The organism is Exiguobacterium antarcticum DSM 14480 (assembly GCF_000685865.1).
Lineage (GTDB): Bacteria > Bacillota > Bacilli > Exiguobacteriales > Exiguobacteriaceae > Exiguobacterium_A > Exiguobacterium_A antarcticum.
This window is the reverse complement of sequence record NZ_JMKS01000003.1, coordinates 1,670,343-1,727,064: the sequence shown is the minus strand read 5'-3', so window position 1 is coordinate 1,727,064 and position 56,722 is coordinate 1,670,343. Positions and strand designations below refer to the sequence as shown.

Genomic DNA, 56,722 nt, shown 5'->3' with positions numbered 1-56,722 from the left:
CGCCGTCAACGGTTTGAAATAGCCGTCAAAGCCATAGGCATCTGTTTGACCTGCAAAATAAATGGAGACGAAGTAAGACAGAACATTACCGGTCATCACAAACAGCAGATGAACCCATCGTTGACCGGTGAAAGCGAGAACCGTGAATCCGGCGAGTAACAGCACATAACCAAGTAATGTCCCTGTCTTGAAGTCTTCGAGTAACGCCAGGTAGACGAATGGAATACAATAGCCTGCTAAGACAGCTAACCCGATCCACCACTTCTTCATCCAAACTCCCCCACGTCCCTTTCGAACTGACGGTACAGCCAATCCCGAAGCAATTCCCAGCCATCCGGATAGGCGTTACTGCCCTGAGACGCTCCTTTTCTCTCTAATCCGGTCCAGCTGATTTCCCAATATGTCCCGTCGAGAATCAGCCATTCCGTCGTGTATTGCGCTTGCCAGTCGATGACACCGGCTTTCTCTAAACGTCGTGTCAGCTCCTGCTGTTGCCGTCGGGACAAGAGAACGATCGTTTCTTCTCCTGCCCCCTCTTCCAGTCGTAATTCCTCGGTCGCCGCCGTCCACGTAAATACTTGTTCTTCTCCCATACCGGATTCCCGGTAGCGGAATTGATGGATTGGAGTGTCGCTCATTTTCATCTGCCCTTCCTCGTTCACTCCTGTTATTTCCAGTATAATTCATTTTCCGTTTTCTACCTATCTCAAAAAATGATTAGGTTCTGATGATGCACTTATTTCCAATCGGCAGTTGCTTTTTCATCTTTCTGATTCTATACTGTTAATAACAGTTAAGTGTTAATAACAGTCATAAATCATGATGGATCAGGAGGGATTTACGTTGAAACATACCGGTCGCCATACAGGCGCTTTTTTACTCTTATTCCTTGCGAAAGGTCCCACCTATGGCGGGGATCTGCTCCAACGCTGCGAGCAGGAATTGCCGTTTAATCCGATTGATAGTGCGATTCTCTACCGGACACTCAAAAAGCTTGAAGAAGAAGGTTTTGTCACCTCCATCGTCACGACGTCTCCTCAAAACAAGATGGTGAAAATGTATCAGATAACATCGTCCGGTCGGGCACAGCTCGACCGCTTTCATGAGGACATCGAACAAAAACTGCAAAATCTGCTGTATTTCCAGACGCATTATGCAAAACAGGTGAAATCCGATGGGTAACAGCATCGTGCTGTATGGACTGGTGCTTCTTCTATCCAGTTTTTCCTTCTACAAAGACAAACAAAAGACACAGGCGGCGTTTGCGAAAGCCTGGAAAATCTTTACGAACCTGTTGCCGGATCTTCTGGCCATTCTGTTGTTCGTCGGTTTGTCGTTATCGATTCTGTCGCCTTCCCAAATTTCAGTCTTACTCGGACAGGATGCCGGATTTCTTGGTATCGCACTGTCACTCGTCATCGGGGCGATTGCTCTGATTCCGAGCTTTGTCGTCTTCCCGCTCGGAGCGACCTTGCTTGAGAACGGTGCCGGACTGGCACAAGTCTCGGCTTTAATGGCTTCACTGATGGCCGTCGGAATCATGACGATCCCGTTAGAGAGCCGCCTGTTTGGCAAACGGTTTGCTTACGTGCGCAACCTGTCCGCCCTTTTAATGTGTCTGTTCTTTTCGTTACTTGTCATGGAGGTGCTTGGATGAAACACATCAAAACATACGGCTTCTTCCTCACGATGTCCGTCCTCCTGCTCGGACTTCTGCTCGTTGATCCGGTACGCGGTCAGCATGCCGCCCGGCTCAGTTTTAACAGTCTGCTCGATATGCTGCTTCTGTTGCCACCGATTTTGGTACTGGTCGGTCTACTTGATCAATGGATCAAAAAAGACACCTTGCTAAAATACATGGGACCAGATGCAGGGGCTCAAGGGTATTTGTATGTCTTATTACTGGCTGCCATCGCAGCCGGTCCGCTCTATGTCGCTTTTCCCGTCGCTGTCCTTCTGCTTGAAAAAGGGGCCAGCGTCCGGTATGTCGTCTTTTTCCTCGGAGCGTTTACGACGGTCAAGTTGCCGGTCCTGCTGTATGAAATCTCTTCGTTTGGTCTTGTCTATACCGCGCTTCACATCGGATTCGGTCTGCTGTTCTTTTTCATGACGGCCCAACTTTTTGAACGGTATCAGACCGCTTTGCAGATGAAATCATTTTAAACAGAGGAGGTTTTTTCATGAGAGATCAACAACTGTTTCTCTTTGGCGGCGGTCCGCCGTTCACTCCAATGCTTTTCCAACAATTCGTCTCTTGTCTCGACCAATCGGGACCGGTTGCCTTACTGTATGTACCGCGTCCCGGCTCAAACTGGGACGCTTATGCCCCGACCTATACGGATGTATTAACGGCAAATGGTGCGACAGATTTCTTCCACTTTCCGTTGTCTGCGCGTCCGACACCTGAACAACTCGAACAGTTAGCCGGAAGTTCCGGGATCATCATCTCGGGCGGGGAAACGGAACGGTATCAACAGTTCATCGTCGGCACACCGATCGGCACCATCATTCAAGAACGGTTTCAGCACGGTGTTCCCGTCGCCGGATTTTCAGCCGGTGCCTTATTGATGCCGGACGAGTGTAGGATTCCCGCGATTGACCAACGGAACGGTCAAGCCTTAGTTCTGAAGGGTCTCGGACTGTTAGCGGACGCTGTAATTTCCGTCCATTACGATACGTGGCAGGAAGAAACGAACTTACGGCAAGCGTTCCTTTCAACAAGCAGTACATCCGGCTACGGTTTACCGGAACGAAGCGGCATTTATCTGAAGAATGGTCGGCTGATGCAACAGGAAGGACGAGAAGCTGTCCTTCTCAACCAATAGGAGGAAATCATATGACAACGATCGTAACAGCCGTCAAAGGCATCGTGCAATACGACAACCGAATCTTAATCGTTCAGCGTGCTGCTGCCGACTCCGGGGGCGGAACGTGGGAATGCCCGGGCGGAAAAATCGATTTCGGTGAGTTGCCGGAAGACAGTCTGATCCGGGAAATCTGCGAAGAGACCGGATTGACGGTCACCGTCGACCGCATTGCGTATGCTTCGAGTCTGATGACGCATCCTGACAGGCAAGTCATCCTGCTCGTCTATTTCTGCACGGCAACAAGCGGTGCTGTCGAACTATCCGACGAGCACGACGATTATCTGTGGGCAGATGAATCGACATTCCGCCAACAGATTGCACCGAATATCCTCGCTGATTTTGAACGGCATCAGATTTTCCCGCAACTGGTTTCATCTTAAAGACATGTCTGCCTTATATGAATCCAACACCGGACGACATCTATTCGGACACGTCACTTTTAGTGGCGTGTTTTTTTTGGTGTACACTCCATTTCTTTTACCGCTGTATTTTAAAAAGTCGTTATTTTTGTTGAAATGGCTCCCATCATATATTTAATTTGGTTAATTATTTAAAATCACCTTGTATTCGAACGTAAAGATTCCTAGAATGAACGAGTACGTCACGGAAAAGGAGTCGAACCATGAAACACACACTTACATATTTCACTTTGCCACTGGCCGCTCTTCTGTTAACCGGATGCGCGACGGAAGAACCGGCTTCGCAAGAGCCGAAAGTCGAGCAACAGACTGTCCAGAAGGAAGCACCCGAAAAGGCTGAACCTGTTCAAAAAGAAACGGAGCCGGAAGACTCCGCTCCCTCAAAGAAGGCTGACACAAAATCCGCAGAACCAACAGTCCCCGCTTCGAATAAAGCCTTGTTCTCCGGTTACAAACAGATCAATGTCGACGGCGGTGATCTGTCGGGAAACCGGGAGCCAAACGTCGTCGTTGATATCGGTTTCGGCGACCGCAAGTACTGGGCGTTTACGAACGAACACGCCCAACTCGTCAAAGTCGTCGCCAAAGAAATCACCTTACAACATGATTCAGAGGAGATGACGTCATCCGGCCGTTACTATTCGGACGAAGCAAAAGTCCCAGGTGTCGAAGATGCTCAATTAGACGAGGGACACATCATTGCCGATTCACTCGGTGGTGTCTCGAACGCCTACAACATCACGCCGCAAGACAGCACACTCAACCGCTACGGCGATCAAGCCTATATGGAGAACAGCATCCGCCAAGCCGGTGACGTGACGGATTTTGAGGCGATCATCACCTACCCCGATACCAAGACGCAAATTCCGTCTCATTATCAGTACACGTATACGTTAAAGGGCAATGTCATCGTCGATGATTTCGACAATGTGAATCCGGATGAAGTCAATGCCGCACTCGGGTTGACAGAAAACGAGGATAAGACAGCAGAAGCTGCTGTTGAAACGGCACCTGCTCCGGACACGGGTGATGTCTCAACTGTCGATACCGACGGCAACGGACAAGTCACGATCCAAGAAGCGAAAGATGCCGGTTTCCGCATGCCGATTACGGATGATCATTGGCTGTACTCTCACATGCGGGACAATGACCAGGACGGGATGGTCGGCGAATAATTTTTACGTGCAACATGAAACAGGCGGACTCCTCGGAGCCCGCCTGTTTGTGTTGGGTTATTCTTCGCTGTAGCCGACGACCTTGTTCCGTCCCGTCTGTTTCGCTTGATAAAGGGACTGATCTGCCTTTTGGACGACTTCAAACGATGTCTCGCCTTGATCCGACGAGGCCGCCCCGATTGATAACGTGACATGGAATGCCGGATACGTGCTAAAGACGAAATGTTGATCCGCACACGCCGAGCGAATCGTTTCACCGAGCCGGACGGCTTCTTTGAGCGTAATATCCGGCAATAACAAGACAAACTCTTCCCCACCGTAACGACCGACCATCGCCTGATCCGGACAACAGTGTTCGAGCAGATGACTCAATTGACGTAAGACGACGTCACCCCCGTCATGGCCATATGTATCATTGACCGACTTAAAAAAGTCGATGTCGACGATCAAGACGGAAAAGGCAAAACCATCTTTGTCATAAGACGCAAGGGTCTCGTCGAGTTTACGCCGGTTCGCAAGATTCGTCAGACCGTCCGTCAAGGCAAGCTCCTGTTGCATCTGAACGAACTGGAAATGTTTCCGTAGCTCCTGTAGGAAACGATACGTGACATAGCCTCCAAGGAGAATGAAGATGATATAGACGAGTGAAATTTCGAGAAACCGAGTGAATGTTTCTGTTAATAAATAGAGTGCCGGTAGGCTATAACCGATCCCAATCACAATCAAAATCAAATAGTCTTTGAGCGTATGGGACGCAAAGCGACGGTAAACGCTCGCCGTGACGAGTAAAGCACTACAAATCAGAGCCGTTAAAATCAACCCTTCATAGGCGCCCGGTGGTGTGATGATGAAACGTGCCCCAATGATTGCGACCATCGTGATACCACCACTGACCCACCCTCCGTAATAAAAGGCGGTCACGAGGGCGACGAGTCGTAAATCAACTTTTGCCCCGTCATAGGTGACGCTGTTCAGGACAAGTAATATACTGATCAAACCGGCAATCACCCCAACAATCAGCCGAATCCGAATCGGAGACGTCGGTGAAATCCGTTTGATGTGCCGGAGCGGTAAAAAGGCAAACAAGAGTGATGTAATCAACAATGAAAAATTCAACAGAAACTGATTAAACTGACTCAACATGATATACGGACATCCCTTCGTCTGACAAACTCCCTACTCTGTATAGTTCTTTATCGGATCGTTTACTTCCTGTTTTGACCATGCCAGAGGTTTCCATTTTTTTGATGAGGGAAACATTCCATACAGGCTTTGCCTATTTTGGATAAGGGGGATTATTATAATGGACATGAAAGAAGAAAAACGTAAGAGTAAGATGCCGTTCTTTATCATTCTCGCCATTGTAGTTTTTGTCATCGTCGTTGCCGCTTTGATCATCTATGTCACGTCCGAGCCAAAAGAAGAAGCCCGGCAGGTGTTACAGATGATGACAACAAGTTTCGTCTCGTCGTACTTACCACATGCAAGCTGACACCAGACATCCTCGGATGTCTTTTTTTGTGTAGCAAACCTTTACAAGAACACTACGGTTTCTTCATACAATCTACCCCTTCACTTTCCGATAGGAAGAATGGAGGAGATGAGACTGATGAAGCAACCTACAGAGAAAAAAAGACTGCTCGCCCAGCAATTGAATAACTGGTTGATCCCGATCGTCGCGGCGGGACTCTTAGTGATCAGCGCACTAAGCGTCGAAGAGTTATACCGGACCTCGACGAAGTCCGTCAGTGAACGGCTCGAACGGGAGATGACGATGCTTGATGCCAATATCCGTTCGATCTACTTAGCCTATCCGGAAGACGAACAGGAGCGGACACGCGCCATCAAACGTTTGAAGAATCAGCAACTCGCAGATATGGCACGCGACGACTATGATGCGGCCATCCAGTCGTTAGCGACAAAAAACGTAGCCATCCAGCCGTTAGCGTTGACGACGAAACAGAAAAAAGACGTCACGCAACAATTGAAGAAAACACGCGTGATGACGTTTACGAGTAACGATCGATTCGTTCTCGCCATGTCGATTCCAGAAGTCAATGATGTGTTGTTTTTATCGGTCGATCAAGCACGATTGGTCGCGCCTGCTAAAGCACTCGCCTTGAAACTCGGTGTGCTCGGAATCATCGTCCTGTGTTTCGTCAGCCTGTTGATCCGCGCCCGTATCAAAAAACAACTGGCGCCCTTGTCCGTCCTCTCGTTAAAAATCGAGGAGGCCTATGCGAGACGAACCTATCAACCGATCCAGATCCACTCGACGACCTTTGAATTACAGCAACTGACCCATCAATACAATCAACTGATGCAGCAAGTCGGAACCTTAACGCAAGAAATCGCGATTGCGAGCGAACGACTCGAAGCGACGCAACCCGGTTTTTCCGCACAGCTCGACTCGATTGATGCATCCGTCCTTGCCGTTCATCAGGTGGCGACGTCTTTGACGGACCAGTCGACTCAGATGGAGCAGATTGTCGAAGAATCGAGCCGATCCCTTACGACCTCGATCGATGCACTCGCGACGATGGATCAATCGATTCAGACCAGTCACCAACGGGTCATCACCTTTAATGACGCAGCAACGTCCAGTCATCAAATCCTTGAGTCGTTGCAACAAGATACGACGTTGCTGCAAACTTTGTCGTCGAAGACGTCACACTCGCTTGAAGACGCAACGGTACGCAATCAGCAAATGAACGCATCGATCCGTTACATCCAACAAGTAGCGGAAGCGACACGACGCTTATCGCTCAACGCCTTGATCGAAGCAACCCGCGCCGGCGAAGAAGGCCGCGGTTTCGTCATCGTCGCCAAAGAAGTCGAGTCGCTTGCGCTCGATATCAAACGGAGCATCGATCAGATCAATCAAGCCAATCGCGATTTGACGGCCAGCATCGGGCAGATCGAACAAGATGTCTTGCAGATGACGACACAAATCGAGACGACCCACAAACAGCTTGAACAAAGCACTCGACAGATGGTTTCCGTTCTGCATAATGCCCAACTGATTGAAGCCTCACTCGTTCAGGTCGAGACGGACCGGACACTGGTCCATTCGTTGCAACCGCGAATCCGGGAACATTTCCAGCTGATTCAGACGATTTTGCTGGAATTGACTACCTACAGTCAGGCTCTTGAAACCAATATTCAAGCGAACAGCGAACGACAACGTGAACTAAAGTCACATGGTCACATCATCGGGGAACAAATCGAGTCCCTCAACCGGACGATTGTTGGTCCGTCCCATTAAAGACAAACAGACCCCGTGCCTCAGCACAGGGTCTGTTTGTTGTTTAACTAATATACTGGGCTTCCTTCTTATCGATGATGTTGCGAATCCGATTTTCCGTCACCTGATAGGTCAACGCCAACCGGCGAATCGAAAGCCCGGTTTGATAGCGACGCCGAATGTCCCGGATCTGCCGCGGCGACAATTCGATGTGTTGCGTCAATAACAGGTCGAACTCGTCGAGGAGCGATGCATACGCTTGAGTCGTCGACGGTTTGACGGTCAGATTATCGATCTGATCGTTTACACGATCACCGTCCGCCCGGATAATCCGGTCGTGCGTGGCCTCGGAATCGAGAAACGCTTTGGCGACAAGCTCGGCGACATAAAACCGTTCCCCGCGTCCTTGTTTGTACAACGTCACTTTCCGGTAACCTTCTTGATTGATCCGTGGGCGCAACACAACACCTTGCCGCCGTTGTTTGACACCACGACTCGTCTCGATGGTCCGGTCGAGCGACCGGACGTTCCCTGATGTTGAGACTTGATACATGCCTGCATAGCCCTGTACTGCCTTCCAATGTTCCATATAATCAATGACCTCCATTCGGTCCTAAAACGACAACACTTCCTACTGTCATTATACCATTTTGCGAACAAACGTTCTAATGTGAACACTCCGTTTTTCTGTGCTAGTATTAACAAAAAAAGGAAGAGGTGTCAGGATGAAGTTTGTTATGTTACTCGGTCCGCAAGCGGTCGGCAAAATGACGATTGGTCAGGAACTCGAACAAAAAACGGGCATGAAATTATTCCATAACCATCAGACGATCGACTTGTTGCATCCGTATTTTGATTTCACGAAACCGGCGCATCATAAGCTGAAGGACTTGATCCGGCGGGAAATGTTCAAGGAAATGGCGGTCAGTGATCTCGAAGGCGTCATTTTTACGTTTTTATGCTTGTTTGGCGTCGAAGACGGCGGCATCGAATTCATCGAAGAGACCGTTCAACTGTTTGAAGAGGCCGGTGCCGAAGTCTTCATCGTTGAACTGGAAGCTGAAATGTCCACCCGTCTGGCCCGGAACCAGACTGAGAACCGTTTACTCCATAAGTTCACGAAACGGGACATCGCCGCGTCGGAAGCCAACTTGCTTGAAACCGCCGAACAGTACCGGACGCATTCGCTTCCAGGGGAACTGCCGTATCCCAACTATCTCCGCCTTGATACCGAGGGGCGTTCGGCCGGCGAAAGTGCCGAGACGATTTGCCGACACTTTAACTGGTCGACGAATCTGGTCGAACGATGAATCAATCCAAGCAGACGTATTTTCCGGTCTTCTTGACGCTCGGTTTGCTGCTGTTTAATATGTTGACGTCCTATTTACTGAGCGGACGGTTTTTCCCGAATCTCAGCCTGTGGGTGCCGATCGGTCTCAACATCTTGGTCGGAATCGGGTATATCGTTTCGCTGGTGCTTGGGCTTCGATCGGAGAACAGCTACGTCAAATGGTTTAGCATCTTGGCGAACATTGCCTTTTTACTATCGTTATCCGTCATCACCTTTTTGCTGTTACTCGCAAACGGCATCTCAGAACCGTAATCCGGACACGAAAAACCGTCTCTTCAGAAGCACGTTTTCTGAAGAGACGGTTTTATTTTTGTTTATTCAAAAGAATCGTCGACTCCACTCGACTTCTACAGGAAAAGGAAGCGTGCTTCCGTCAGGAACAGGCGAAACCCGGTCGTCAGGGGGACGACCGCGGCTTGCGTTCCGCCTGAGAAAAGCGAGCGGAGGAAAGACGATTCTTGGCTCACTTTGTTTAATGATTTTCCCCACTTCAATGCATCAAGTCACGTCGAAAGACCGGTCCGTCCGCATGAAAGCCATTCCCGAGCCAAACCGCTGCTTCTCCGTCCCGTCCCATCACGAACGGTAATAACAACGTTCGGGCCAGATACGCGACGATGACCGTCAATGCTTCTTCGATGTACCCCGCTCGGTCAGTCGGATCAAGTGCGTCATAGCTGAGTTGCTGACCGCTGAACTGAATCGTTGCAATCTGTTGTCTATCCCGTGTCTGCAGTGTCCAGACACAACCGTCCGTCGTATCTGCTGCTTCAATGTGTAAACGGGACGTCGTAAAGTCCGGATGCCGACCGTTCATTCTGTTTCCTCCTCTACGTCAAAAGCTGCAGTCGCATACGCTTCACCGTTAATCAGGATTGTTAGCTGGTGTGTACCCGGATAATGGACCCGCGTCGTCAAATTCCGGAACGACTGCCGTTTCGCAAACGTTTCCCGTCCCGTCACCTGCCGTTCACTGATCCGAAAGACCTTTTGACTCGTCCCCCGTTTTTTGACATAGTCGATTGCATATTCGATGCGCAGAACTTGTGGTTCTGTTGTCGTCACTTCAAAGGAAAAGGTCAATTCTCCGCCAATCGCAAGCGTCGGTGTCACCGTCAGTTCGTCGATCGTCACCGTCCCCCGCGTAACGAGACCAAACGCCTTTAAGACGTCCGGATGTCCTTGTTTCAGGAGCATCCGTGACGCATGCCGTAAAATCCAGTCCGTATGCGGATGGGTCCCGAGCTGTTCCAACCGTTCGATGACGAGTTCCGGATGGGTCTTTGCGATATCGTTGAGATGATTAGCGACACTCTTGCGGACGTACAGCGCCTCGTCCTGCAGCAAGTCATCTAAAATCGGCAGAACCGGACGCGGATCGGCAATCAACGCTGGAATCCGTTGTCCCCACGGTAGGCGCGGCCGGGTTCCTTCTGATGCCAAGCGCCGGACGTGCTCGTCACTCGACTGACTCCACCGGACCGCGATTTCTAAAAACCGCTCTTGATCTTCGAGCAGGAACCGTCGGACGGCAAACTCCGACGTCGAGTGACGGGTCAACCGTTCCAGTGCTACCATTGCCCGGTCCCAGGCATCATTCGGCGCATAAACTTCAATATAATCCGGAAAAACGATGCCCGGCAGTCCCGGAAACTCCGGGGCGATTGTTTCGAGGTGTGTCGCCGCTTGCTCAAAGTCAGCCGGCAAATATCGCTCGAGCTCGGTTGCAATTCGGCGGACCCGCTGCTTAAACGCCAGCTCCTCCCAGTCACCTTGTTGCACGACGTCTTTAAAGTCCGGTGCCTGCACCGCTTTCCCCAACCGGTTCAACCAGTCTGGTGTAAACACATCTTTAATCAAACTCATACATGATTCAATCCCCTCTTCGTCCGCTCCAATTTTAATAAGGCGGCTTTTCGCGCCAAGCCGCCGGCGTAACCTCCGAGATCACCCGTCAAGCGGATGACCCGATGACACGGAATGATCAGTGCGAGTTGATTGGCGCCATTTGCCCGGGCGACGGCACGGACCGCTGCCGGATTACCGACGCGCACTGCGAGTTCCTGATAGGAAATCGTCTCACCTGCAGGAATCTGTTGCAACTGTTCCCAGACCTGTCTCTGAAACGGCGTCCCGTAGAGGACGAGCGGAAGATCAAAGCGGTCACATCTTCCGGCAAAGTACGCTTCCAGTTGAACTGTCACTTGCTCAAAAACCGGTGTTTCGCCGGGAATGATGACGGCGCGGGCTGCGAGCCGCAACCGTTCCACTTCCCGTTCCAGCCCCCGGCGGTCCACGAATTCCAGTAAGTGGAGTCCTTGTTCATCGGCAATCGCCAGCATCGGTCCGAGCGGCGTATCGAGCCACTTCGCCTGAAGGTATGTTCCGTCCCATCGTTTGGGTGTCTCGCCCATGATGCGGGCAAAGGCATCGCGGAAACCGCTGCTCGATTCATAACCGCTCGCCAGTTGCGCCTCGATGACCGGTTGCCCGTTGCGGATTTCTTTCATCGCCAGTCCCATCCGCCGGGACCGGGCGTATTCGACGAATGTCATCCCGAACCGTTTTTTGAACTGACGCCGGGCGGTCGAGGCATCGAGTCCCAATTCACGGAAGTCGGCGTCTTTGAACCGTTTCTCGGGACTTGCTTCGACAGCGGCAACCAAGCGGCTGATGACGTCACTGTCACCAGGATAGGCCAGTGGTTTACAGCGTAAACACGGACGGTACGACGCAAGCAACGCCTCTTTCGCCGTCTCAAAAAATTCGCAGTTCTCCGGCTTCGGTTTCCGCGCCGGACACGTCGGCCGGCAAAAAATTCCTGTCGTCTTGACGCCGACAAAAAAGCTCCCCTCGTAGGAGGCATCACGGCGGACGAGTGCCGCATAATAATCCGTTTCCGGTAAAGTATTCATATCAGGCCCTCCCCTTCTTTTCTTCAGTATACCGAGTTTATCGTCCGGCATGTCGCCGAAAATCAGGCATGGATGTTTTCTTAAGGTACAAGGTTTCTTCCAACGGTGGATCCGGCATCGGTCTGTCGATCATCGAGCAAATCGTCACACTCCATACAGGAACATTGGAGTTGACGTCCGCAAAAACTCGGTTCATCGTCTCGATTCGGTTACCCGTTGCCTGAAACAATCCTTTAACGGGATTGTTTTTTTAGTTTGTTGTTACTGGTTCGACACTCCTTCTGAATTGGAATTCGATACACTAGAGAATGTCATTCTTTAGGCACAGCTTTGAAGGAGTTTTTTACTTATGAAATCATCGAACCGTTCGACCACATATATGCCCGGACTCGATGGACTGCGCGCCTTTGCTGTCATCGCTGTCATTTTGTACCATCTTTCGGTCCCGATGCTGCCTGGAGGATTCCTCGGCGTCGACCTGTTTTTTGTCCTGTCCGGTTATTTGATTACCGGCCTGTTGCTCAGTGAGTGGCAACAGACCAGACGGATTGATTTAAAACGGTTTTGGGTGCACCGCTTCCGCCGGTTGTTCCCCCCGCTTTTCGTCCTGCTTGTCCTCGTCCTCAGTTATGTGACGCTGTTTGAGCGGGACTTATTACATACGCTTCGCCAGGACATCGCCGCTTCGCTCGTCTACCTGACGAACTGGTGGTATATCGTCCATGACGTCTCCTATTTCGAATCATTCGGAAAACCGTCTCCCGTCCAAAACCTCTGGTCGCTGGCGATCGAAGAACAATTTTATCTCGTCTTTCCGGTCGTGCTCAGCTTCGGGCTTGCCTCCAAACGGATCTTGCTGTGGGGGATCGGACTGACTGCCGTCCTGTCGGCAGTCTTGATGGTGTTCCTGTTTACACCAAATGCGGATCCGAGCCGTGTCTATTACGGGACAGATACCCGGTTGTTTACGTTATTGATCGGCAGTCTTCTCGCCTTCGCCTGGCGACCGGAACGATTTAAGCGGGAGATTCCGTTACGGGGTTTCCGCTTATTGAACGCTACCGGTGCCGTGACTATCCCGTTCCTCCTTTTCTTCATGATCGTCACCAGTGAGTCCGGTCGTTTTCTGTATTATGGCGGGTTTGTGTTTGTCGCTATTCTTGCTGCTTTACTCATTGCCGTCGTCGCTCATCCGGCGTCTTTCTGGAGCCGTTTATTCGCAGCGAAGTGGCTGATTGCGATTGGTAAACGGTCGTACGGTCTGTACTTGTGGCACTTCCCGCTTATCACCTTGATGACGCCCGTCGAACAGATCGGCAGCTTTTCGTTCGGACGGAGTCTCGGAATTCTAACGGTTTTACTCATCATGACCGAACTCTCCTATCATTTCGTCGAGCGACCGATTCGCCGGCTTGGTCTTTTCGGATACATCCGACAATTCCAGATTCACCCCCGGACCTTCCGGCAGTTTTCCCGGACGAAGTGGGTTTCGGTGTCACTTGTGAGCCTGCTCCTGCTCAGCTTTGTCGGGAATTTATCGATTCTCGCCGTGTCGGACGAACCGGCTCACCAAACGATTCCGAAAGTCGCCGCGCCGCACGCGAAACCGGCACTCGTCAAAAAGCCAACGAACCCGGTGCCTGAGAAACGAACACGATTGATGTGCCGCCCGACGCTTGCGATCGGCGACTCGGTTCTGCTCGGGGTCGAGGATTATCTCGGCAGTACGCTCCAACAAGTGACGATCGATGCGAAACTTGGACGCCAGCTCCGGGAAGCTCTTCCGCTCAGCACGAAATATGCGGCGTACAACCAAACCGGACATCAAGTTGTTCTCCATCTTGGAACAAACGGCAGTTTCCGTCCTGATCAATTAGATGAACTGCTCGACCGGTTCGCAAACGCCGATCACGTCTTCCTCGTGACGATACGGGTCCCGCGTCCGTGGGAGCAGGAGGTCAACACGATGCTCAAACAAGCGGCCGAACGCAAACGGGTCTCGCTCATTGATTGGCATGCGGTCGCCGTCAAACATCCGTCGTACTTCGAACAGGACGGTGTCCACTTGAACATCAAAGGTGCCCGGGCTTATTCGAAGCTGCTCGCCAAAGCGACCGGGTGTAACGCTACTACTAAATAACGCAGCACAGCCACCATTCTCCGTTTGTCGAGAAGGTGGCTGTTTTAGAGCGTATAGACGAGTCCGATATATAGCAAACTGACACCAAGCAGACAGAACAGACTGCTGAGCAGGAACGGCAGGCGCTTTTGATAGGTCAACAGCAACAATCCGATACTGCCACCACCTGTTAAGAGGAGGACGATGTTCGACCAAAGAATCGGCGTGACCTCTCCAAGGGTTTGTAAATCCGGTGGCTCCAGATTACTGAGTGCTGCTGTCGCAAGAAACACACAACAGAGGATCAGACTCTCAAAACGTAGACCGCGCCGCGGATCAAAGTCCGGTTCCTTCTGCAACCGCCGTTTGACGAGTGTCCCGTTGATGAACGCATAACCAAGCACGGGAATCAGTAATAAGTGTTTCCATAATAATGCCTGCCCATACGGGACGTTCCACGCATTGCGATACTCGCTTAACGGAACACTTTGACGCATCAGGAAAAATCCGGTCACGATGACACCTAAAAACGTCAGTTGGGCGAACGGACTGAACCACCGTAAAAACGACGACCAGCGATTGGCATCCCGTGCACACCAACCGATGACGAACACGATGCCAACCCAAAACGCCATCAGGCTAAAATGGCTGGTCTGTAATATAAGCCCCAACAAGCCATGCTTCGCCGCGGCGTGACTGGTTCCGGAAATTCCAAGAAACAGCGGGACTGTCACACCAAGCAGTAACCACCGTTTGATGAGCAAGATTCGTTTCATGAACACGATGATGATTGCCATCAGTGCTGAAAAATACACCATCAAAAAATACTGACCGATCCTTACCTCAAATAGACTCGCCCGTATCGCTTCACGGATCGACAGCTCCAGTTCATGATGAAAATAGGAAAAGACACGCCACAGCGGGAAGCCGGCTCCTGTCACGATGCTGATCAGTGCTACACACGCCACACCGTCCAACACACCGAGTGTTGGTTTTTTATCGTCTGTCACAAACAGGAGTACCAACCGTCCCGCCCAAAGTGCCCCGCCTAAATAGATGAGCAGTTCACTGACGAGCCCACTCATGACCGTTTTTGACGGCGGAGCAACAGACCGATCACGATGATTCCTAAGACGAGGACTGCGACCATCCACGGTAAGACGGTCGGGACAAGACCGGTTTGAACGGGTTCCGTCGATTCTGTCGGGACGACACTCGCTTGTTCTGCTTCCATCGTCGCCGTTTGTTGTTCGGTTGGTTCAACTGAGCTTGCCACGGCTTCATCTAACCTTGTTTCAAAACGAATCGTCCCTTCGACCGGGTGACCGTCTTCTGAAATCAATTTCCAGCCAATCCGATATGTGCCAGTTTCTAGTTCCTGTTTCAACACAGCACTCAATTCGTTGCCGATGATCAACGGCTTTTCGAGCTCAACCGTCTGACCTTGAGCCGTCTTCAGCTCCAACGTACTTGTTTTTTCGATCGGCGTATCAAACGTCAGGCGGATCCGTTCCAGGTTTTCTTTTAAGACGGCACCCTCTTCGGGATTTGAATTCTTTAGACTTGTGTGAGCCGAGACCGAAAACGGCTGAAAGACGAATAAGACCAGAATAAACAGCACAAACCATTTTATCTTCATCGTAAACTCCTCCTGATTTCAGAAAAATGTGTAGAAAAAGACCCGCTGTTTCCAGCGGGTTCGGTTGTCCGATTAGTGTTGTGAGCGACGACCGCGAAGTCCGAAGAATCCAAGGATCGAAGCGGCTGCGATTCCGAGTAGTGACCAGAGGATACCCGCTGACGATTGTGCTTCAGCTGCTCCACCAAGACCTGTGTTCGGCATTCCGGCCGGGCTGCCTTTGAATTTATCCGGGAACTGATCGACGATGGCTGTCGCTGTCCCTTCTCCGACTCCGTACATGTGACCGTAAGCTTCACGGATCGCCGGGTACGTTTTATCGTAGTCTTTTTCATTGTAGCTATTGAAGGCCAGTAACAGTTGATCGACGTGGACCTTGAGTCCTTCTTCCAAGTCTTTCGACTTCATGCGACCTTCCGTTGCAGCATCGAGGAAGGCGGCTTGTTCGACGCGGTATTCATCCAGTTCTTGAACGGCCATGTCACGAGCTTCTTCGTCTTTCGCGCCAGTCGCTTTGACATAATCGACGAAGTAACCGATGTGGCTCGACCAAATTTTCTTGAACTCTTGTGCCGCTTCGCTGCCGTAGACAGAGCCGATCGATGCTGTCAGGTCATCTGTGTTCTCACCAAGTGCTCCTGCTGCTGCGTCGAAGTCTTTTGCTCCGTCAATCCCTTTTTGCATCGTCAGAATCGCAAGCGCTGCGTGTTCCGAGAAGTTTCGGTTTAATCCGGCACGAAGATCAGCTGCCGGTGTATCGACTTTCGTATTTTTGAATTTATCCGGGTATTGATCGACGATGGCACCGGACAACCCTTCACCCACCATATACATATGCTCGATGGCGATACGCAGATTGCTGTACGTGGCGTCATAGTCGCCCGCGACATAGCTGTCAAACGATGTCAGCAGTTGTGTGATATGGACTTTCAATCCACCTTCTAAGTCCGCTGCCTTCAGACGACCTTCTGTCGCCTTGTCGAGGAACGCCGCTTGTTCGACGCGGTATTCGTCAAGTTCTTTTAAGGCTTTTTGTTTCGCTTCTTCATCTTTGGCACCCGTCGCTTTGACATAATCGACGAAGTAACCGATGTGGCTCGACCAGATTTCCTTGAACGCTTCGCCTGCCTCATCTCCGTAGACAGATCCGACAGCGGCCGACAGTTCATCCGTATTCTGATTCAAGGCACCCGCTGCTTGTTCGAAGTCTTCTTTTCCGTCAATTCCTTTTTGCATCGTGACGACTGCTAAATACGCGTGTTCAGATAAAAGCTGATCAAGCGTCGCTCGCAAATCCGACGCGGGTGACGAAACATCGAGGGAGACCTTACCCGAACTGTGGGACATCTTACTATGATCTTCATGACCATGGGCACTGACACCTGCTGCTGGAATCAATAATGCGGCACTGAGTGGAACGGCGAGATACGACTTTTTCATCTTCATCTTGTAAACACCCCTTTGTTTTTTTGGACTACACAGAGATAACGTAAGCAGTTCACAAATAGTTTTACTTTTTCACATTTTTTCTCATAAATATTTTTCCAAGGAAAATATTCTTTCAATCCTTCCCAAAAACGCCTCTTGCCGACGAATGTCAGGAAGAGGCGTTTTGAGATCAATGATGATGCTGACCGCTAGATGTGGCTGGTGCTTGTGAGTGATAGGTCGCTTGTGCTTGTTCCAGTTCTGCTTCTGAGACGTCACCGACTTGAATCAGTGATTTGGGTGTATACAGCTGATCACCGACATGGACCATCCCGTTGACGACATACACGCCTGCTTTTTTGAACGGAATACTACTTACATAATGACCGTCTTTGTTTTCTGCTTCGAACGTCTCCGTATCGTCACTTCCAATTGGTGTGACTTGCACGTGGACGATCTCAATGTCCTGCGGATTTTCAATTTCAACAGCGACCGTCGTGCGCGTATCGGCTGCAATTTTCTCTGGCGCATAAAGTCCGACCTTCATCATCGGCGGTGCTGCTTTTGTTTCAAACTGGCAACCGGCAAGTAAAACAACGCTACTTACTACTATACTCGTCATAAACAGTCGTTTCATGCTGCAAGCTCCTCCTTGTCATGACGGCGTCGATTAAAAATTAAGAAGTCGAGCACGATGATAGTGACGACCGATAGAGCGGCCAGCGGCATCGTCAGACTAATCCATAAAATCAAACCGGCAACGATTTTTTGAACACGTCGGTCGACGGCCCGTTTCGGTGCGGTTAATTTTCCAGCTCCGTTACGGCGTTTCCACCATAAGACACTTGAGCTGATGACGATGAAAATCAAACCGAGACAAAGCGCCAGTCCAACGAGTTGATTCAACAAGCCAAACAGTTTTCCTTCGTGAAAACCAATCCCCATCGAAATCATCTTCGCGAGCAATCCATAATCGGAAAACGCCACGCTCGAGAGAATCGTACCCGAATATTGATCAAAATGCATCGTCTTCTCCTGCACCGGATTACTATGTAAGGAGGAGATCGTGTAGACACCCCGTTCGCCTTGCGGGAGTGTGATTTGATAGGGCTTGACGATGCCGCGTTGTGTCGCTGCCCGGTCCACTTCTGACACGGTCATCGGAATCGGTTTCGCCGGACCGGAAGTTGGAACGACATCATTTTGTGTCGCCCACGGAATATCCGCCGCGATGTCTTTCGTGACCACTTGCGACGTCAATGTCTCATCCAGTCCATACGCGTATTGCGGGAAGTTGGAATTCGTTTTCGTCGCGATTGTATTGATCCACTCTCCTGCGACACCGGACCACGCAAGTCCGGAAGCAATGATCAGAACAAGTCCAAGCGTCGACCAGATCGCGACTGAACCATGGAGTCCTTTCCAAAAGTTCCGTGCCCCGTCTTTCTTTTGAAAGGACGGGAACAATACCCGTTTGAAACTTCCCCGTTCACCACGCGGCCAAAAGAGATAGGACCCGGTAATCAATAGAATGATCGCCCAGCTTGCCGCAAGTTCGACGAGCAGGTTCCCGACTTTACCGGCAAATAATTCCCCATGGATTGTCTTGATGAATCCAAGCGGACCCTCACCGAGCCGTTGTCCTGTCACTTCTGCCGTATACGGGTCGACATAAACAAATCCGGCTTCTTCTCCGAACATCGCGCCCATCCGCGTCGTTCGATCGGCTTCTTCGAATTGTCCGATGGATGAGACCGTCGCTTCCGGATACTTCTTGTTGACTGCCTGAACTTGTTTTTCTAAAGAAACCCGTTCTCCGGACTCTTCGGTAAAGACCATCTCACTGTACAATCTGTCTTCAATTTGCGGTTTAAATAAGTAAATCGATCCCGTGACGGCAAGTATGATAAAAATGGGTGCAAAAATAATGCCTGCATAGAAATGCCACCGCCACATCGACTGGTACCAACTCCGTTGTTTTTTCGAAGTTTGATTCCGTTCTGTCATCGTATCCCCCCTTTTTGTCCCCCAAAAATATGTCCGCCTCGTGAACACCAATTAAGTATAAGCGGTTTCAAGATCTGTAAATTCTTCGTACTGTGGCGATTTTTTGCCAATCCGGTGATATGTCTACGTATTAATTAAGTAACTTCACCAGTAAAATCCACATCGTTTTTTCACTCTTATATAGGAAAATACTTATTTCCCCTACAAGTCGCCTCAATGATTTTGGAATTATTTCATATTTTTTAAGCTTTTTTAAATCCAATTAGAATCCGGGGGCGTATGCTGTTCAGAACGATACAGACAACAACTACCAAATACATGTTAGATGCACCCAAATTTGAGAGGATGATATCAAGATGAAACATACTAAAAAATTCGCAGCAACAGCCATGGCAGCAGCACTCGTATTACCAGGAACGGCAGCATTCGCTTCCGGCGGTTCGTCAGATGACAAGATGATGCATGAGGACAACGCGAAAAACGTCACGGTCAACACGAAAGCCGCTGACCTGCGTGCAACACTTGATCAGTTACTTTCTGAGCACTTCGTGCTCGCCGTCATGGACATGAAAAAACAATATGACGGATCAAAAGATGCTAAGTATTATGAAGCAGCACTCAAACAGAACGCCCTCGACATGACACCTGCGATCGCATCGGTCTACGGTGAAGAAGGCGCGAAACAGTTCGAGAAAATCTTCGTCGACCATAACAAATACACGACGGATCTCGTCAAGGCGGTCAAAGCAGACGACCAAGACGGCATCAACGCATCAAAAGCAGAGACGGAAGAGTTCGTCCAAGATCTTTCAAGTTTCTTAGATACAGCAACAGAAGGTAAGTTGCCGAAGGCAGCAGCGGAAGAAGTCCTCCGTACCCATGAAGCAGACGTCTACAAAACATTCCAACAATATGCAGCCGGTGACTACGAAGGATCGTACAACACGTTCCGTGAAGGTTACAGCCGCATGTATGACATCTCAAAAGCCCTATCAGTCGCGATCACAACACAGATGCCTGAGAAGTTCGACAACACGAAAGCCGATACAAAAGCAGCTGACCTCCGGTCAACACTTAACAGTCTCGCAGCGGAGCACGTCGCTCTTGCGAACATCAGCATGACAGCTGGCGTCGATCAAGCGAAAGACTACGATGCTGCAAACTGGGCTGAAGACATGCACACAGCAGACTTCAAAGCAGCTATGAAATCGGTCTACGGTCAAGCGGGTGCCGATCAGTTCGAGCAAGTCTGGACGAAAAACCACATCGAAGCACAAGCGAACCTCGTCACAGCAGCGATCAACGATGACAAAAAATTGATGGGTGACGCACAAGAGATGCTCAAAATGTTCTCAAATGACTTCGGCGCGTTCCTCGGTGCAGCGACGGAAGAAAACCTTCCGACAAAAGCAGCACAAGAAGCGGTTTCTGGTCATGAGACGTACGTCCAAGATACGTTCATGCAGTATGCCGAAGGCGACTACAAGGGATCTGTCGACACGTTCCGTGAGTCATACGCTTACATGTACGGCGTCGGGGCGAACCTTGGTGAAGCAATCGTCAAACAATCACCAGAGAAGTTCATGGACGGTACACCAGAATCAATGCCGAACACAGGTAACGGCGGCATGAGCGACACGAACTCAAGTGCAGCGACTACAGGCGCAATCGCACTCTTCGGTCTTGCTCTTGGAGCAGCTGGAATCGTGCTTGCACGTAAACGTCAAAACGCATAAGAATGGATTATCAAAAATATCCCCCTCAGAAATCATTTCTGAGAGGGATATTTTTATGTATAGAATAACTCGATCGAATACGGTGTTTTTCCAGGGTCCGATAAAGTTATTCCGTGATGTAGTCCTCTTCTTTTTTAAGGCGATTGCGACGTTTTGCGTGCACGACACCTGAAATGATGATCGCCAATAAAGCCGCCATAATAACAAGTACCATACTTGGATTTTCACTTAACCATATCCCTAGTTCCGACCATGTGACGGCTTCTCCGATCCGAACAATCAAAAAGGTCCATAAACCGGTATAGAGACCTGCCGCAGCGAATGTCATCGCTAAATAACGGGGTAACGGATAACCCAGTAATCCTGCGACGTAATGAATCGGATGACGGACACCCGGTAAAAAGAACGATAACCCAATCGCCCATAAACCACGGCGCTCCAAAATCGACTCTGCCTGCTCTAAAAATTTTGATTTCATCAAACGTTTCACGATCGGAATCTCACGGAAAAAACGGGCCAGCAGATAAAACCAGGCAAAGGCAATGAAAAAGACCGGCCATGCTGTCAACCAAATCAAAATCGGATGAATGCCTTCTCGTATTCGTAATGCGACATGCCCCATCATCAACACATCATCCGATAAAGGGGTAAACATAATTCCGCCCGCCAACCGAATCAACGCCATAACATCCATTACCTTCTCACTTCCCTCTTTTTCTCTCTATACTAAAGTATGCCCGATTTTTCTGTAGTTGAGCCCTTTTCTTTTCTTAACTAGTTCTTATCTTTTGGTCATCCGCCCAAAAAGTGCTTTCGATTTTTATGTACCATCAGGCTCAGAAACGGCTGTACTAATTGGAATTATAGTAGGTAGTCTCGTCACCGAACACTTCGATTGGATCGTCTGTTCTTTCGTGACGTCCAACGGCATCTTCTCAAACAACTTTGCTCTAAGCGGAGTCGTTTTTTCGTGAACGGATTCAGGGGAAAAGAAGGAATTTCGTTTGGAGTACGAGAAGGTAGTCTAAGAACATAACTGCTGAAACGATAGAGGAGGAATTTCCATGTTACATCGCCGGAAGACCTATACGATTCGCCCGGAACGACTGCAGGAATTTACCGAGTTCTTTCACACGTATCTCTACCCTTTACAAATCAGCCACGGTGCCCGTCTTGTCGGTCGCTGGGTGAACGAAGCAGAAGATGAAGTCATTGCGATCTGGGAATATCGTGATCGTGAACATTACGAACAAGTCGACCGGGACGTCCGTGGCAGTACACTGCGCCGCGAAGCGATGAAAAAACGCGCTCGTCTCGGAAAAAACCTTTATATTAAATCAACGGAAGACTTTTTGACCGCGACAGGTGTCTATGCCCCGCCGCGTGCCATCGTCAGCGTCACCGCCTATATTACGAATGAAGCCGGGCAAGTCCTGCTCGTCCGCAATCTCCATCGGGGCGACACGTACGAGATGCCGGGCGGCCAGGTCGAAAATCATGAATCGATTCTTGACGCCGTCAAACGCGAAGTCAAAGAAGAGACCGGTGCTGACGTAACGATTGACGGTATCACAGGGATTTATCAAAACATCTCGAGTCACGTTCTCTGTGTTGCATTCCGCGGTACGTATACAGCCGGCGAACTCCGTCCGCAAGAAGGCGAAACGGCAGAAGTCGGTTTCTTCGACTTGAACCGGGAGAACATCGAAACGTATATCAAACGGGAACATTTCCAGTTGCGGACGCTTGATGCGATGGATCCGCATTACTTTCCACATGCCCTTTATAAAGTCCGTCCTTATGAACTGGTCAGTCGTTACGATGGCAATGCACCGTCAGCTTTGTCCGGTCACAATTAATAGATATTAAAATGGACTGATGCAAAAAAGAATCACTCGACTTTTCGCGCCCTTTTCTCAGGCGAGACACAAGCCAGGTTTCCCGCCTCATTCAGGCAGGGAACCGGGTCTTGTTTGTCTCTGACAGCGCAAAATGCGCTTTTTCCTGCAGAAGTTGCGTGAAGCGAGTGATTCTTTTTTTACGAGATAAGGGTGGCAGATCATTATTCTGCCACCCTTATCTTTGTAGAGAATGATTTTTGAGGCCATCCTTTTTTCTATAGGTTGATCATTCTTTAGAGAGTAAACGTGCAGTAATGCCGGCGTCATCCGTGACGTAAACTGCATCCTCTTGCCGGTTGACTTCGTAGGGAGATTGTTCAAGTGTTGCCACCGCTGTTTCAAGCGAAGCAGCATCCGGATAAATCAGTGTCCAGTAGGTCAGACCCACCGCATCAGCCGGTGTTTTCGGTGCATCGACCCCCGCCCAGACATTTGTTCCGATATGGTGGTGGTAGCCGCCGGCAGCGAGGAACAATGCCCGCATTCTTGAAGTATCCGCCGCCACATCAAAGCCGAGCGTCTCGACATAAAACTTCCGCGCCGCTTCCAGCGATTTGACGTGGAAATGGACGTGTCCCATGACGGTATCTGCCGGCATGCCGTACCAGTCTTCTTCACCTGCTTCGACGAGCATACTTTGCCAGTCGACCGGGTCTGTCGTCATCTTGACGTCGCCGTTCGCTTCATACGTCCACGTGTCACGTGGACGATCGGCATAAATTTCAATTCCGTTCCCGTCCGGATCCGATAAATAAAACGCTTCGCTGACGAGATGATCCCCCTGCCCGAGTTCAATATCTTGGGCGATTAAGTTGCGGATGACGAATCCGAGCTCTTTTCGGTTCGGCAATAAAATCGCGAAATGATACAGTCCCGCCACCGAATTTTTGGGCAGTTGTTTTGCCGTGCTGTGTTGCTCCAAAATGACGAGTGGTGTTGTCTTTGCACCGAGTGTTGCCGTTTTCTCGTCTTGTGTTAAAACGTTTAGCCCCAGTGCATCCCGGTAAAACGCAATCGATTGTTCTAGATTGGTAATCCGTAAGCTGACGGGTCCGAGTGTAATGTTTGGATTGATGTTCATCTTGCTTCCTCCTTATAAGTTCGCTTCGTATCTCCATTATCAGTCAGAAGTGAAGAGAACGGAAGTAGGCACAAAGAAGTGGTATAGTATCCTAAACGATACCATGAAGGAGGACTACCGATGGAAGAGACCCCAAGTTGCCGCGTCGAGACGGCACTCGAAATCCTGACCGGGAAATGGAAACCATCGATTTTGCTCGAACTGATCACACATGACACGCTCCGTTTCAGCGAACTGAAACGAAATCTCCCGAACATTACGCAAAAAATGCTGACGGCCCAGCTCCGGGAACTGGAGTTGAACGATATCGTCCACCGGGAGATTTATCAGGTCGTTCCGCCGCGTGTCGAATACTCGCTGACGGATTATGGAAAAACACTCATTCCTGTTTTAAATGCCATTAATGCCTGGGGCGAAAAACATGTCGAGCATTTGGCGCAGAAAGACAGGCTTCAAGATGCTACTAGTTCTAGTACCAGCGATTCATTTTAAGTGAATCGCTCTTTTTTATGGGATAATCTCCCTTATTTCGCGTATACTGACGGAATAAACTATATAAGGGAGCGAAACCCATGCATCAACTTCATGCGATTGAACAGTTAGTGGCACGCTTCAAACAAGATCCGGCTGTCGAAGCCATTTTTTTGAAAGGTTCATTTGGACGTGGTGAAGAAGATGTTTATTCGGATATCGACCTCTACTGCCTCGTGTCGGAAGAACGGATGGATAAGTTTTTAACCCGTCGACTGACGCACCTGTCCGTCTATCGCCCGATCATCTGGAAAGACGACATCTTTATCGTTGCACCGCAATTGATTGTCGTATACGACGATCTTCTGCATGTCGATCTGTTTACGGTAACACGCGAATCGTTAAACCATTCCGATACGATTCGTGTCTTGTATGATCCGAAAAGACAACTCGATGCGTACGTCGAGACCTCTTCTTTGGCACTCGGGACACAAGAAGCTGCAGATGAAGCGATTGATTCTGTCTGGTTTTTGTTCCAGTATCAAAAAGCAGCCGGTCGCGGGAATGCGTTATGGGCAGTCGAGATGTTGCGGAGCGCTCTGATCAAATTTGCCAAAGTCCTGTTGCACCGGTATGTTCCTCACCGGGCGCAACTCGGTTTAAAAACGATTGCTGATTATTTACCCGAAGGTCCACGTCTACGTCTTGAAGCCATTTATGCGGTTCTCGTTCCGGCTACACATGTGGAGGCGGCCCGTCTCTACCGGGAGTTTCTGCAGGCAGAACGGTCACATCTCCAACTGATGCTGGCTGATCAGCCGGAGACATTACAGTTACTCGACCGTTTGCTCGAATCCGAACAGGTCTGTTAGACGTCACACAAAAACCGGTTTCCTTTTAAAGGAACCGGCTTTTTTTATGTCTTACTTTACCTTAATCACAATCTTGCCTTTCGCATGACCTTCTTCGCCGTAATCGTGCGCTTCTTTGATCTGATCCAAATCAAAAATCCGGTCGACGACGGGTTTCAGCTCTCCGCGTTCGACGGCTTGCGCGATATGTTGCAGACGTTCGCCTGTCGGTTGCATGAAGACATAGGCGACACGTGCCTGTGCTTCTTTCGCCTGTTCCTCATCCGGTGGTGTCGAGATCGAGACAAGCATTCCGTTTGCCTTGAGCATCTGATACAGTTTCGCTTGTCCGTCGCCTCCCATCGTATCAAATACAAAATCAAGATCACGGACACGGTCCGCCGGGTCCTCTTGTGTGTAATCGATGACTTCGTCTGCGCCGAGTTCCTTCACCCAGTCGACGTTTTTTGTACTTGTCGAGGTAATGACGTGCAACCCGTGAGCTTTCGCGAGTTGGATCGCAACGGTTCCGACACCACCTGAACCGGCACCGATAAAGATTTTATCTCCGGCTTTCGCATCCATCACTTCAAACATGACTTGCCATGCTGTATGAGCGACGAGTGGTAAGGATGCTGCTTCTTCAAACGTCAGCGCTTCCGGTTTCTTGACGACAAGATGAGCATCCACCGCTACATACTCCGCATAAGTCCCTTGACGGGCAATATCCGGACGACTGAATACTTCATCGCCGACTTTTAAATCCGTCACGTTCGCCCCTACTTCTTCGATAATACCGGAGACATCCCAACCGATAATCAGTGGCATATCATAGCTGAGCATTTCCTTTAAGTATCCTTCACGCAGCTTCCAATCAACGGGATTGACGCTTGCCGCATGAACCTCAATCAAAACATCTTTCGGCCCAATCGTCGGACGCTCTAGCTCACCAACCTTAAATTGCTCTGATCCACCATACTGTTCAATATAAGCTGCTTTCATGTCATTTCCTCCTCTGATTGTTGTACCTCTTAGTTGTTCCCCTTCAAGACTTGTGACAAACGAAAAAAATGTACCGACTCGTCAGAATCGGTACACGTGTGTCAGGCATGAGCGGTTTGTTGAAGTGTTAATGCCGTGGCATTTAACGTATGAATGGCTTGCTGCAGATCACTGATTTGTTCCACTTGCGAGCGTGTCAGTCCTGATAATTGATCACTGCTCGTCAGTAAAAGATCCATGAAGGCATCCAGTTGTTCCGTGGCCTGAGTGATGTTCGTCAAACTGTCTGTAATCGTCACGAATTGTTGCCGCGCTCCGCTGATCGCTTGAACGGAATCGTTTGAATCCGTTGCAATCGTCTGCAATGCAACATGACTTCGTTGCATCCGTGCTTCTTGCTCTCGAAGTAACGTTGTACTGGCGTCGATTGAACTTCCGGTATTCATGACATCATGATCCACCCGTTCGATGATCTGATTGATTTCAGTTGAGGCTGCTGCCGTCTGTGCTGACAAATTTCGAATTTCCTGCGCAACAACAGTAAATCCTTTACCAAATTCTCCTGCACGAGCTGCCTCGATGGATGCATTAAGACTCAGTAAGTTCGTTTGTGTCGCAATCGCATTGATGCTTGACGTGATCGTGACGATTTCTTTGAAACGTCCTGCAAGTTGTCCAAAGGCAGCAACGGATTCGTCCATACTTCGTGTTAAGTGTTGCAGTGATTCACTCGCTTCACTGATCGTCTCTCGACTTTGTTCTGCCGTCACCTTCGAAGACGAACTGAGCGTCAAGGCTCGATCGACGGCTGTCGCGACGGCTGCAATCAACTCCACATTATCTGTGTTCATTTGTTTAATTTGTCGGACAGATCGTGCATTTTTCGATGAATTCGTTGCGAGCATCTGCATCGCCTCGTCGATTTTTTCAAAAGATCCTTTCGCCATATCGACGGTTTCACTCATCTCTTCTGTGAACGTCGTGACATCGGTCGCGGTTGCTGCCGATTGACTGAGTGTCAATTGAGAAGTTGCCGCATAGTGCTCCGCCTTTTCTTGTTGGTGTCTGACTTCGCGCATGACATTTCGTCCGAATACGGCGACAAACGTGGCTGCTGAAAATACCATCAAGTAGATGATCAAAGCAACGATTAAATCAAAAGTGCTCGTAAAAACAAGGGTTCCTGTTACCGTAAAGAAAATTAATTCGAATAACCCGAGCACACCTGCAAGAACGACTACACGCGGCATCAAATAAATGACGGAAATGGTTAAGTACAGATACGCAATCGTAAAAATACTTTGAGACGGTAACGTCACAAGCACAAGCGCAAGAACAAGATAGCTTAAAACGATTTGAACGTATTTCCCACTCGGTCGATCTCCGAAAAAATGATTTCCGGCAAGTAGCGCCACGGTCAACAGCAGACCACCGATTAAAAATTGATAAAATACACTCATCGAGACAAAATCAATCTGCGCAAAAATAAAAATAAGTGGATGGGCAATTGTGATCAATACAGGAATCAGACGAGAGAGTATCTTCGTACTCAATCGTTCAAGGGGCGACACCATATGCAAAACTCCTTCTGTCATATTCGTACAGTCTTTTATCGGTAAAAAAGGATCTGACGTTTAGTCTTCAACCGATTTTTCATGACTTGACGCTTGATTTCTGAAAAGCGTATGGTGAAATAAAACGATTGAAAGGTGGCTCCCTATGCTGTATGTATTAGTCGGGATCGCAGGTATTTTGGGTGCCTCTGCCCGCTATGGTCTTAGTCTGCTGATTGGTCACTTCACAGTCGGTTCGTTTCCATGGGCGACGTTAAGCATTAACCTGATCGGCTGTTTCGTCTTAGGATATGCAACTCATTTTTTATTTAAAACGACGTTGATTCATCAATACGCAATGACGGCACTCGGAACCGGTTTTGTTGGTTCCTTCACGACGTTTTCGACGTTCAGCGTCGAGTCCGTTGAACTGTTACGGGCCGGTTTTTACGGTTACGCCTTTGTGTATATCGTCATCAGTTTGTTCGGTGGATTGTTGATGTCTTATCTCGGCTACGCCCTTGGGACAAGACGGTTACGTCTGTTTCAGAAGGAGGACGCCTCATGAACCTTGTTGCTCTTGCGACCGGTGCCTTTTTTGGCGCTATCAGCCGATTTGCCATCAGCCAGTGGACCAAAACGATTTGGAAAAAAGATTTTCCGCTGGCGACATTCGTCATCAACACCCTCGGTTCTTTTTTACTCGGTCTCGTCATCGGTTCGCATCTTGATTCGACATGGACGTTATTGCTCGGAACGGGTTTTCTCGGCTCCTTTACGACGTTTTCGACGTTTAAACTCGAGACACTGCAACTCGTTCAGAATCAAAACAGAAAAACGTTGGCCCTTTACCTTGGACTCAGCTATCTTCTTGGTATCAGTGCCGCATTTTTAGGAATCATTGTTTCATTCAACATCTAAAAAGAACCAGGACTTGCCCCGACACACGGGAACAAATCCTGGTTCTTGTTCGTTCTTATTTTTTAGTCATTCAGCCAGAACAAGCCAACCGTTTCCGCTCCGGCATGTGTGCCAATTGCTGGACCAAACGTTCCGTCAAGGACGGTCAGTTCCGGAAACTTCGCTGCCACTTGTTTGCGTAAGTCAGCAGCCATCTCTGGTGCCATCGTCGTTGCGACATAAATCCGGTTTTTGTAGAAGGTCTGCTGACGCATAGCTTCTTCCACCTGTTTGATGATTTCGATGTAGGCTTTTTTCAGTGATCGTGCCTTTTTGAACGGGACGATTTTCCCTGATTCATCCGTCGTGATGATCGGTTTGATGCTGAGCAAGTTCGCGAGGAACAAATCTCCGGACGAGACACGTCCACCCCGGCGCATCGTCTCCATGTTCCCGACGATCATATAAAAGTGCGTTTTTTTCGCCAACTCATGTAAAGCCGCCGTAATCTCTTCGACTGACTTCCCTTCTGCTTCAAGCGCCATCCCGTAACGAATGAATTCCTGTTGGTTTTCAAACGCCGTATGCGAATCGATGATGTGGACCGGGAAGCTTGCCGCTTCTGCTGCCGATGCCGAACTTTGAACCGTACTCGACAGTCCATTCGTACAGTGAACCGCAATCGCACAGTCGTATCCTTCTTCTTTTAAGCGTTCATACGTTCCGACGAATTCTCCGAAAATCGGTTGTGAGGTCTTGGCGACTAGCTTTTTATCTGCCTCAAGCGCTCGGAATAACCGTTCGACGGTAATCGTATCCTCACTATAGGCTGTCTCACCGAGCAGGATTTGAATCGGTACGACATTGACGCCGATTGCTTCTGCCTCTTCCTTTTTGAAATAGGCCATACTATCGGTCACCCATGCTATTTTAGTCATTTTCCTATGCCTCCGTTAGATTCTTCTCGCTTTATCCTACCACATTCGCTTAGGTTGTTAGCAAAAAAAACGTTACTGCATTCGACTAAATTGGAAGGTCGTCCGTTTTTCATAGACTTCGCCTGCCCGTAAGACGACAGACGGAAAGTCCGGTTGATTGATGGCATCCGGTAACCCTTGGGTCTCAAGACAAATCCCAAGATACGGTGTCGCACGACGCCCGGCAATCGTAAAGTCACCGGCTAAATGATTGCCGGTATAGACGACAACACCCGGTTGATCAGTCTCGACACGCAATGTTCGACCACTGACCGGTTCTTCTAACACGATTTCTCCGCCTTCTTTTAATAAAAAGGGATGATCGACACCACTGCCCGCTTGTCGTAACGCTTCGTCACTTGCATGTGTCACTTCGTACAACGACCGAGCTGTCCGAAAATCAAAAACCGTCTCATTGACGGACAGAATCTCACCCGTCGGAACGGATTCGTCGTCTAACGGAATATAAAACGGCGCATCCATCCGTAGACGGTGTTGTTCAATCGTCGTTTTTGCATTTCCCGTCAAATTAAAATACGTATGGTTCGTCGGACTAAACGGAGTCGAAGCCGTCGTGTTCGCATGATACGTCAAGATCAACGCATCGTCATCGGTCCAGTCGATGGTCAACCGGACATCCAGTTGTCCCGGGTACCCGTTTTCGCCGTCTGGACTCGTCAACAACAGATGTAATGTCTCGCCGTCGATTTCATAATCAAAAAAACGGTTCGACCAGTTGACGCTCCCCCCATGCAGGTGATGGTCCCCTTCGTTTTGTTCCAACAGGTAGTTCATGCCCTCAAGAGCAAACGCGCCGTTGGCGATCCGACCACCGACCCGACCGATAGTTGCTCCTAAGTGATGCGGATCTTCTAAATATTCTTCAATATCATCAAAGGCCAATACGACATTTTCGATTGTTCCCTGTTGATCCGGAACGCGAATTGCCGTGATTTTACCGCCTAAATTGAGTAACTCTACGCTGTGTCCGCTACGATTCATCAATGTAAACGCGATGATCGGTTGCTCGCCGGAAAAACCGACTTCTTTTGTTGTAATCATGCGTTTTATCCTCCTGTGTCAATCTACTCTTGCTTTCATTTTTACCCAGGATCGGCTAAAAAAAAACAATCATTCGATTCTACCGGGCAGAATCAAATGATTGTCAGGACCAATCGGTGGTGACGGGAAGGAATATCTCTAGCCGTGTCCCGTTACCCGGTCGTGAATGAATCGTACAGCGTGCCGCAGTTCCATAACGCCGATGCAGTGCCCGCCGCAACAAAAATAAGTTGCTTGTTTCCGTCCGTTTGTCCTGCTCCCATCGCTTCAAAAATTCAAGTGGCATCCCGGTCCCATTGTCCGAGACTTCTACCACCCAATGCAATCCCTGTTGAAAGGCCCGGACATCGATCCGATGATGCGGACCACTTTGTGGAAAGGCGTGCCGTAACGCATTATCGACCAGTTGCGTCACAAACAACGGGAACACGAAATGTTCCTCGACGGCCGTCTCGATATCCAAATCAATCGTGACGGCCGCAGGTGTCAATGGATGATGACGCCGAATTCCTTCCAAGGAGAGATACGATTTGAGCGTCAGCAGCTCTTCTCGTAAGGGATAGGCATCGAGGCGTCGGGCCGTCATCAATAGTTGGCGAAGCGCTCCCAGTTGATGTTTGACCGGTGTACCGGGATCAGCCGTCTGATGAATCTCATCGATGATTCCAAGGAGGTAGTTCGTACTGAGGATCGGCTTGATCGTCGCACTCGGAAACTGTGCCAATTGTTCCTCTTGATAGGTGATCAGTTCGCGGGCAAGTAAGTCAACCAACTGTTCCATCGTCCGCTCCATCGTATCGTCAAATAAATCGGCCGGAAACCAGCAGACGATACCGGCTTTTTTCCCTTCGATGTGTAATGGATGAAACGATACGACTTGATGGGTCAACTTGTCTTCTGACCGATAGATTTGTCCATCCTCGACCCAGTCGAGGATGGTCTGATGCTGAAATAAATCCGCTGTATCCTGTCCAGTCCGGACATCGGCTAGAATCCCTTCCGCTCCAAGCAAGACGACACGATTGATTTTCGTTTCCGTCAGAATCGTCGCTCCGATCTGCCGGGCGACATCAACCGTCATTCCGTTTTTACGCAATGGACGGATTGCGTCTAGTAATCGATAGGAACGGGCCGATTCGCGAATAAATAATTCTTGCTCCAGTCGTAACTGTGTCCGTAAGATCGCGATGAAGACACTGACTCCGACCACATTGGCAACAAGCATCGGAAAGATCGCTTGACGCGTCAGCTCCAACACAAGGGCTTGATTCGTCGCAAGTATCAAGGCCACTCCAATATCAAGCAGGACGGCACACAAGACGATTCCAATCGGTTGCAACAAGGAATAACCATCCTTGACCCGCCACTGACGGCTGTACAATCCACTTAACAGTCCTGTGCCGATGGCGATGATCCAACCGGACTCTGCGCCGAACGAACCGAGCCAAAAGCGGTGAAACCCAACAAGCAGTCCCGTCAAACCACCGATGACCGGACCGCCAAGCAGACCACTCGTGACGACGATCGTCAACCGCGTATCGACGATCCACTGATCCGGTGAGACGGCTAAGCCGAGTAACGGGTCAATCGTTTGATCGGCTGAAATGCCGATGCCTGCATAGTTCATCAAAATACCGGATAGGACAAACAAACTCAATAAAATCAGACGATGGGCACGCCGTGAAGATGTTTGGAACAGGTGGCGTGACGTTCGCCACTGGGACAATAAAAAGGCCAATAAGGCTAACATACCTAACCGGCTCAGTAAAAACGGGATTTGCTCAAGCACTGGACTTCTCCCTTCTCGTCTAAAAACATCTTTTGTCTCTTTACTCTTTCCCGCTCACCCTTCCATTTCCCTACTCCTGTTTTGATTCTTTGCACACTCTGATCGTTTTTTAGTTTTCAACTGATGTTTTATACAAAAAAAAACGCCTTTCGCATAAGACGAAAGACGTTTTTGATCATTCTGCTCGTTCGAGCGGATGTAACCACAATTTGATCTGATTGATTTGATAGTTTTCCATTTCCATTACTTCAACAGAAAAAGCTTCCGTATCAATGTGTTCGCCTGGTTGAAGATCGATATTATGCATTTGGATCCAACCACCGATCGTATCGACGTCTTCATCGTTCGTAAACGTCAAACCGAACCGGGCTTCAAGATCTTCGAGCAATACCGTTCCGGCAACCAAATATTCATTGTTCGGCAACTCTTGGATTTCTTCGACTTCATCCGTATCAAACTCGTCACGGATCTCACCGACGATTTCTTCAAGTAAATCTTCCATTGCGACGATTCCGGCTGTTCCACCATATTCGTCAACGACAAGTACGATATGTGACCGTGTTTTTTTCATCTTCCGCAACGTATCTTGAAGTGATGTGACTTCCGAGACGACCGGCAAATCTTTCACGTAATACGTAACCGGACGATCGTTACCGTTGGCGAAATCTGTCAACATCTCTTTGACGTTGATGTAACCAAGAATCCGGTCTTTATCATTTTCTTCCGTGACCGGGTATCGCGTAAACGGATTGTCCATGAAAATCTCCATCAATTCATCTTTCGACAAACGTTCGGAAATCGTTGCCATCCGCATCCGCGGGACCATCAAATCTTTGACGACATGTTCGTCAAACGCAAACACGTTTTGCATGAGCGCCAGTTCCGTTTGATTGATCTCACCACTTTGGAAACTTTGTGCCATGATGATTTTCAACTCATCTTCTGAGTGGGCTTGTTCGTGTCCAGCTGGTTTGACTCCAAATAATCCAAGGAATAATCGAGCGGAACCGTTGAGTAACCAAATGAACGGATACATGATTTTCCCGAAAATATACAAGGGACGGGCAAATAACAACGTCATTTTTTCCGCATACTGAATCGCAAGTGTCTTCGGTGCCAGTTCCCCGATGACGACGTGTAGGAACGTCACGGAAATAAAGGCGATCCCAAACGACAAGAGTGTCGAAACAGATGCTGAAATCCCGAACTCATCAAACACAGGGTGCAGGATTTTTTCGACGGTCGGTTCACCGAGTGCCCCGAGTCCAAGTGCCGTCACGGTAATTCCGAGCTGACAGGCTGACAAGTAGTAGTCCAAGTCTCCGGCAATCTTTTTTGCTAAGATGGCACTTTTATTTCCCTCTTGAATCATTTGATCGAGGCGCGACATCCGTACTTTGACGACGGCAAACTCCGATCCGACGAAAAACGCAGTCAACACAATCAGTAACACCACTAAAAATAAATTGATAAATAATATAGTATCCAAAATCCCCTAAACAGGGGTCACCTCCATTTTTTAGTTACAGCTGTGCAATCAAGGAAGCGATCAACGTCAGACGCCGAGACAATTCCAGGCGAATCTCTTGTTTTTCGTAATCTGTTGATTCCATCAAACGTTGTTCGAGTCCATTGACCGTTTCTTGAAGCTGCTGTACTTCCTGATAAATCGCGTCACCCGTTTTGACTTCACGCTCGGTGAAGAAAGTAAGAATCTCTTGCAGGGACAGCCGTTGTGTTTTTAAATACTCAATCTTTTGGATATGCTGAATGACATCTTCCGTATACAAACGATAGCCGGATGCTGTCCGCTCTGTTGTTAATAAACCGAGCGATGTATAGTAGTCGATCGTCCGTTTTGATAAGCCGGTGGCCTCCGCGACCTGACCGATTTTAAGCAACGCCTTCCCAAGGATCCTCACCTCCCACTCCATTAGATAATATTTTTATCATACCACGGTTAAACCGTACAGAACAACGTTATGCTTATTAGGTACCTTCAAAAAACGCCCCCTCTTTATCAGAGGAGACGTTCCGTTTTTTCCGACTGTTTTCTAAACTCAGTTTGTTACCGCTTCCTTCACGGGTGTTCCGACGATTGACCGTTCGAGCAGTTCGACGACATCATATGTCGCAACTTGCTCGTCGACCTCTTTCGCCTTCGTCCCGTCGCTGAGCATCGTCAGACAGTACGGACAAGCCGATCCGATGACGGATGGCTGGACCGTCAACAACTGCTCGGTCCGGGCGACATTGACGCGTGCCCCGACTTTTTCCTCCTGCCACATCATACCGCCACCCGCTCCACAACACATTCCTTTTTCGCGGTTGCGTTCCGTTTCGACAAGCGTGATGCCTGGAATCTTTTCTAAGATATAACGTGGTGCGTCATAGATGTCGTTGTAACGACCGAGGTAACACGAATCATGATAGACAACGCGTTCCTTGACTTCATGCGTCGGTTTGATCCGTTGGTCGTCAATCAACCGGGCAAGCAGTTCCGTATGGTGATAGACTTCGACATCCGGACTCAGCCCGAAGTCCGGGTATTCATTTTTGAACGTGTTATAGGCATGCGGATCAATCGTGACGATTTTCTTGACGTCATATTTCTCAAACGATTTGATGTTTGCTTCCGCGAGTTCTTGGAACAAGACTTCATTTCCGATCCGGCGTGGTGTATCGCCTGAGTTTTTCTCATCGTTTCCGAGAATCGCAAACGAGATATCGGCTTCATTTAGGATACGGGCAAATGCCATCGCGATTTTTTGACTGCGGCTGTCGTATGAGCCCATCGCTCCAACCCAGAACAGATACTCAAACGCTTCGCCGGCTTTTTTCTTTTCCTTCGCTGTCGGAACGACAAGTTCTTCCCGCGTCTTGCGCCAGTTCTCACGTTCTTTCCGGTTCATCCCCCATGGATTCCCTTGGCGTTCGATGTTTGCCATCGTCCGTTGCATCTCTGGGTCCATCTTCCCTTCCATCATCACGAGGTGACGACGAAGATCGATGATTTTATCGACGTGTTCGTTCATGACCGGACATTGATCTTCACAGTTCCGGCATGTCGTACAGGCCCAAATCTCTTCTTCCGTGATGACGTTCCCGATCAATGAATCCGGTACGACATCCATCTGTCCTGCTGCAGCAAGTGAAGCAATTTGATTCCCCTGCGACCCTTCAAAAGCAAACGCCGGTCCCCACGGTGATTTTTGTGTGATTGCCGCTGTCTTCATATTGAGGTGATCACGTAGCTTAACGATCAGGTCCATCGGTGATAACATCTTCCCTGTTCCACTCGCCGGACACATATTCGTACAACGCCCACATTCAACGCAGGCATACAGATCAACGAGTTGCTTTTGATTAAAGTCTTCAATCCGATTGACGCCAAAGCTGAATTCCGCTTCGTCATCCTCTGCTTCTTCCATGACGGACAGATCGATCGGTGTGATCCGTCCGACCTTTGATGTCCGTCCGAGCCAAACGTTGGCTGTTCCGGCAATCAAGTGGGCGTGTTTGCCTTGCGGAATGTAGACCATGAAGCTGAGTAAGAACAGTAAGTGTGCCCACCAGAAGAAAACGAATAATCCAAACGCCACTTGCTGTGGTACCCAGCTAAATAAAAAGGCAATGGCTGACGCAACCGGTTCACCAAACGTCGAATGATTTTCATAGACTAGGAAAAATCCGTTTCCGAACAGAACGGCGACCATCAGACCACCGATGAAAATCAAGGCGAGACCCGCCATGAAGTTTCGTTTTAATCGAACCAATTTTTCGACATAGCGGCGGTAGAATCCCCAAACGACCGCAACCAAAATGACAAGCATGACGATTTCCTGGAAAAATGTAAAGATCGGATAAAGTGGTCCGAGCGGAATATGCGGAAAACGTTGTCCGACTGCGAGCCCCTTCCAGATAAAATCAATCGCTCCGAATTGAACGAGTAAAAAGCCGTAAAACATCATGACATGAATCGTGCCACTCTTCTTGTCCTTGAGCAGTTTCTTTTGTCCAAAGACGTTTACTAAAACGGCGTTGAGCCGTTCTTTGTTCGTTAGCGACCATTCTGCCTTTTTCCCCCTGCGAATCGCGTCGTACCGACTTTTGACGAGTGTCACAAACAAATAACCTGCATAACCTGCGACGAGCAGGAAGGCAATCCAGTTAATCAGTAAAAATGTCCCCATGAAACAAACCCCTTTTCCCCTAAAGCCATTATTTGATATGAGTATAGCATATAATGAATGGCTATTCATTCATTATTTGAATGTTTTTTTCTGACACGCTGTTAGATTGGGGGCCATACAAAAAACGTGTTGTTCTCTCTCGCTTTCCTCAGGCGAGGCGCAAGCCGCGCCTCCTTTGTCCAAAGGACATGGAGTCGCGTCTTACCTGCCTCTGACAGCACGGGTAACCGTGCTTTTTCCTGTAGGAGTCGAGTGAGTACACACGTTTTTCGAATCAAGATTTTTCTAATTTTGATTCGGTATTAATACGATTTTCCCGAGCTTGCCTGTTTCTTTAAAGTAGGACTGGGCTGCCGCTGCTTCTTCAAGCGGGAACGTCCGATCAATGACCGGTTCCAGTTTGCCGGTCGCAATCGCGTCAAGCATCCGTGCGAATTCAGCACGCGTTCCAAGAACAGAACCGTAAAATGTCAAATGCTTTAAGTACAATGTCCGAAAATCAAGATTCGTCTGTTGTCCGCCGGCAGAACCAGAAATACAGAACTTCCCGCCATTTTTCAGGACCGTGAGTGCGGTTTTAAATAAGGGGTCCCCGACGACATCAAGAACGGCGTCAATCGGTCCGCCGTTAACGGCAACGATGTCGTCCGCCAATTGTGCCGAGCGGTACGACAAGACATGTGTCGCTCCAAGACGTTTGAGTGCCTCTTCCGTCTTCAAGTCTCTGACCAATGCAATGACCGTTGCTCCGAAGACACGGGACGCAATCTGGACGTTCAGTGACCCGACACCTCCACTAGCGCCTGTCACAAGAACCGTTTGGCCTGGTTGCAGCTGCACCTGTTCGTTCATATGCCACGCCGTTAATCCACTGACGGAAAAAACAGCACTTTTCGTATAATCCGCAAGCGGCATCGCATAACAAAGTTCTGCCGGCCAAACGACATACTCGGCATATCCCCCGTCATATTCTGATCCGATGAACGACATGTCCTCACTGATATGTTCCGTTCCCTCTTGTCCACTTGACGTGAACGGGAACAGGACGACGTCTTGACCGTTGCGTGCTTCATCGACCCCGCTGCCGATCTGTACGATCCGTCCACTGATGTCAGAACCCGGGACACGGGGAAACTGAACGCCTTCCGGTTTCCAGCCGGATTGGGCATCCGTTCCGTAGGCCCCTTCCCGCATCCAGATTTCCGTATTGTTGATGCCGCATGCTTTGACTTCGACCAGGACTTCCCCAGCGCGTGGTGTCGGTACTGGACGTTCGACGACTTCGAGTTGCTCGACACCGCCGTATCCGTTGACTTGAACGACTTTCATATGATTTCCTCCATCTCTAAAACAGTTTCTCTTTATCCTTTGCCCGCTTTTTAAAGGTCTTAGACCAGATTATGTTTGATCACCAAACCATATTTTCGTCAGATAATAGGATTTGGATGCCTCATTCAAATGATCCTGCAAAGGTTCTCATACGCCTGCCTCCTGGTGTAGAAAATCACAAAAAAAGCAGTCCCCTTCAAATATCCTTTGAATGGAACTGCTGCAGCAGATACTTATTCTAATCCAAGCGATTGCGGTAATTTAACGGCACGCGCATACGCTGTTTTATAGTCTTTTTTCGCGACAGCCTGTTCGACTTCACGTAAAGCCGGATGATTTTCTTCCGAAAACGCCCCTAAAATCGTCAAGTAACGTTCATAGACCGAATCATCTTCCTTGCGTGCATGAAGTAACGCTGTGTAGAGCATGACCGTATCTTCTCCGTACAAGACCGGTAAATCTTCGTTGATCAATAATAACGAATCAATCGCATCGGAATCGACCTTCGAATTGTATTCCGTCATGACCTGTTCTGCGAGCGCCTCAAGCTGATCGCGCCACTCATTGTATTTCGGCTCATCATTCTCGAGCCACTCGAACCAATCTTCTTCGAGCATCTGTTCCATCTCTTTTACTGTTTGTTCAAATGCCATCTGTTTCACTCCGTTCCCAAGTTAATTCAATCGTATACAGACCGACCGGCTGATGATTCATCATCAAACCGTACTGGAATTGCATACGTTGTTCTGTCATTTCAATCGTGGCTGTGTCCGTCTCCATCACCATCTGACCAAACTGGCTCTCATAACCACTTTTTGTCTTCTGACCTAAAATGAAGACATGGTGCATCGAGACCGGACCTTTCCGGTTCAAGGCGACCTGATCGTGTGACCATTTGATGGTTGTATCAATCGGTTGTTCATCTTCTTGGATGAACTTCAGAGCAAACCCGTCTTTTGTTTCAAACAAGGTCCCGTCTGCTTCTAATTCAACGGACTCCCGCATCGCGTCATCCTGAATCGATGTCACTTGTCGCAGGCGGACCGGATAACGTACTGGTTTCACTTCTATCACCTCATCGTCTAGCGTACACGATTTTCTTCTGTCCTGCATCTTCTTGATTTCTTTTTTCGCCACAGCAAAAGGAATCACCCCCTTCACGACTCCTACAGGAGAAAGCGCAAGCCTGCTTGCGCTGTCAGAGACAAACAAGACCCGCTTTCCTGCCGGATGGCAGGAAAACTAGCTTGTGTCTCGCCTGAGGAAAGTACGTGCAGAAAAGAGTGATTCCTTTTTGAGTTGGTCCGTTAGTTTTATCGTACGCGGTACAGACGTGCTTCAAACGGCTGAAGAACAAGTTCTGTTCCTTCGTGATGTGTCGTCTCGTAGTTACCTAACATGATGTTGTCCGCATGGAGAATGATGTCCGTATCGACTTCCGCCACTTCATCTTTTAAGTTCGTGACGATCAGGAACTGTTCGTTCCCAAGTGTCCGCGTGTACGCGTAGACTTTTGTGTCTTCCGGAAGAATCAAGTCGTATTCCCCGTAGATCAACGTTTCTTCCATCTTCCGAATCTGAATCATCCGTTTATAGAAGTTGAGAATCGAATCTTCGTCAGTTTGCTGTGACGCGACATTAATGTCGGCAAAGTTCGGATTGACACCGAACCATGGGGATTGTTCAGAGAATCCACCATTTTTCTCATTCGTCCACTGCATCGGAGTCCGGGAATTGTCACGCGACGAATTCCAGATGACTTCCATGATTTCTTGATGTGTTTTCCCTGACGCGAGTTGCATGTTGTACATGTTTTTTGTCGCGACGTCATCATAATCCGAGATATCCGGGAACTGCACGTTCGTCATCCCGATTTCCTGCCCTTGGTAGATGAACGGTGTCCCTTGCATGAAGAAATACATCATCGCAAGTGACTTCGCACTTTGTTTCCAGTACTGTCCTTCATCGCCCCAGAGTGAAACGGAACGGACTTTGTCATGGTTTTCGAGATACAAGGCGTTCCAGCCCGTCTCTTCGAGTCCTTTTTGCCATTTCGTCAACACTTGTTTCAGCTTGACGACGTCGACACCTTTTTCAGCATCGGCGCGCCACAAATCCATGTGCTCGAACTGGAAGACCATGTTCATCTTCCCGTTTTCTTCTCCGACCCAGAGATCGGCTTCTTCCGGCGTCACACCGTTCGCTTCACCGACCGTCATGATGTCGTATTTCGAAAACGTCTCGTTTTTCAATTCTTCGAGGTATTCATGAATTCCTTCGACGTTCATGTGCATCTCAAACGAAGGCACATGGGGCATACCGAGTGGATTCGGTAAGTCAGCATAAGATTGATCCTTGTTGATGTGACTGATCGCATCGATCCGGAAACCGTCCACGCCTTTGTCGAGCCACCAATTGATCATCGTGTAGACCGCTTGACGCATGTCCTTGTTCTGCCAGTTCAAATCCGGCTGGCGACGTGAGAAGACGTGTAAGAAATACTGTTCCGTTTTTTTATCGTATTCCCAAGCCGACCCACCAAAGATACTTTCCCAGTTGTTTGGCTCCCCGCCGTTGACGGCATCCTTCCAGATGTACCAGTCCCGTTTGTCATTCTCTTTTGACGAACGTGACTCGAGGAACCACGGGTGTTCATCCGACGTGTGGTTGACGACTAAATCGAGTAATACTTTAATGTCACGTTTATGTGCTTCTTCCATTAACAAATCAAAATCGGCCATCGTTCCGAATTCATCCATGATGTCTTCATAATCACTGATGTCATATCCATTGTCATCATTCGGTGATTTGAACATCGGACAAATCCATAATACATCGACTCCGAGATCTTTTAGATAATCCAACTTGGCAATGATACCCGGGATATCGCCGATTCCATCATTGTTTGCATCATAAAAGCTGCGCGGATAGATTTGGTAAGCAACTGCCTCTTTCCACCAAGCTCGTGTGAGTGTTTTTTGTGCCGTTTCATGGCGTGGTATCATTTGTGTCATTGTGGATAAATCCTCTCGTATTTCAGTCTTTGTTGTCCGTTTTTTATAGTATTTCTTGATGTTTTATATGAATCATCGATTGATTTCGTTTAAGCGCAACCGATTGCGCAATTACCCTATATTCATCTTATCAAACCGAGTTGGAATGTCAACGTTTCCACATACATTCCGTTACTTTACATCCGTTTAACTCATTCGTTTGTCATCAAATTATTCAATAGAAAATACATTACATTTACTGAATTATCCTACACTGTTTATCGGACAATTTCTAGCCTTTTGCACAACCTTTTTCAGAAAAGCGAATCTTTTTTTCAAACTTCGGGTATATCCTTAACAATGCGAATAAAAAAGGGGGATTTTGTAAGATGGACGGACAGTTTTTAATTAATGGACAATGGCTCGATCATCAACGGGAACGAACGGATGTAAAAAATCCAGCGACCGGGGAAATCGTTGGTAGCGTACCAAATGGGACGAGTTCAGATGTCAACGACGCGGTCGAGGCGGCGCATGCTGCCTTTCCCGCTTGGTCCAAACGAACTGTCTATGACCGGGCTGCTCTCCTTGAGAAGTTGTATGCAAAAATGCTTGAGAAAAAGGATGAATTGGCCCGCTTGATGACACTCGAGATGGGGAAACCGCTCGCTGAGTCGGAAGGCGAAGTCGAATATGCGGCAAACTTCGTCAAATGGTTTGCAGAAGAAGGAAAACGGGCTTACGGTCGGATCATTCCAACGCACGATACAAACAAACGGCTCCATGTCATCCAGCAACCAATCGGTGTCGTTGCTGCGATTACCCCCTGGAATTTCCCGGCTGCGATGATTACGCGGAAGTTAGCACCGGCACTCGTCGCCGGCTGTACGTTTGTCCTGAAGCCACCGACAGCGACTCCACTGACGGCACTGCGGCTACTTGAACTCTGTCAGGAAGTTGGGATTCCGGACGGGGTCGTCAATGCCGTGACCGGCAGTGGGAAGGATTTAGGGGAATCACTCGCCACGCATCCACACGTGGATAAGATTACGTTCACCGGTTCGACGGAAGTCGGTCGGACGTTGATGGCACAAGGCGCCGAGACGATCAAAGCGATGTCACTTGAACTCGGTGGACATGCCCCGATTCTCGTCTTTGATGATTGTGACCTCGATCTTGCCGTCGCGGAAACGATCAAATCAAAGTTCCGTAATGGTGGTCAAACATGTGTCTGCGGAAACCGGATTTATGTCTCGGATTCGATTTATGACGCCTTCGTCGAGAAGTTAGGACAGGAAACGGCGAAACTCAAAACCGGAAACGGGCTCGATCGTGAAACGAAAATCGGTCCGATGATCAACAAGGCCGGTTACGAAAAAGTCAAAAAACATGTGGATGACGCAACGTCTGCCGGAGCCCGTATCGTCACCGGTGGAGCGGGACACGCAGACGAGGAACAAGACGTCTATTATTATGAAGCAACCGTCCTCGCTGACGTCACACCACAGATGTTGATCATGAACGAAGAGACGTTTGGTCCGGTCGCACCTGTCCAACGTGTCAGTTCGGACGAAGAAGCCGTCCACTATGCCAACCAAACACCGTTTGGTCTTGCTTCTTATGTCTTCACGAACAACTACGCACGGGCATTCCGGGCGATTGAACATCTCGACTACGGCATCGTCGGTTGGAATGACGGTGTGCCGTCCGCCGCTCAAGCACCATTCGGAGGGATGAAACAGTCAGGGGTCGGTCGCGAAGGTGGATCCGAAGGGCTCGAGGCTTATCTTGAAACGAAGTATGTCTCAATCGGCGGTCTTGACCAATGAACGCCGCCGAACGATTTGTCCAGTGTCTAGAAGCTGAAGGGGTCACGCATATCTTTGGTGTTCCTGGTGAAGAAAACATCACGTTACTCGAAGCAATCAGTAAGTCAGACATCACATTCATCACGACACGTCACGAAACCAATGCGGCCTTCATGGCCTCGATGTTCGGACGGTTAAGCGGACGCCCCGGCGTTTGTTTGTCGACACTCGGTCCTGGCGCAACGAACATGATGACGGGAATCGCCAGTGCAACGATGGATCATTCCCCTGTCGTCGCGATTACCGGCCAAGGGGCGACATGGCGCCAACATAAGGCCTCCCACCAGATGTTTGATTTAGTTGAGATGTATCGCCCCATCACAAAATCGAGTACGTCGATTGCTTCCGGTGAAATCATTTCAGAAGTCGTCCGGCAAGCATTTGCTCAGGCTGCTTCTGAAAAACCGGGCGCGACACATCTGTCCTTCCCGGAAGATATCGCGAAGTCCGATGTCGACGCGAAAACACCTGTCTTACGCGATAGTGCCCCAACCTTCCTCCATCCGACGTCCGTCAAGGATAGCGCCGTCTTGCGTCAGATCGAACAAGCGACCAAACCGGTCGTGATTGCCGGGTTCGGAATCAACCGAAGTGGTGCGACGGACGCTTTCCGTCTCTTTGTCGAACGTTTAGGGGCTCCAGTCGTCGAGACGATGATGGGCAAAGGAACAATCTCATCGTTCCACCAACTGGCAGCCCATACGATCGGTTTACCGAATGCCGACTACAATCAACGGATTCTTGACCAAAGTGATTTAATCATTGCCATCGGCTATGACATCACCGAATTGCCACCTTCAAAGTGGAATCCGAACCGGACACCGGTCCTGCATATCGATACGAATCAACATGAAATCGATCAATTTTATCCGGTCGTCGCTAATCTGATTGGTTCGTTACCGGACACGTTACAGTTGCTGTCCGGAGATGTCCCGAACCGTGCTTGGACCGGATGGCAACAGGATCGCGATCGCTTGCGTCAGGAAATCCAAGCGACGTATTCGATGGCCCTTCCCCTCCACCCGCAAAGCATCGTCCGGGAACTCGAACAGGCGACCGGTGAAGACGGGATTATTTTTTCCGATGTCGGTGCACATAAAGTATGGCTCGGACGGCATTTCCAGACGACACGTCCCAACCAACTGTTCATCTCTAACGGGTTTTCTTCGATGGGGTACGGATTATCAAGTGCGGTTGCCGCTAAATTACTTTATCCGGAACGCCGTATCTTGTGCGCCTCCGGAGACGGTGCCTTCTTGATGAACGGTCAAGATCTCGAGACCGCCGTTCGCTTGAAACTTCCAATCGTCGTCATCATCTGGCGCGACGGGACGTACGGACTAATTGAATGGAAACAGCAGCAAGCATACGGTCGGGCACCCTACATCGAGTTTGATAATCCCGATCTTGTTCAACTGGCTGTCGCCTTTGGCGCCCTTGGTCTTCGTGTCGGCGAACATGGGACGCTTGCCGCTTGTCTCAAGCAAGCTTTTACGAGTGACGGACCCGTTTTGATTGACTGTCCCGTCGATTACAGGGAGAATCTGAAGTTAAGTGACCGTTTACGGACTTATGGAGGATGATAAAATGACACAACTACGAAAATTACAATCGATTTCTGACTTTGATCAATTCGTTTCCGAACACACCACGTTTGTCATCTGTAAACACAGTACGACATGTCCGATCAGTTCGGCTGGTTTTTCCGAGTATACGAAATACGCCGATACGACATCGATTCCGACCGCCTACTTGTTAATCCAAGAAGCACGGACGTTATCGAACCATATCGCGGAACACTACAACGTCCGACATGAATCGCCACAAGTCTTGTTCGTTCAGGATGGTCGGGCCGTTTGGACGACGTCCCATTACGACATTACGACGGACGCTTTAAAAACGCATGTTGGTTAAGCCGTTTCTGTTTTCTAAAAAAATCCCTTCTGCCTGTTGTCATCAAACAGCCAGAAGGGATATTTTTTTGATCGGAGCCAATTCAATCGAGCTCCATCTTGTTCACAACAAATAAAATTACCTTTCTTAGCTATTAATGTTTGTAATTCAAGCTAAATCAGATTAAGATAGACAACAGATATAACGACCGTATAGAATTGTGTACTGTTAGTTCATTAAGGAGGAATACCATGCAACACGAAAAATCTACGTCCGCTCGTCCCCCTTACGGCATTCTTGCCGTACTGATGATCGGTGCTTTTATCGCTTTCTTAAATAACACACTACTTAACATTGCGTTGCCTTCAATCATGAAAGACCTGAACATTGAAACATCGACGGTCCAATGGTTATCGACAGGTTTCATGCTCGTCAACGGGATTTTAATTCCGACGTCAGCTTTCTTGATTCAAAAATTCTCGGTCCGCCGTCTGTTCATCTTAGCGATGACCTTGTTCTCGCTCGGGACGATTCTTGCTGGATTCGCCGATACTTTCCCGGTTCTACTCGCCGGACGGATGATCCAGGCTTCAGGATCTGCGATCATGATGCCGCTTTTGATGAACGTCATGTTAGTCAGCTTTCCGATTGAAAAACGTGGAACTGCGATGGGCTTCTTCGGTCTTATCATGATGGGTGCCCCAGCTATCGGGCCGACACTTTCCGGTTGGATCATCGAACATTACGATTGGCGGATGTTGTTCCACTTCATTACACCGATCGCTTTGATTGTCCTGGTTGGTGGAGTCGTTTTACTCCGGGACGTCAAAGAACGTTCCGATGCGAAACTCGACTTTACTTCCGTCGTCTTGTCTTCGTTCGGATTCGGAGGTCTTTTGTACGGCTTTAGTTCTGCCGGCTCTAAAGGCTGGGATAGCCTGCAGGTCATCCTGGCGCTGGTCATCGGTGTCATCGCACTCGTCACCTTCATTACGCGTCAATTGAAAATGGAACGTCCGATGCTTAACTTCAAGATTTACCGGTATCCGATGTTCGCCTTATCATCCGTCATCTCGATGGTCGTGACGATCGCGATGTTCTCCGGAATGTTGCTGCTCCCGATTTATGTCCAGACGATTCGTGGTATCTCACCACTCGATGCCGGTCTGATGTTACTACCGGGTGCGATTTTGATGGCTGTCATGTCGCCGATCAACGGAAAATTGTTTGATAAAATCGGTGGACGTCCACTGGCAATCACGGGTTTATTCATTACCGTCGTCACGAGTTATTACTTCAGTCAGCTCGAAATGGATACGACCTACACCCATTTGATCATTCTTTATTCACTCCGGATGTTCGGGATGTCGATGGTCATGATGCCTGTTTCGACGAACGGCTTAAACCAGTTGCCAACACGTTATTATCCGCACGGTACTGCGATGAACAATACGTTGCAACAAGTATCGGGTGCAATCGGAACGGCTCTACTCGTGACGATCATGTCGACTCATGCGAAAACACGTGGAACGGAACTCGCACAAGAAGCAGCGAAAAATATGACAAGTCAACCAACGGCTGAAGCCGCTGCAGCGATGAAACAACAAATCGTGATGCAGGCAACACTTGACGGCATCAACTACGCTTTCTTCATCTCGACGTTCATCGCCGGTCTTGCGTTTCTTCTCTCCTTCTTCATCAAACGAGCAACGCAAGCGGAAGACATCATCAGCAACCGTTCGCTCAACGAACAAATCATCAAACCACAAGTCTCGAACCAATAAGCAGATTGTCTATCCGATCCGCTTCGTCCTTTTGGATGAAGCGGTTTTTCAGGTATAAACAATATACTGGTACCCCCTATACCTATATGATATACTCCACATAACAACTACTACAGAAGAAAGAGGTGTCCCCCATGAACCATGATCATCCCCTTGTCCCCCGCTCCTCTGAAGAGCAGGATGCTTTGACGAAACGCTTGAAGCGGATCGAAGGACAAGTCCGTGGTATTGCCAATATGGTGGCGGACGATCGCTATTGTATCGATATCTTGACCCAAACCGCCTCGATTCAAGCGGCTTTACGCCAGGTCGAACTGCAAATCATCGAACGTCATGTCAAGATGTGTCTCCATGACGCGGCAACCGGGCAACAAGAGACCGATGTTTACGTCGACGAACTGATGGCTGTCATCGCTCGTCTTAAAAAGTAAGGAGGGAATCTGATGTCGAAAACGATTGAACTGAATATCGAAGGCATGACCTGTGCTGCCTGTTCCGCACGGATCGAAAAAGTCTTGAACCGGATGGACGGTGTCGAAGCGACCGTCAACTTACCTCTTGAGACGGCACGGATTGCGGTACCGGACGAGATGGAAGAACAGGTGATCCTTGATAAAATCAAAAAAGTCGGTTACGGTGCGACACTCAAGACGACGCCCCACGAACAGGTTCAAAATCGTCGGATGCTCTATCGGTTTTTCATCGCTGCGTTACTGTCGTTACCCTTGTTACTCAGCATGGTGTCGCATATTCCGAACAGTCCGCTTCATCTGCCGTTCCTGATGAATCCGTGGCTTCAATTTGCACTTGCGACACCTGTCCAGTTCATCATCGGTGCCCCCTTCTACAGCGGTGCCTATAAGAGTCTCCGCAGCGGCAGCGCCAACATGGATGTTTTGGTCGTACTCGGAACTTCCGCGGCTTATTTCTACTCGATTGCAGAAATGCTGATCCATCCGCTCATGCCAAATCTCTATTTTGAGACAAGTGCCGTCCTGATTACGCTTGTCCTTTTGGGAAAAGTGTTAGAAGATCGGGCCAAACAACAAACGACCGGCGCCATCAAAAGTCTTCTTTCCTTACAGGCGACCGATGCTGTCGTACTTGAAGACGGCATCGAACGGAAAGTCTCGATGGAGCATGTCCAAGTCGGGATGCAACTCGTCGTTAAACCCGGACAAAAAATTCCGGTTGATGGCGTGATCGTCTCTGGAGACGCCTATCTCGATGAATCGATGTTGACCGGTGAACCGCTTCCTGCTCATAAAACTGTTCATGACGCTGTCATCGGAGGGACGTTAAATACGAATGGTCATCTCCTGATTGCAGCGACCAAAGTCGGTCAAGAGACGATGCTTGCGAACATCATCCGGGTCGTCGAACAGGCGCAAACGGAAAAGGCACCGATTCAGAGACAAGCAGACCGAATTTCTGGTATCTTCGTTCCAATCGTCGTCGCCATCGCCATCGTGACACTTGCTGTTTGGTGGTGGACGACCGGCTCGTTTGCCGAAGCCATCCGGCCGGCGATTGCCGTGCTCGTCATCGCCTGTCCGTGTGCCCTTGGACTTGCCACCCCGACCTCGATCATGGTCGGAACGGGTAAAGGAGCAGAACACGGCGTACTGTTCAAAGGTGGTGCCCAGCTGGAATCGTTACAACATGTCGATGCCGTCGTCTTTGATAAGACTGGTACGTTGACGATTGGCCGACCTGTCGTCGTGCAAACGTTCGGACAGGAACAAGCACTCGATTTTGCGGCAGCCATTGAAAAAAAATCAGAACATCCCCTTGCCCATGCAGTCACGGAAGAACGAGATGTCGTCTTTGATATTGAAGACTTCACCGTCGATGCCGGACGTGGTGTCCGCGGAACGATTTTAGGACATCACGTGATGGTCGGTTCAGCACGGATGATGCGTGAGCATGAGCTGATTCTCCCCGACTGGACTTCCACTGGTGCGACGTTCGTCTATGTTGCGGTCGACGGACAGATCGAAGCCGGTTATGCGATTCGGGATGAACTCAAACCAACAACGAAACACGTCATTCAAGAGCTTCAGCAAACTAAAGCGGTCTATCTGTTGACGGGCGACCGACAAGAAGTCGCCTTGGAGCTCGCACATGAACTTGGTATTCCGCAGACACAGGTCTTTGCCGATGTGTTACCGATTGAAAAAGCAGACAAAATCAAAGCCCTACAAGCAACGGGTCAACGGGTGGCGATGGTCGGCGATGGCATCAATGACGCACCAGCCCTTGCGACAGCAGATGTTGGGATTGCGCTTGGCAGCGGGACAGATGTCGCACTTGAAGCGGCAGATGTCACCCTGCTTGGACATGATCTGCAACAAGTCGCAACAGCCATCCGCTTAAGCGAGCAGACGATGAAAAACATTCGTCAAAATCTGTTTTTTGCACTCGGCTACAATACGATTGGAATTCCGATTGCTTTCCTCGGACTCCTTGCCCCATGGGTCGCAGGTGCCGCGATGGCCTTCAGCTCTGTATCTGTCGTCACAAATGCGTTACGCTTAAAACGTATTCCATTATCCAAAGGAGGAAAATGATCATGAAAGAAACAACTCTAAACGTCATCGGGATGACGTGTAACCACTGTAAAGCGAGCGTCGAATCGGCGTTAAACGAACTCGATGGCGTCACGAATGCAACGGTATCACTTCCGGACAATCAGGTTACGGTCACACACGACGATGTCGCGACAGAACGTCTTGTCGAAGCGATCGAAGAAATTGGTTATGATGTACCGACTGCTTAAATATTTTGAGCCAAACTGTGCGAAAAGCGCAATTTGGCTTTTTTATTTTGAGTAAATCGGGAATGGTTTAACAAGGAGGGGTTCGTATGGTACCGAAAATCGAATTCGTAGAATACTTCGATGACAACAAAGGAAAACGATTTAAAATCGAACTTTGGAATCTCGGAACCTTCACATTTAGCGCTGAGTCAGCCAAAGGACCTGTCACTCGCTTTACGTCGATCGACATCCAATTCGTTCAAGACTGCGTAAGCCGGATGCGGTCGATCGTTGATGCCCAAAAAGCGTTTCAAAAAGATCAATTTGTCTAAATGATGGATAACATATATAACGTGTACCCTTCGCTTTCGAAGTGGAGATTCCACTCATGGTCACAGACCATGAGTTTTTTCATTTCAGGTCAATATTTTGTTAAGTAGGAGCAAATTTTTCAGAAAATGATTATTAGATTTCTAGAAACAGCCGATAACTAACAAGACACTAAAAATCTTAATTCCAAGAAAATCGGGGGCATATCGTGCGCAATCCATTTAAAACTAAATCATCGACGTCGACCTATCAGGCGACCATCGGATTTCCAGACAAACGACTGATTACGAAAACAAGTGATCCAAGCTTAACAGGACGCCTGGAATACATGGGCTACACGGAAGAACATTTACAAACCTTAAAGGCGATGGCACCTGTCGTCAACAGTGTGTTAGACGAAGTACTCGAGCAAGTACTCGATCATTTACTCCTTCATCCGGAAATGGTCCAAATCGCTCAAAATTCTTCGACACGGGAACGTCTGAAAAAAGTGTTTGCTGACTATTTCGGAAGTTTATTGACTGGAAACATGGATGACAAGTTCCTCGCGATGCGGACACGGATGGGGAAAACCCACAACCGGACGTTCGTCCCTGTCACGTGGTTCATCGCTTCTTACGCTGCTTTTAATACATTACTGATCCCGAAAATCGTCGAACATTTCCAACACGAACCGGCCCAATTGGCGAATGCGATTTTAGCATTGAATCATGCGATGAATCTCGATGCCCAAATCGTGACGAGTCAATATGTCGATGCTCGTTTACATGAAGTCAGTGCCGCCAATGACTCACGGAGCCGTTTGTTACAGGACGTCGTCCGGGTCAGCCAGGAAGTCGCAAGTACAGTTGAACAGACGGAAGGTGCGATCTTAGAAACAAGTCGCCGAGCCACACAAATCTTGTCTGAGACGAATCAAACCGAAAAAACAAGTCGTAATCTCGTCGGCTTGACATCAGAAAACGAAACGCAGATGGATAAAATGGAGCAACAATTTGTCCAAGCGACAGAACAAGTCAGTACGTCGTTAACAAGCATCCAACAGTTGAAAACAACGTCTGACGAAATCGTCAAGATGACACAAGGAATCGAAGACATTGCCAACCAGACCAACCTGCTTGCTTTGAATGCTTCCATCGAGGCCGCTCGTGCAGGTGAACATGGTAAAGGCTTCTCCGTCGTTGCGATCGAAGTCCGTAACTTAGCAGAAAACGCTAAATTACTCAGCAGCAGCATCAATACCTTGATTCAAAAAAATAACGGTAATATTAACGAACTCGTCTCCCAGATGGAAGATATCACCCGTTCCAACTCAGCATCTCGAAATGAATTACAACAAGTGAAAAGCGGCATCCATACCGTTAAACAAGAGATGGAAAACTACTTGGATATGTTCGGTCGCAATAAAAATGATCTGAGCCAAATCGTCCAAACGATTCAGGGCATCAGTCAAACGACACAAGGACTCTCTGCCTTGACGACAGACCTCGTCGCAGCTTCTGAACTAAACGCTTAACGTCTCTCTACATCGTAAACAGCAAATGGACCGATCCGCAGTGGATCGGTCCATTTTTTTATTTTTCCTGTTCAGCCGTCACGACCAATCGTTCATCGTATCCTTTTGATTGTGTGAACGTACCGATACACGTAATTAACGTTAAACGTTGTGCAAGCGTCGCACCAAAAATCGATCCGACGGGTGCTTGATCCACGGGATACGACTTGACGTTTGTCACCACGTATGAAACCTGTTCCCCTGTTTTTGAAATCAATTCAATTTTTTGTCCTCGTTTCACCTTTGTTAAGTCATAAAATACAGCTGGACCGTCGGTGTCATCGAGATGTCCAGCCAAAATGACATTTCCGGTCTGATTGGCTTTTGCGCCGTACTGATACCAACCGACTTGATCAGTCTGTTTCGGGACATCCATCCGCCCTTTCGTATCCTTCCCTACGACCTCTACATTGGCTTCAACATCGATGGTTGGAATACTTAAGCGGGCGGGCACGAATGCTTCCACCTGTTTCGGTTCCGACTTTAACTTTGGCGGCGGTGCCTCGACGACAGGTGGTGCTGGTGCCTCGGAACGTGGTACAGATGGAGCAGGTTTCTCTGCTCCTCCACACCCCGCGAGCATCACCGTAATGAATACAAGGAGATTACGCGTTTTCTTTACGACGGACGACATAGGCTGTCCCAACAAGTGCTGCTCCGGCAAGTGCTACGAGCGCCCAAGTTGTTGCCATCGAAGAATTTTCAGTTGTTCCACCAAGACCTGTGTCTGGCATGGCTGCCATTTCACCGCCATCTGGAATCAAGAGCACGTCAAAGGCTGGTTCGCCTTCAAGTAGACCAATTGCGAGTGCTGTATAGTTTTTGCCACTATCGAGTTTAATTCCATCAAGTGCTTTGACGACATCCGTTGCACCGGCTGGTCGTACTTCAAGATCGTACGTACCGGCATCGAGTGTACCGTAGTCAGAGACTTTCGAGAACTCGAGGTCGCTAAAGAGTGGATCTCCACCTTTTGGTGCGACATCAACGGCTGGTGCATCCGGTGCAAAGTGAGCGACACGGATCATTGATTTTCCATCTTCGCCTTTGCCGTTATCTTCCATGACAGCCAGTTTGATGTCTGCCAATTTACCGATTGCGGCTACAGAATAGAATTTTCCAGCTTCGATGTTGAGTGTTTGAGAAAGTACAGGATCTTTTGTTGTACCGGCTGCGAAGACTTCTACTTTATGTTCTCCGGCTGGGAGAGTCAGATAATCTGTGACATCTTTAAATTCTGCTCCTGAGACTGCTTTTTTGCCATCGACGGCGATGTCCACTGCTGGAGCATCAGGTGAAGCGTGAATCACACGAACCATTGCGTCGTCCGCCGCGCCTACTGGGAGCACAAATAGTGCGAATAGCAGAGCAGCTGTAACGAAAGATAAGAATTTCTTCATCTTTTTTTCCACCTCTCATGTCATGATGTATTTCGCTCTCAAACCAACAATTTACTTTACATTAAGAACCTTTCCCTTGTGGTGACATCTTAAACTTAAAGGAAAAATCCATTTGTGTAAACGCTCTAATGTGCTAACGAAAGTTGAGATATCATCTACAAAAAAAGACCAGTTTCCAAATAGAAAACTGATCCTGGCTTGATTATATTATTTGACGAATCCAATCATCATCTCACGTAACACTTTTGCTGCGGCAATCGCTGTCATGTCAGACTGGTCATACGCCGGACAGACCTCAACGAGATCGGCTCCGATGACGTCGACATCCGCACGGGCAATCATATGGACGACTTCGAGTAGTTCTTTTGTCGTCACGCCGCCAATTTCCTGCGTACCGGTTCCCGGTGCAGCTGACGGATCAAGGACATCGATATCGATCGTCACGTAGACTTTTTTACCAGCCAGTTTCGGTAAGACCGCTTTTAACGGTTCAACGATTTCGTACTTAAATAGATTGTATCCTGACGTCTTCGCCCAGTCGAACTCTTCTTTCATTCCTGAACGAATGCCGAACGAATAGCAGTTTTCCGGTCCAATCAAGTTCGCGATTTTCTTAAGCGGCGTCGAGTGCGACAACGGTTCGCCTTCATAGGAATCACGTAAATCCGTATGCGCATCAAAGTGCAGGACGACAAAGTCATCATAATGTTTATCAAACGCCTTGACGACCGGCCACGTGACGAGGTGTTCGCCACCCATGCCAAGCGGGAACTTCCCTGCCGTCAACAACGAATCGACATACTCTTCGATCATATCGAGTGACTTTTGCGCATTTCCGAACGGAAGCGGGATGTCGCCTGCGTCAAACAGTTTCGCATCGGCAATATCGCCGTCAAGATACGGACTGTATTCTTCAAGACCGAGTGAGACTTCACGGATCCGAGCCGGACCAAATCGTGAACCGGGACGGAAGCTGACCGTCCAGTCCATCGGCATACCATATAGTACAGATTTTGCATCTTCGTGAGTCGGTTGGCTCGCGATAAATACTTTACCTGAATAAGCTTCATCAAAACGCATTATTATTCCTCCAGTCATAGAAAGGAGTGCCCCTAAAAACGGAACACTCCTGACGTGCAATTAAATCGTTAAATCCTTGACGAACTTCGGTAGCGCGAATGCTGCTGTATGAAGTTCCGGTGTATAGTATTTCGTTTCGATCTCGTGGAAACGCTCTGGTGCGACAGCGAGTGGATCATGTTTTTTCGATCCAATCGTAAATGTCCATAGACCGCTCGGGTAAGTCGGAACGTTGGCGATGTAGAGTTTTGTGATCGGGAAGATTTCTTTGACGTCACGTTGCACATCACGAATCAAGTCCGGTGTGAACCATGGATTGTCGGATTGTGCGACGAAGATGCCATCTTCTTTTAAGGCTTTTGAGATGCCGGAATAGAATCCTTTTGTAAACAGGTTGACGGCTGGACCAACCGGTTCTGTTGAATCAACCATGATGACATCATATTCATTGACAGCTTCTGCGATATGCATGAATCCGTCTCCCACGATGACTTCAACACGTGCGTCATCAAGACCGCCTGCGATGTTTGGTAGATATTTTTTCGAGTACTCGATGACTTTTCCGTCGATTTCGACAAGAACTGCCTTTTCGACTGATGGGTGTTTTAAGACTTCACGGATGACGCCACCGTCTCCTCCACCCACGACGAGAACCGATTTTGGGTTCGGGTGTGTAAAGAGTGGAACGTGTGCGACCATTTCGTGATACACAAACTCATCGCGATCTGTTGTCATGACCATTCCGTCAAGTAACAACATCGTACCGAACTCGTCCGTTTCAACCATTTCCAGACGTTGAAACTCCGTTTGTTCGCTCTCATAAACGTGGTTGACACGGAATGTGATACCGTAATCTTCCGTTTGGTGTTCCGTGAACCATAACTTTAATTTTTGTTCCATTTGCGATAGAACCCCTTTCTTTCATCAAGACAAAAGTTGTTCGTATGCGAGTGGCGTTTACGGCGCTTCTTAATCATACAAATGCGAGTATACCGAACTTTGAAAGAAACTTCTATATAATTCGAAAAATCATACCTGTTTTTTTAGTCGACGAACGTGACGATTTCGTCCAGACAACGACGTTGTTTCGCACGTTTTGGTTCGTCTGCCCGGTAACCGAACGCGACCATGACCGGGACCGTGAAAACAGACCGATCGAGCAAATCGTGTCGTGCCAAAAGTTGTTCAACCGCCTGTTGGTCAAATCCTTCGATTGGACAAGAATCAATACCGATTTGGGCTGCTGCGGACATCATGTTGCCAAGCGCGATATACGCTTGTTTCGCCGACCAGTCTTCCATCGCCTTCTCATGATCTCCGATTTTAAAATCTTCTTTCAAGAACAATCCGTATCGCTTCGTACGACCCGCTTTTGCTTCATCTGACAAACCAAGCACGTCCATCATATGCGTCACGTGCGCCCCGTCTGGTTGCATCTGTCGTCCTGTCCGAGCCAGAAAAACGACATAATGGCTCGCGGTCGGTAACTGTCCTTGTGCGCCCCAGGTGACGTTTTGGATTTCATTTCGGATCGCTTCATTTTGAATGACAAGTAAATTCCACGGCTCGTAGCCAAATGAGCTTGGGGAAAGGCGTGCCGTCTCCAAGATAAACGAAAAATCTTCTGCAGTTATCTTTTGGGCAGGATCAAATGACTTGGTCGCATGTCGGAACTGAAAAGCGTCGATTATCTGTTGTTTTGTTTGGTCATGATTCATGTTGCATTCCTCCTGATTTTATCAAAATTAGGCGAGAATACGCCCACTTCTAAACGAAGTGAAAGTGGGAGATGGATCGCCAGCCTGCCTTTCGGGTATATTCCCTTTGAAGGAGGTGAAAAATGGTGTTGAAGCACAAGGCCTACAAATTCAGAATCTACCCCACCAAAGAGCAGGAAATCCTGATCGCGAAGACGATCGGGTGTTCGCGCTTCATCTTCAACCACTTCTTGGCGAAGTGGGATGAAACGTACAAGACCACTGGAAAAGGACTGTCCTACGGTTCTTGTTCCAAAGAAATTCCTTTGTTGAAGCAGGAGTTCGACTGGTTGAAGGAAGTCGATAGCACATCTGTTCAGATCAGCGTCAAACATCTTGCTGATGCGTTTGACCGCTTCTTCAAGAAGCAGAACGAACGCCCTCGTTTCAAGTCCAAGCGCCATCCCGTCCAGTCGTACAAGACCAACGTCCAAGGCAAAACCAGCTTCCTGAAGTCTCGATTGGATGCAACAAGCTCAAACTTCCGAAGCTGAAATGGATTCGTTTCGCCCACTCGAGACAGGTCACAGGCCGTATCTTGAACGCCACGATCCGACGTAACGCTTCAGGCAAATATTTCGTCTCCCTGCTCGTCGAGCAGGAGATCAACGAACTGCCGAAGACCGGTTTATCTGTCGGCGTCGACGTCGGACTCAAGAACTTTGCCATCCTGTCGGACGGCACGGTATACAAGAACGACCGTTACTTCCGTTCGCTTGAGAAGAAACTGGTGCGCGAACAGCGCAAGCTCTCCCGCCGTCAACACATCGCTTTGAACAAGAAAGTGAGGCTTTCCGAGTCTAAGAACTATCAGAAGCAAAAGCGGAAGGTTGCCCGTATCCACGAGAAGATCGCCAACAAGCGCACTGACTTCCTGCACAAGGTATCGACCGAGATCGTCAAAAACCACGACGTCATCGGGATCGAGACCTTACAGGTGAAGAACATGCAGAAGAACCGCAAGTTGAGTAAGGCCATCTCTGACGTCAGCTGGTCGGAGTTCTTCCGCATGTTGGAGTACAAGGCGGACTGGTACGGGAAGACCGTCGTGAAGGTCGGCAAGACCTTCGCTTCGAGCCAATTGTGCTCGAGTTGCGGACATCAACACAAGGATGTGAAACATCTCAGCTTGCGTGAATGGACATGCCCGAGTTGCGGGATCCATCACGACCGGGATGTGAACGCAGGACTGAATCTTAAACAAGAAGCCGAACGTATCTTAGCTTCTTCAACCGTCGGGACAACGGGGTTAGCCTGATCAGGTTTCGACCGTTAGGTCGGATAACTCAGGAATC

General features: G+C 48.9%; 58 protein-coding genes and 1 pseudogene (1 of these 59 running past the window's edge). 28 read left to right on the top strand and 31 right to left on the bottom strand.

The window, feature by feature from the left end:
- Both P404_RS0109830 and P404_RS0109825 read right to left on the bottom strand, forming a co-directional pair.
- Positions 1-270 carry the 5' portion of a hypothetical protein gene (locus P404_RS0109830; RefSeq protein ID WP_026830640.1) on the bottom strand. It extends 114 nt beyond the left edge of the window, so the window shows 270 of its 384 coding nt (coding positions 1-270); its start codon is at positions 268-270; the stop codon falls past the left edge of the window.
- On the bottom strand, positions 267-644 hold the full coding sequence (locus P404_RS0109825; RefSeq protein ID WP_026830639.1) for a hypothetical protein: 378 nt from the start codon (positions 642-644) through the stop codon (positions 267-269). The genes P404_RS0109830 and P404_RS0109825 overlap by 4 nt, the downstream gene beginning before the upstream one ends.
- Positions 645-843: 199 nt before the next feature.
- On the opposite strand from P404_RS0109825, the gene P404_RS0109820 reads away from it, so the two are divergent.
- From P404_RS0109820 to P404_RS0109795, 6 genes are all read left to right on the top strand, one after another.
- The gene (locus P404_RS0109820) at positions 844-1,182 is read left to right on the top strand and encodes a PadR family transcriptional regulator (RefSeq protein WP_026830638.1); all 339 of its coding nucleotides are present in this window, start codon (positions 844-846) and stop codon (positions 1,180-1,182) included.
- Positions 1,175-1,657, top strand: a complete 483-nt coding sequence (locus P404_RS0109815; RefSeq protein ID WP_026830637.1) for a hypothetical protein — start codon at positions 1,175-1,177, stop codon at positions 1,655-1,657. The genes P404_RS0109820 and P404_RS0109815 overlap by 8 nt, the downstream gene beginning before the upstream one ends.
- Positions 1,654-2,163, top strand: a complete 510-nt coding sequence (locus P404_RS0109810) for a permease (protein ID WP_026830636.1) — start codon at positions 1,654-1,656, stop codon at positions 2,161-2,163. Before P404_RS0109815 ends, P404_RS0109810 begins: the two co-directional genes overlap by 4 nt.
- A 17-nt stretch (positions 2,164-2,180) precedes the next feature.
- On the top strand, positions 2,181-2,825 hold the full coding sequence (locus tag P404_RS0109805; protein ID WP_026830635.1) for a Type 1 glutamine amidotransferase-like domain-containing protein: 645 nt from the start codon (positions 2,181-2,183) through the stop codon (positions 2,823-2,825).
- Between the two features lie 11 nt (positions 2,826-2,836).
- Positions 2,837-3,247 (top strand): NUDIX hydrolase, encoded by a 411-nt coding sequence (locus P404_RS0109800; protein WP_026830634.1) that lies wholly within the window; start codon positions 2,837-2,839, stop codon positions 3,245-3,247.
- A gap of 242 nt (positions 3,248-3,489) precedes the next feature.
- Positions 3,490-4,461 (top strand): DNA/RNA non-specific endonuclease, encoded by a 972-nt coding sequence (locus tag P404_RS0109795; RefSeq protein ID WP_026830633.1) that lies wholly within the window; start codon positions 3,490-3,492, stop codon positions 4,459-4,461.
- A 57-nt stretch (positions 4,462-4,518) separates the two neighbouring features.
- Here the strand turns inward: P404_RS0109795 and P404_RS0109790 are convergent, their stop codons facing one another.
- A complete protein-coding gene (locus P404_RS0109790) occupies positions 4,519-5,604 on the bottom strand; it encodes a GGDEF domain-containing protein (protein ID WP_026830632.1) in 1,086 nt (361 codons plus the stop codon).
- 160 nt (positions 5,605-5,764) lie between these two features.
- Between P404_RS0109790 and P404_RS0109785 the strand changes: the two genes are divergently transcribed.
- Both P404_RS0109785 and P404_RS0109780 read left to right on the top strand, forming a co-directional pair.
- Positions 5,765-5,953: a hypothetical protein gene (locus P404_RS0109785; protein ID WP_026830631.1), complete on the top strand. Its 189-nt coding sequence runs from the start codon at positions 5,765-5,767 to the stop codon at positions 5,951-5,953.
- Positions 5,954-6,070: 117 nt separating this feature from the next.
- Positions 6,071-7,726, top strand: coding sequence for a methyl-accepting chemotaxis protein (locus P404_RS0109780; protein ID WP_026830630.1), 1,656 nt, complete (start codon positions 6,071-6,073; stop codon positions 7,724-7,726).
- A 43-nt stretch (positions 7,727-7,769) separates the two neighbouring features.
- On the opposite strand, the gene P404_RS17485 is transcribed toward P404_RS0109780, so the two are convergent.
- The gene (locus P404_RS17485) at positions 7,770-8,294 is read right to left on the bottom strand and encodes an NUMOD4 domain-containing protein (protein WP_034774153.1); all 525 of its coding nucleotides are present in this window, start codon (positions 8,292-8,294) and stop codon (positions 7,770-7,772) included.
- Positions 8,295-8,430: 136 nt separating this feature from the next.
- Here P404_RS17485 and P404_RS0109770 point away from each other — a divergent pair, with 136 nt between their 5' ends.
- The gene (locus tag P404_RS0109770; RefSeq protein ID WP_026830629.1) at positions 8,431-9,015 is read left to right on the top strand and encodes a DEAD/DEAH box helicase family protein; all 585 of its coding nucleotides are present in this window, start codon (positions 8,431-8,433) and stop codon (positions 9,013-9,015) included.
- Positions 9,012-9,308, top strand: coding sequence for a hypothetical protein (locus tag P404_RS0109765; RefSeq protein WP_026830628.1), 297 nt, complete (start codon positions 9,012-9,014; stop codon positions 9,306-9,308). The genes P404_RS0109770 and P404_RS0109765 overlap by 4 nt, the downstream gene beginning before the upstream one ends.
- Positions 9,309-9,546: 238 nt before the next feature.
- On the opposite strand, the gene P404_RS0109760 is transcribed toward P404_RS0109765, so the two are convergent.
- The 3 genes from P404_RS0109760 to P404_RS0109750 are packed head-to-tail and all read right to left on the bottom strand — an operon-like array spanning position 9,547 to position 11,971.
- Entirely contained in the window at positions 9,547-9,873 is a 327-nt protein-coding gene (locus tag P404_RS0109760; protein WP_026830627.1) for a hypothetical protein, read from the bottom strand.
- Positions 9,870-10,922 (bottom strand): DNA alkylation repair protein, encoded by a 1,053-nt coding sequence (locus P404_RS17480; protein ID WP_034774150.1) that lies wholly within the window; start codon positions 10,920-10,922, stop codon positions 9,870-9,872. Before P404_RS17480 ends, P404_RS0109760 begins: the two co-directional genes overlap by 4 nt.
- A complete protein-coding gene (locus P404_RS0109750; RefSeq protein ID WP_026830626.1) occupies positions 10,919-11,971 on the bottom strand; it encodes a bifunctional transcriptional activator/DNA repair enzyme AdaA in 1,053 nt (350 codons plus the stop codon). Before P404_RS0109750 ends, P404_RS17480 begins: the two co-directional genes overlap by 4 nt.
- Before the next feature lie 68 nt (positions 11,972-12,039).
- Here P404_RS0109750 and P404_RS18370 point away from each other — a divergent pair, with 68 nt between their 5' ends.
- Together P404_RS18370 and P404_RS0109745 are read left to right on the top strand one after the other, a co-directional pair.
- Complete coding sequence (locus P404_RS18370) at positions 12,040-12,195, top strand: ATP-binding protein (RefSeq protein WP_150111978.1); 156 nt, start codon at positions 12,040-12,042, stop codon at positions 12,193-12,195.
- Positions 12,196-12,320: 125 nt separating this feature from the next.
- Entirely contained in the window at positions 12,321-14,111 is a 1,791-nt protein-coding gene (locus tag P404_RS0109745; protein WP_026830625.1) for an acyltransferase family protein, read from the top strand.
- Positions 14,112-14,155: 44 nt separating this feature from the next.
- On the opposite strand, the gene P404_RS0109740 is transcribed toward P404_RS0109745, so the two are convergent.
- From P404_RS0109740 to P404_RS17475, 5 genes are all read right to left on the bottom strand, one after another.
- Positions 14,156-15,175, bottom strand: a complete 1,020-nt coding sequence (locus P404_RS0109740) for a copper resistance D family protein (protein ID WP_026830624.1) — start codon at positions 15,173-15,175, stop codon at positions 14,156-14,158.
- Complete coding sequence (locus P404_RS0109735; RefSeq protein ID WP_026830623.1) at positions 15,172-15,729, bottom strand: copper resistance CopC family protein; 558 nt, start codon at positions 15,727-15,729, stop codon at positions 15,172-15,174. Before P404_RS0109735 ends, P404_RS0109740 begins: the two co-directional genes overlap by 4 nt.
- Before the next feature lie 72 nt (positions 15,730-15,801).
- Complete coding sequence (locus P404_RS0109730) at positions 15,802-17,175, bottom strand: hypothetical protein (protein WP_026830622.1); 1,374 nt, start codon at positions 17,173-17,175, stop codon at positions 15,802-15,804.
- Between the two features lie 172 nt (positions 17,176-17,347).
- Positions 17,348-17,794 carry a hypothetical protein gene (locus P404_RS0109725; RefSeq protein ID WP_014969308.1) on the bottom strand — a complete coding sequence of 149 codons (447 nt, stop codon included), beginning with the start codon at positions 17,792-17,794 and terminating at the stop codon, positions 17,348-17,350.
- A complete protein-coding gene (locus tag P404_RS17475) occupies positions 17,791-19,164 on the bottom strand; it encodes a PepSY-associated TM helix domain-containing protein (RefSeq protein ID WP_034774146.1) in 1,374 nt (457 codons plus the stop codon). The genes P404_RS0109725 and P404_RS17475 overlap by 4 nt, the downstream gene beginning before the upstream one ends.
- 356 nt (positions 19,165-19,520) lie before the next feature.
- On the opposite strand from P404_RS17475, the gene P404_RS0109715 reads away from it, so the two are divergent.
- Positions 19,521-20,900 carry a hypothetical protein gene (locus P404_RS0109715; protein WP_026830621.1) on the top strand — a complete coding sequence of 460 codons (1,380 nt, stop codon included), beginning with the start codon at positions 19,521-19,523 and terminating at the stop codon, positions 20,898-20,900.
- Between the two features lie 106 nt (positions 20,901-21,006).
- Here P404_RS0109715 and P404_RS0109710 read toward each other — a convergent pair whose 3' ends face one another.
- Positions 21,007-21,585 carry a DedA family protein gene (locus P404_RS0109710; protein ID WP_236624359.1) on the bottom strand — a complete coding sequence of 193 codons (579 nt, stop codon included), beginning with the start codon at positions 21,583-21,585 and terminating at the stop codon, positions 21,007-21,009.
- A 379-nt stretch (positions 21,586-21,964) separates the two neighbouring features.
- Here P404_RS0109710 and P404_RS18030 point away from each other — a divergent pair, with 379 nt between their 5' ends.
- The gene (locus P404_RS18030; protein ID WP_051590478.1) at positions 21,965-22,759 is read left to right on the top strand and encodes an NUDIX domain-containing protein; all 795 of its coding nucleotides are present in this window, start codon (positions 21,965-21,967) and stop codon (positions 22,757-22,759) included.
- 268 nt (positions 22,760-23,027) lie between these two features.
- Here P404_RS18030 and P404_RS0109700 read toward each other — a convergent pair whose 3' ends face one another.
- The gene (locus tag P404_RS0109700; protein WP_026830620.1) at positions 23,028-23,882 is read right to left on the bottom strand and encodes a VOC family protein; all 855 of its coding nucleotides are present in this window, start codon (positions 23,880-23,882) and stop codon (positions 23,028-23,030) included.
- A 120-nt stretch (positions 23,883-24,002) separates the two neighbouring features.
- Here P404_RS0109700 and P404_RS0109695 point away from each other — a divergent pair, with 120 nt between their 5' ends.
- Both P404_RS0109695 and P404_RS0109690 read left to right on the top strand, forming a co-directional pair.
- Positions 24,003-24,374 carry a winged helix-turn-helix transcriptional regulator gene (locus P404_RS0109695; protein ID WP_026830619.1) on the top strand — a complete coding sequence of 124 codons (372 nt, stop codon included), beginning with the start codon at positions 24,003-24,005 and terminating at the stop codon, positions 24,372-24,374.
- Positions 24,375-24,454: 80 nt separating this feature from the next.
- Entirely contained in the window at positions 24,455-25,225 is a 771-nt protein-coding gene (locus P404_RS0109690) for a nucleotidyltransferase domain-containing protein (protein WP_026830618.1), read from the top strand.
- Between the two features lie 51 nt (positions 25,226-25,276).
- Here P404_RS0109690 and P404_RS0109685 read toward each other — a convergent pair whose 3' ends face one another.
- Positions 25,277-26,206 (bottom strand): NADP-dependent oxidoreductase, encoded by a 930-nt coding sequence (locus P404_RS0109685; protein WP_026830617.1) that lies wholly within the window; start codon positions 26,204-26,206, stop codon positions 25,277-25,279.
- Between the two features lie 101 nt (positions 26,207-26,307).
- Complete coding sequence (locus P404_RS0109680; RefSeq protein WP_236624358.1) at positions 26,308-27,801, bottom strand: methyl-accepting chemotaxis protein; 1,494 nt, start codon at positions 27,799-27,801, stop codon at positions 26,308-26,310.
- Positions 27,802-27,925: 124 nt separating this feature from the next.
- Between P404_RS0109680 and crcB (P404_RS0109675) the strand changes: the two genes are divergently transcribed.
- Both crcB (P404_RS0109675) and crcB (P404_RS0109670) read left to right on the top strand, forming a co-directional pair.
- A complete protein-coding gene (gene crcB / locus P404_RS0109675) occupies positions 27,926-28,327 on the top strand; it encodes a fluoride efflux transporter CrcB (RefSeq protein ID WP_026830615.1) in 402 nt (133 codons plus the stop codon).
- Positions 28,324-28,680 carry a fluoride efflux transporter CrcB gene (crcB, locus tag P404_RS0109670; protein ID WP_014969297.1) on the top strand — a complete coding sequence of 119 codons (357 nt, stop codon included), beginning with the start codon at positions 28,324-28,326 and terminating at the stop codon, positions 28,678-28,680. Before crcB (P404_RS0109675) ends, crcB (P404_RS0109670) begins: the two co-directional genes overlap by 4 nt.
- A gap of 62 nt (positions 28,681-28,742) precedes the next feature.
- Here the strand turns inward: crcB (P404_RS0109670) and P404_RS0109665 are convergent, their stop codons facing one another.
- From P404_RS0109665 to P404_RS0109620, 10 genes are all read right to left on the bottom strand, one after another.
- Positions 28,743-29,597 (bottom strand): DegV family protein, encoded by an 855-nt coding sequence (locus P404_RS0109665; RefSeq protein ID WP_014969296.1) that lies wholly within the window; start codon positions 29,595-29,597, stop codon positions 28,743-28,745.
- Between the two features lie 72 nt (positions 29,598-29,669).
- Complete coding sequence (locus P404_RS0109660) at positions 29,670-30,698, bottom strand: aldose epimerase family protein (RefSeq protein ID WP_014969295.1); 1,029 nt, start codon at positions 30,696-30,698, stop codon at positions 29,670-29,672.
- Between the two features lie 103 nt (positions 30,699-30,801).
- Positions 30,802-32,487, bottom strand: coding sequence for a LytS/YhcK type 5TM receptor domain-containing protein (locus tag P404_RS0109655; RefSeq protein WP_026830614.1), 1,686 nt, complete (start codon positions 32,485-32,487; stop codon positions 30,802-30,804).
- A 175-nt stretch (positions 32,488-32,662) separates the two neighbouring features.
- On the bottom strand, positions 32,663-33,976 hold the full coding sequence (locus P404_RS0109650; protein WP_014969293.1) for a hemolysin family protein: 1,314 nt from the start codon (positions 33,974-33,976) through the stop codon (positions 32,663-32,665).
- Positions 33,977-34,010: 34 nt separating this feature from the next.
- Positions 34,011-34,388 (bottom strand): MerR family transcriptional regulator, encoded by a 378-nt coding sequence (locus P404_RS0109645; RefSeq protein ID WP_236624357.1) that lies wholly within the window; start codon positions 34,386-34,388, stop codon positions 34,011-34,013.
- Between the two features lie 159 nt (positions 34,389-34,547).
- Positions 34,548-36,680, bottom strand: a complete 2,133-nt coding sequence (locus P404_RS0109640; RefSeq protein WP_026830613.1) for a (Fe-S)-binding protein — start codon at positions 36,678-36,680, stop codon at positions 34,548-34,550.
- Positions 36,681-36,965: 285 nt separating this feature from the next.
- Positions 36,966-38,009, bottom strand: a complete 1,044-nt coding sequence (locus P404_RS0109635; RefSeq protein WP_026830612.1) for a zinc-binding dehydrogenase — start codon at positions 38,007-38,009, stop codon at positions 36,966-36,968.
- Between the two features lie 233 nt (positions 38,010-38,242).
- Positions 38,243-38,662: a hypothetical protein gene (locus P404_RS0109630; protein ID WP_014969289.1), complete on the bottom strand. Its 420-nt coding sequence runs from the start codon at positions 38,660-38,662 to the stop codon at positions 38,243-38,245.
- On the bottom strand, positions 38,652-39,074 hold the full coding sequence (locus tag P404_RS0109625) for a YwiB family protein (protein WP_236624356.1): 423 nt from the start codon (positions 39,072-39,074) through the stop codon (positions 38,652-38,654). Before P404_RS0109625 ends, P404_RS0109630 begins: the two co-directional genes overlap by 11 nt.
- A gap of 248 nt (positions 39,075-39,322) precedes the next feature.
- On the bottom strand, positions 39,323-41,023 hold the full coding sequence (locus tag P404_RS0109620; protein WP_014969287.1) for a glycoside hydrolase family 13 protein: 1,701 nt from the start codon (positions 41,021-41,023) through the stop codon (positions 39,323-39,325).
- Positions 41,024-41,391: 368 nt separating this feature from the next.
- Here P404_RS0109620 and P404_RS0109615 point away from each other — a divergent pair, with 368 nt between their 5' ends.
- From P404_RS0109615 to P404_RS0109575, 9 genes are all read left to right on the top strand, one after another.
- Positions 41,392-42,831, top strand: a complete 1,440-nt coding sequence (locus P404_RS0109615; protein ID WP_014969286.1) for an NAD-dependent succinate-semialdehyde dehydrogenase — start codon at positions 41,392-41,394, stop codon at positions 42,829-42,831.
- Positions 42,828-44,453, top strand: coding sequence for an acetolactate synthase large subunit (locus P404_RS0109610; RefSeq protein ID WP_026830609.1), 1,626 nt, complete (start codon positions 42,828-42,830; stop codon positions 44,451-44,453). Before P404_RS0109615 ends, P404_RS0109610 begins: the two co-directional genes overlap by 4 nt.
- 4 nt (positions 44,454-44,457) lie before the next feature.
- The gene (gene ytxJ / locus P404_RS0109605; protein ID WP_014969284.1) at positions 44,458-44,784 is read left to right on the top strand and encodes a bacillithiol system redox-active protein YtxJ; all 327 of its coding nucleotides are present in this window, start codon (positions 44,458-44,460) and stop codon (positions 44,782-44,784) included.
- A gap of 230 nt (positions 44,785-45,014) precedes the next feature.
- Positions 45,015-46,547: a DHA2 family efflux MFS transporter permease subunit gene (locus tag P404_RS0109600; RefSeq protein ID WP_014969283.1), complete on the top strand. Its 1,533-nt coding sequence runs from the start codon at positions 45,015-45,017 to the stop codon at positions 46,545-46,547.
- 134 nt (positions 46,548-46,681) lie between these two features.
- Positions 46,682-46,978, top strand: a complete 297-nt coding sequence (locus tag P404_RS0109595) for a metal-sensitive transcriptional regulator (protein WP_014969282.1) — start codon at positions 46,682-46,684, stop codon at positions 46,976-46,978.
- 12 nt (positions 46,979-46,990) lie between these two features.
- On the top strand, positions 46,991-49,117 hold the full coding sequence (locus tag P404_RS0109590; protein WP_014969281.1) for a heavy metal translocating P-type ATPase: 2,127 nt from the start codon (positions 46,991-46,993) through the stop codon (positions 49,115-49,117).
- Positions 49,118-49,119: 2 nt separating this feature from the next.
- Positions 49,120-49,326, top strand: a complete 207-nt coding sequence (locus P404_RS0109585; RefSeq protein ID WP_014969280.1) for a cation transporter — start codon at positions 49,120-49,122, stop codon at positions 49,324-49,326.
- 86 nt (positions 49,327-49,412) lie between these two features.
- A complete protein-coding gene (locus P404_RS0109580) occupies positions 49,413-49,637 on the top strand; it encodes a hypothetical protein (RefSeq protein WP_014969279.1) in 225 nt (74 codons plus the stop codon).
- A 206-nt stretch (positions 49,638-49,843) separates the two neighbouring features.
- The gene (locus P404_RS0109575; protein WP_014969278.1) at positions 49,844-51,151 is read left to right on the top strand and encodes a globin-coupled sensor protein; all 1,308 of its coding nucleotides are present in this window, start codon (positions 49,844-49,846) and stop codon (positions 51,149-51,151) included.
- 58 nt (positions 51,152-51,209) lie between these two features.
- On the opposite strand, the gene P404_RS0109570 is transcribed toward P404_RS0109575, so the two are convergent.
- From P404_RS0109570 to P404_RS0109550, 5 genes are all read right to left on the bottom strand, one after another.
- Positions 51,210-51,773, bottom strand: a complete 564-nt coding sequence (locus P404_RS0109570; protein ID WP_236624376.1) for a class F sortase — start codon at positions 51,771-51,773, stop codon at positions 51,210-51,212.
- A 22-nt stretch (positions 51,774-51,795) separates the two neighbouring features.
- On the bottom strand, positions 51,796-52,590 hold the full coding sequence (locus tag P404_RS0109565; protein WP_014969276.1) for a DUF4397 domain-containing protein: 795 nt from the start codon (positions 52,588-52,590) through the stop codon (positions 51,796-51,798).
- A gap of 207 nt (positions 52,591-52,797) precedes the next feature.
- Positions 52,798-53,670 carry an agmatinase gene (gene speB, locus P404_RS0109560; protein WP_026830607.1) on the bottom strand — a complete coding sequence of 291 codons (873 nt, stop codon included), beginning with the start codon at positions 53,668-53,670 and terminating at the stop codon, positions 52,798-52,800.
- 60 nt (positions 53,671-53,730) lie between these two features.
- Positions 53,731-54,570 carry a polyamine aminopropyltransferase gene (gene speE / locus P404_RS0109555; RefSeq protein WP_014969274.1) on the bottom strand — a complete coding sequence of 280 codons (840 nt, stop codon included), beginning with the start codon at positions 54,568-54,570 and terminating at the stop codon, positions 53,731-53,733.
- A 143-nt stretch (positions 54,571-54,713) separates the two neighbouring features.
- Positions 54,714-55,388 (bottom strand): NAD(P)H-dependent oxidoreductase, encoded by a 675-nt coding sequence (locus tag P404_RS0109550; protein ID WP_014969273.1) that lies wholly within the window; start codon positions 55,386-55,388, stop codon positions 54,714-54,716.
- Between the two features lie 122 nt (positions 55,389-55,510).
- Here P404_RS0109550 and tnpB point away from each other — a divergent pair.
- Positions 55,511-56,685: pseudogene (tnpB, locus tag P404_RS17465) on the top strand (IS200/IS605 family element RNA-guided endonuclease TnpB).
- Positions 56,686-56,722: the final 37 nt, after the last annotated feature.

What these genes read in the sequence shown, in the direction of transcription:
- P404_RS0109825 (WP_026830639.1), bottom strand. Translation starts at nt 644, where the DNA reads ATGAAAATGAGCGACACTCCAATCCATCAATTCCGCTACCGGGAATCC.
- P404_RS0109815 (WP_026830637.1), top strand. Translation starts at nt 1,175, where the DNA reads ATGGGTAACAGCATCGTGCTGTATGGACTGGTGCTTCTTCTATCCAGT.
- P404_RS0109810 (WP_026830636.1), top strand. Translation starts at nt 1,654, where the DNA reads ATGAAACACATCAAAACATACGGCTTCTTCCTCACGATGTCCGTCCTC.
- P404_RS0109805 (WP_026830635.1), top strand. Translation starts at nt 2,181, where the DNA reads ATGAGAGATCAACAACTGTTTCTCTTTGGCGGCGGTCCGCCGTTCACT.
- P404_RS0109800 (WP_026830634.1), top strand. Translation starts at nt 2,837, where the DNA reads ATGACAACGATCGTAACAGCCGTCAAAGGCATCGTGCAATACGACAAC.
- P404_RS0109795 (WP_026830633.1), top strand. Translation starts at nt 3,490, where the DNA reads ATGAAACACACACTTACATATTTCACTTTGCCACTGGCCGCTCTTCTG.
- P404_RS0109790 (WP_026830632.1), bottom strand. Translation starts at nt 5,604, where the DNA reads ATGTTGAGTCAGTTTAATCAGTTTCTGTTGAATTTTTCATTGTTGATT.
- P404_RS0109785 (WP_026830631.1), top strand. Translation starts at nt 5,765, where the DNA reads ATGGACATGAAAGAAGAAAAACGTAAGAGTAAGATGCCGTTCTTTATC.
- P404_RS0109780 (WP_026830630.1), top strand. Translation starts at nt 6,071, where the DNA reads ATGAAGCAACCTACAGAGAAAAAAAGACTGCTCGCCCAGCAATTGAAT.
- P404_RS17485 (WP_034774153.1), bottom strand. Translation starts at nt 8,294, where the DNA reads ATGGAACATTGGAAGGCAGTACAGGGCTATGCAGGCATGTATCAAGTC.
- P404_RS0109770 (WP_026830629.1), top strand. Translation starts at nt 8,431, where the DNA reads ATGAAGTTTGTTATGTTACTCGGTCCGCAAGCGGTCGGCAAAATGACG.
- P404_RS0109765 (WP_026830628.1), top strand. Translation starts at nt 9,012, where the DNA reads ATGAATCAATCCAAGCAGACGTATTTTCCGGTCTTCTTGACGCTCGGT.
- P404_RS0109760 (WP_026830627.1), bottom strand. Translation starts at nt 9,873, where the DNA reads ATGAACGGTCGGCATCCGGACTTTACGACGTCCCGTTTACACATTGAA.
- P404_RS17480 (WP_034774150.1), bottom strand. Translation starts at nt 10,922, where the DNA reads ATGAGTTTGATTAAAGATGTGTTTACACCAGACTGGTTGAACCGGTTG.
- P404_RS0109750 (WP_026830626.1), bottom strand. Translation starts at nt 11,971, where the DNA reads ATGAATACTTTACCGGAAACGGATTATTATGCGGCACTCGTCCGCCGT.
- P404_RS18370 (WP_150111978.1), top strand. Translation starts at nt 12,040, where the DNA reads ATGGATGTTTTCTTAAGGTACAAGGTTTCTTCCAACGGTGGATCCGGC.
- P404_RS0109745 (WP_026830625.1), top strand. Translation starts at nt 12,321, where the DNA reads ATGAAATCATCGAACCGTTCGACCACATATATGCCCGGACTCGATGGA.
- P404_RS0109740 (WP_026830624.1), bottom strand. Translation starts at nt 15,175, where the DNA reads ATGAGTGGGCTCGTCAGTGAACTGCTCATCTATTTAGGCGGGGCACTT.
- P404_RS0109735 (WP_026830623.1), bottom strand. Translation starts at nt 15,729, where the DNA reads ATGAAGATAAAATGGTTTGTGCTGTTTATTCTGGTCTTATTCGTCTTT.
- P404_RS0109730 (WP_026830622.1), bottom strand. Translation starts at nt 17,175, where the DNA reads ATGAAGATGAAAAAGTCGTATCTCGCCGTTCCACTCAGTGCCGCATTA.
- P404_RS0109725 (WP_014969308.1), bottom strand. Translation starts at nt 17,794, where the DNA reads ATGAAACGACTGTTTATGACGAGTATAGTAGTAAGTAGCGTTGTTTTA.
- P404_RS17475 (WP_034774146.1), bottom strand. Translation starts at nt 19,164, where the DNA reads ATGACAGAACGGAATCAAACTTCGAAAAAACAACGGAGTTGGTACCAG.
- P404_RS0109715 (WP_026830621.1), top strand. Translation starts at nt 19,521, where the DNA reads ATGAAACATACTAAAAAATTCGCAGCAACAGCCATGGCAGCAGCACTC.
- P404_RS0109710 (WP_236624359.1), bottom strand. Translation starts at nt 21,585, where the DNA reads ATGGCGTTGATTCGGTTGGCGGGCGGAATTATGTTTACCCCTTTATCG.
- P404_RS18030 (WP_051590478.1), top strand. Translation starts at nt 21,965, where the DNA reads ATGTTACATCGCCGGAAGACCTATACGATTCGCCCGGAACGACTGCAG.
- P404_RS0109700 (WP_026830620.1), bottom strand. Translation starts at nt 23,882, where the DNA reads ATGAACATCAATCCAAACATTACACTCGGACCCGTCAGCTTACGGATT.
- P404_RS0109695 (WP_026830619.1), top strand. Translation starts at nt 24,003, where the DNA reads ATGGAAGAGACCCCAAGTTGCCGCGTCGAGACGGCACTCGAAATCCTG.
- P404_RS0109690 (WP_026830618.1), top strand. Translation starts at nt 24,455, where the DNA reads ATGCATCAACTTCATGCGATTGAACAGTTAGTGGCACGCTTCAAACAA.
- P404_RS0109685 (WP_026830617.1), bottom strand. Translation starts at nt 26,206, where the DNA reads ATGAAAGCAGCTTATATTGAACAGTATGGTGGATCAGAGCAATTTAAG.
- P404_RS0109680 (WP_236624358.1), bottom strand. Translation starts at nt 27,801, where the DNA reads ATGACAGAAGGAGTTTTGCATATGGTGTCGCCCCTTGAACGATTGAGT.
- crcB (WP_026830615.1), top strand. Translation starts at nt 27,926, where the DNA reads ATGCTGTATGTATTAGTCGGGATCGCAGGTATTTTGGGTGCCTCTGCC.
- crcB (WP_014969297.1), top strand. Translation starts at nt 28,324, where the DNA reads ATGAACCTTGTTGCTCTTGCGACCGGTGCCTTTTTTGGCGCTATCAGC.
- P404_RS0109665 (WP_014969296.1), bottom strand. Translation starts at nt 29,597, where the DNA reads ATGACTAAAATAGCATGGGTGACCGATAGTATGGCCTATTTCAAAAAG.
- P404_RS0109660 (WP_014969295.1), bottom strand. Translation starts at nt 30,698, where the DNA reads ATGATTACAACAAAAGAAGTCGGTTTTTCCGGCGAGCAACCGATCATC.
- P404_RS0109640 (WP_026830613.1), bottom strand. Translation starts at nt 36,680, where the DNA reads ATGGGGACATTTTTACTGATTAACTGGATTGCCTTCCTGCTCGTCGCA.
- P404_RS0109635 (WP_026830612.1), bottom strand. Translation starts at nt 38,009, where the DNA reads ATGAAAGTCGTTCAAGTCAACGGATACGGCGGTGTCGAGCAACTCGAA.
- P404_RS0109630 (WP_014969289.1), bottom strand. Translation starts at nt 38,662, where the DNA reads ATGGCATTTGAACAAACAGTAAAAGAGATGGAACAGATGCTCGAAGAA.
- P404_RS0109620 (WP_014969287.1), bottom strand. Translation starts at nt 41,023, where the DNA reads ATGACACAAATGATACCACGCCATGAAACGGCACAAAAAACACTCACA.
- P404_RS0109615 (WP_014969286.1), top strand. Translation starts at nt 41,392, where the DNA reads ATGGACGGACAGTTTTTAATTAATGGACAATGGCTCGATCATCAACGG.
- P404_RS0109610 (WP_026830609.1), top strand. Translation starts at nt 42,828, where the DNA reads ATGAACGCCGCCGAACGATTTGTCCAGTGTCTAGAAGCTGAAGGGGTC.
- ytxJ (WP_014969284.1), top strand. Translation starts at nt 44,458, where the DNA reads ATGACACAACTACGAAAATTACAATCGATTTCTGACTTTGATCAATTC.
- P404_RS0109600 (WP_014969283.1), top strand. Translation starts at nt 45,015, where the DNA reads ATGCAACACGAAAAATCTACGTCCGCTCGTCCCCCTTACGGCATTCTT.
- P404_RS0109595 (WP_014969282.1), top strand. Translation starts at nt 46,682, where the DNA reads ATGAACCATGATCATCCCCTTGTCCCCCGCTCCTCTGAAGAGCAGGAT.
- P404_RS0109590 (WP_014969281.1), top strand. Translation starts at nt 46,991, where the DNA reads ATGTCGAAAACGATTGAACTGAATATCGAAGGCATGACCTGTGCTGCC.
- P404_RS0109585 (WP_014969280.1), top strand. Translation starts at nt 49,120, where the DNA reads ATGAAAGAAACAACTCTAAACGTCATCGGGATGACGTGTAACCACTGT.
- P404_RS0109580 (WP_014969279.1), top strand. Translation starts at nt 49,413, where the DNA reads ATGGTACCGAAAATCGAATTCGTAGAATACTTCGATGACAACAAAGGA.
- P404_RS0109570 (WP_236624376.1), bottom strand. Translation starts at nt 51,773, where the DNA reads ATGCTCGCGGGGTGTGGAGGAGCAGAGAAACCTGCTCCATCTGTACCA.
- P404_RS0109565 (WP_014969276.1), bottom strand. Translation starts at nt 52,590, where the DNA reads ATGAAGAAATTCTTATCTTTCGTTACAGCTGCTCTGCTATTCGCACTA.
- speB (WP_026830607.1), bottom strand. Translation starts at nt 53,670, where the DNA reads ATGCGTTTTGATGAAGCTTATTCAGGTAAAGTATTTATCGCGAGCCAA.
- speE (WP_014969274.1), bottom strand. Translation starts at nt 54,570, where the DNA reads ATGGAACAAAAATTAAAGTTATGGTTCACGGAACACCAAACGGAAGAT.
- P404_RS0109550 (WP_014969273.1), bottom strand. Translation starts at nt 55,388, where the DNA reads ATGAATCATGACCAAACAAAACAACAGATAATCGACGCTTTTCAGTTC.